Source organism: Roseovarius sp. MMSF_3350 (assembly GCF_030733425.1).
Lineage (GTDB): Bacteria > Pseudomonadota > Alphaproteobacteria > Rhodobacterales > Rhodobacteraceae > Roseovarius.
Map to the genome: position 1 here is coordinate 1 of NZ_JASHIZ010000011.1, position 56,137 is coordinate 56,137.

At 65.9% G+C, this 56,137-nt stretch carries 51 protein-coding genes (1 of these 51 cut by a window edge); 19 read left to right on the forward strand and 32 right to left on the reverse strand.

Annotation, left to right across the window (positions count from 1 at the left end):
* From RBB31_RS11615 to rpoD, 5 genes are all read left to right on the forward strand, one after another.
* The coding region (locus tag RBB31_RS11615; protein WP_306129462.1) for an aminomethyltransferase family protein at positions 1–1,187 on the forward strand (1,187 nt) is incomplete at its 5' end.
* Entirely contained in the window at positions 1,180–1,731 is a 552-nt protein-coding gene (locus RBB31_RS11620) for a sarcosine oxidase subunit gamma (protein ID WP_306129463.1), read from the forward strand. The genes RBB31_RS11615 and RBB31_RS11620, both read left to right, overlap by 8 nt.
* A gap of 41 nt (positions 1,732–1,772) precedes the next feature.
* On the forward strand, positions 1,773–2,102 hold the full coding sequence (locus RBB31_RS11625) for a hypothetical protein (RefSeq protein ID WP_306129464.1): 330 nt from the start codon (positions 1,773–1,775) through the stop codon (positions 2,100–2,102).
* Positions 2,103–2,153: 51 nt separating this feature from the next.
* Entirely contained in the window at positions 2,154–4,106 is a 1,953-nt protein-coding gene (gene dnaG / locus RBB31_RS11630) for a DNA primase (RefSeq protein WP_306129465.1), read from the forward strand.
* A gap of 113 nt (positions 4,107–4,219) precedes the next feature.
* Positions 4,220–6,211, forward strand: a complete 1,992-nt coding sequence (gene rpoD, locus RBB31_RS11635; RefSeq protein ID WP_306129466.1) for an RNA polymerase sigma factor RpoD — start codon at positions 4,220–4,222, stop codon at positions 6,209–6,211.
* 147 nt (positions 6,212–6,358) lie between these two features.
* Here the strand turns inward: rpoD and RBB31_RS11640 are convergent, their stop codons facing one another.
* A complete protein-coding gene (locus RBB31_RS11640; RefSeq protein WP_306129467.1) occupies positions 6,359–6,562 on the reverse strand; it encodes a dodecin family protein in 204 nt (67 codons plus the stop codon).
* Between the two features lie 104 nt (positions 6,563–6,666).
* Here RBB31_RS11640 and RBB31_RS11645 point away from each other — a divergent pair, with 104 nt between their 5' ends.
* Positions 6,667–7,083, forward strand: coding sequence for a secondary thiamine-phosphate synthase enzyme YjbQ (locus RBB31_RS11645; RefSeq protein ID WP_306129468.1), 417 nt, complete (start codon positions 6,667–6,669; stop codon positions 7,081–7,083).
* A 3-nt stretch (positions 7,084–7,086) separates the two neighbouring features.
* On the opposite strand, the gene RBB31_RS11650 is transcribed toward RBB31_RS11645, so the two are convergent.
* Positions 7,087–7,764 (reverse strand): SDR family oxidoreductase, encoded by a 678-nt coding sequence (locus RBB31_RS11650; RefSeq protein WP_306129469.1) that lies wholly within the window; start codon positions 7,762–7,764, stop codon positions 7,087–7,089.
* A 239-nt stretch (positions 7,765–8,003) separates the two neighbouring features.
* On the opposite strand from RBB31_RS11650, the gene nrdR reads away from it, so the two are divergent.
* Genes nrdR through RBB31_RS11665 form a run of 3 tightly spaced genes read left to right on the forward strand, consistent with a single transcriptional unit; the run spans position 8,004 to position 10,658 of the window.
* The gene (gene nrdR / locus RBB31_RS11655; RefSeq protein ID WP_306129470.1) at positions 8,004–8,480 is read left to right on the forward strand and encodes a transcriptional regulator NrdR; all 477 of its coding nucleotides are present in this window, start codon (positions 8,004–8,006) and stop codon (positions 8,478–8,480) included.
* The gene (gene ribD / locus RBB31_RS11660) at positions 8,477–9,589 is read left to right on the forward strand and encodes a bifunctional diaminohydroxyphosphoribosylaminopyrimidine deaminase/5-amino-6-(5-phosphoribosylamino)uracil reductase RibD (RefSeq protein WP_306129471.1); all 1,113 of its coding nucleotides are present in this window, start codon (positions 8,477–8,479) and stop codon (positions 9,587–9,589) included. The genes nrdR and ribD overlap by 4 nt, the downstream gene beginning before the upstream one ends.
* A 34-nt stretch (positions 9,590–9,623) precedes the next feature.
* Positions 9,624–10,658: a hypothetical protein gene (locus tag RBB31_RS11665; protein WP_306129472.1), complete on the forward strand. Its 1,035-nt coding sequence runs from the start codon at positions 9,624–9,626 to the stop codon at positions 10,656–10,658.
* Positions 10,659–10,670: 12 nt separating this feature from the next.
* On the opposite strand, the gene RBB31_RS11670 is transcribed toward RBB31_RS11665, so the two are convergent.
* The 3 genes from RBB31_RS11670 to RBB31_RS11680 are packed head-to-tail and all read right to left on the reverse strand — an operon-like array spanning position 10,671 to position 12,519.
* Positions 10,671–11,633: a sensor histidine kinase KdpD gene (locus tag RBB31_RS11670; RefSeq protein WP_306129473.1), complete on the reverse strand. Its 963-nt coding sequence runs from the start codon at positions 11,631–11,633 to the stop codon at positions 10,671–10,673.
* A complete protein-coding gene (locus tag RBB31_RS11675) occupies positions 11,618–12,310 on the reverse strand; it encodes a response regulator transcription factor (protein ID WP_306129474.1) in 693 nt (230 codons plus the stop codon). Before RBB31_RS11675 ends, RBB31_RS11670 begins: the two co-directional genes overlap by 16 nt.
* Positions 12,307–12,519, reverse strand: coding sequence for a hypothetical protein (locus tag RBB31_RS11680; RefSeq protein ID WP_306129475.1), 213 nt, complete (start codon positions 12,517–12,519; stop codon positions 12,307–12,309). The genes RBB31_RS11675 and RBB31_RS11680 overlap by 4 nt, the downstream gene beginning before the upstream one ends.
* A gap of 181 nt (positions 12,520–12,700) precedes the next feature.
* On the opposite strand from RBB31_RS11680, the gene deoC reads away from it, so the two are divergent.
* Together deoC and RBB31_RS11690 are read left to right on the forward strand one after the other, a co-directional pair.
* Positions 12,701–13,690 (forward strand): deoxyribose-phosphate aldolase, encoded by a 990-nt coding sequence (gene deoC / locus RBB31_RS11685; protein WP_306129476.1) that lies wholly within the window; start codon positions 12,701–12,703, stop codon positions 13,688–13,690.
* Between the two features lie 36 nt (positions 13,691–13,726).
* Positions 13,727–16,072, forward strand: a complete 2,346-nt coding sequence (locus RBB31_RS11690) for an aldehyde dehydrogenase family protein (protein WP_306129477.1) — start codon at positions 13,727–13,729, stop codon at positions 16,070–16,072.
* A gap of 47 nt (positions 16,073–16,119) precedes the next feature.
* On the opposite strand, the gene RBB31_RS11695 is transcribed toward RBB31_RS11690, so the two are convergent.
* The 4 genes from RBB31_RS11695 to RBB31_RS11710 form a co-directional block, all read right to left on the reverse strand.
* The gene (locus RBB31_RS11695) at positions 16,120–16,794 is read right to left on the reverse strand and encodes a cupin domain-containing protein (protein WP_306129589.1); all 675 of its coding nucleotides are present in this window, start codon (positions 16,792–16,794) and stop codon (positions 16,120–16,122) included.
* A gap of 52 nt (positions 16,795–16,846) precedes the next feature.
* Positions 16,847–18,886, reverse strand: a complete 2,040-nt coding sequence (locus RBB31_RS11700; RefSeq protein WP_306129478.1) for a capsular polysaccharide biosynthesis protein — start codon at positions 18,884–18,886, stop codon at positions 16,847–16,849.
* Positions 18,886–19,992: a polysaccharide biosynthesis/export family protein gene (locus tag RBB31_RS11705; RefSeq protein ID WP_306129479.1), complete on the reverse strand. Its 1,107-nt coding sequence runs from the start codon at positions 19,990–19,992 to the stop codon at positions 18,886–18,888. The genes RBB31_RS11700 and RBB31_RS11705 overlap by 1 nt, the downstream gene beginning before the upstream one ends.
* A gap of 134 nt (positions 19,993–20,126) precedes the next feature.
* Positions 20,127–21,419, reverse strand: coding sequence for a capsule biosynthesis protein (locus RBB31_RS11710; RefSeq protein WP_306129480.1), 1,293 nt, complete (start codon positions 21,417–21,419; stop codon positions 20,127–20,129).
* Positions 21,420–21,571: 152 nt separating this feature from the next.
* Here RBB31_RS11710 and RBB31_RS11715 point away from each other — a divergent pair, with 152 nt between their 5' ends.
* Positions 21,572–22,159, forward strand: a complete 588-nt coding sequence (locus tag RBB31_RS11715; RefSeq protein ID WP_306129481.1) for a riboflavin synthase — start codon at positions 21,572–21,574, stop codon at positions 22,157–22,159.
* Positions 22,160–22,354: 195 nt separating this feature from the next.
* Complete coding sequence (locus tag RBB31_RS11720; RefSeq protein WP_306129482.1) at positions 22,355–22,489, forward strand: hypothetical protein; 135 nt, start codon at positions 22,355–22,357, stop codon at positions 22,487–22,489.
* A gap of 71 nt (positions 22,490–22,560) precedes the next feature.
* On the opposite strand, the gene RBB31_RS11725 is transcribed toward RBB31_RS11720, so the two are convergent.
* The 6 genes from RBB31_RS11725 to RBB31_RS11750 form a co-directional block, all read right to left on the reverse strand.
* A complete protein-coding gene (locus tag RBB31_RS11725) occupies positions 22,561–23,211 on the reverse strand; it encodes a DUF3726 domain-containing protein (protein WP_306129483.1) in 651 nt (216 codons plus the stop codon).
* Complete coding sequence (locus tag RBB31_RS11730) at positions 23,208–24,899, reverse strand: hypothetical protein (protein ID WP_306129484.1); 1,692 nt, start codon at positions 24,897–24,899, stop codon at positions 23,208–23,210. The genes RBB31_RS11725 and RBB31_RS11730 overlap by 4 nt, the downstream gene beginning before the upstream one ends.
* 69 nt (positions 24,900–24,968) lie before the next feature.
* Positions 24,969–26,537: a BCCT family transporter gene (locus tag RBB31_RS11735; RefSeq protein WP_306129485.1), complete on the reverse strand. Its 1,569-nt coding sequence runs from the start codon at positions 26,535–26,537 to the stop codon at positions 24,969–24,971.
* A gap of 44 nt (positions 26,538–26,581) precedes the next feature.
* The gene (locus RBB31_RS11740; RefSeq protein ID WP_306129486.1) at positions 26,582–27,577 is read right to left on the reverse strand and encodes a membrane dipeptidase; all 996 of its coding nucleotides are present in this window, start codon (positions 27,575–27,577) and stop codon (positions 26,582–26,584) included.
* A 196-nt stretch (positions 27,578–27,773) separates the two neighbouring features.
* Positions 27,774–29,225 (reverse strand): aldehyde dehydrogenase family protein, encoded by a 1,452-nt coding sequence (locus RBB31_RS11745; RefSeq protein ID WP_306129487.1) that lies wholly within the window; start codon positions 29,223–29,225, stop codon positions 27,774–27,776.
* A 100-nt stretch (positions 29,226–29,325) separates the two neighbouring features.
* On the reverse strand, positions 29,326–30,204 hold the full coding sequence (locus RBB31_RS11750; protein ID WP_306129488.1) for a LysR family transcriptional regulator: 879 nt from the start codon (positions 30,202–30,204) through the stop codon (positions 29,326–29,328).
* 132 nt (positions 30,205–30,336) lie between these two features.
* Between RBB31_RS11750 and RBB31_RS11755 the strand changes: the two genes are divergently transcribed.
* The gene (locus tag RBB31_RS11755; protein WP_306129489.1) at positions 30,337–31,998 is read left to right on the forward strand and encodes an amidohydrolase; all 1,662 of its coding nucleotides are present in this window, start codon (positions 30,337–30,339) and stop codon (positions 31,996–31,998) included.
* A 65-nt stretch (positions 31,999–32,063) separates the two neighbouring features.
* On the opposite strand, the gene RBB31_RS11760 is transcribed toward RBB31_RS11755, so the two are convergent.
* The 10 genes from RBB31_RS11760 to glpD all read right to left on the reverse strand — a co-directional run bounded on the left by RBB31_RS11760 (position 32,064) and on the right by glpD (position 42,937).
* Positions 32,064–33,182 carry an iron-containing alcohol dehydrogenase gene (locus RBB31_RS11760; protein ID WP_306129590.1) on the reverse strand — a complete coding sequence of 373 codons (1,119 nt, stop codon included), beginning with the start codon at positions 33,180–33,182 and terminating at the stop codon, positions 32,064–32,066.
* Positions 33,182–34,669 (reverse strand): glycerol kinase GlpK, encoded by a 1,488-nt coding sequence (gene glpK / locus RBB31_RS11765; RefSeq protein WP_306129490.1) that lies wholly within the window; start codon positions 34,667–34,669, stop codon positions 33,182–33,184. The genes RBB31_RS11760 and glpK overlap by 1 nt, the downstream gene beginning before the upstream one ends.
* 156 nt (positions 34,670–34,825) lie before the next feature.
* Positions 34,826–36,547, reverse strand: a complete 1,722-nt coding sequence (locus RBB31_RS11770) for an ABC transporter substrate-binding protein (protein ID WP_306129491.1) — start codon at positions 36,545–36,547, stop codon at positions 34,826–34,828.
* Between the two features lie 79 nt (positions 36,548–36,626).
* Complete coding sequence (locus RBB31_RS11775; protein WP_306129492.1) at positions 36,627–36,899, reverse strand: DUF2160 domain-containing protein; 273 nt, start codon at positions 36,897–36,899, stop codon at positions 36,627–36,629.
* A gap of 85 nt (positions 36,900–36,984) precedes the next feature.
* Positions 36,985–37,317 (reverse strand): hypothetical protein, encoded by a 333-nt coding sequence (locus tag RBB31_RS11780; protein WP_306129493.1) that lies wholly within the window; start codon positions 37,315–37,317, stop codon positions 36,985–36,987.
* Positions 37,317–38,189 carry a carbohydrate ABC transporter permease gene (locus tag RBB31_RS11785; protein ID WP_306129494.1) on the reverse strand — a complete coding sequence of 291 codons (873 nt, stop codon included), beginning with the start codon at positions 38,187–38,189 and terminating at the stop codon, positions 37,317–37,319. The genes RBB31_RS11780 and RBB31_RS11785 overlap by 1 nt, the downstream gene beginning before the upstream one ends.
* 4 nt (positions 38,190–38,193) lie before the next feature.
* Positions 38,194–39,063, reverse strand: a complete 870-nt coding sequence (locus RBB31_RS11790) for a carbohydrate ABC transporter permease (RefSeq protein WP_306129495.1) — start codon at positions 39,061–39,063, stop codon at positions 38,194–38,196.
* Positions 39,064–39,139: 76 nt separating this feature from the next.
* A complete protein-coding gene (locus RBB31_RS11795; RefSeq protein ID WP_306129496.1) occupies positions 39,140–40,222 on the reverse strand; it encodes an ABC transporter ATP-binding protein in 1,083 nt (360 codons plus the stop codon).
* Between the two features lie 13 nt (positions 40,223–40,235).
* Positions 40,236–41,324, reverse strand: coding sequence for an ABC transporter ATP-binding protein (locus RBB31_RS11800; protein WP_306129497.1), 1,089 nt, complete (start codon positions 41,322–41,324; stop codon positions 40,236–40,238).
* Between the two features lie 11 nt (positions 41,325–41,335).
* Positions 41,336–42,937 carry a glycerol-3-phosphate dehydrogenase gene (glpD, locus tag RBB31_RS11805; protein WP_306129498.1) on the reverse strand — a complete coding sequence of 534 codons (1,602 nt, stop codon included), beginning with the start codon at positions 42,935–42,937 and terminating at the stop codon, positions 41,336–41,338.
* Positions 42,938–43,186: 249 nt separating this feature from the next.
* Here glpD and RBB31_RS11810 point away from each other — a divergent pair, with 249 nt between their 5' ends.
* On the forward strand, positions 43,187–43,948 hold the full coding sequence (locus RBB31_RS11810) for a DeoR/GlpR family DNA-binding transcription regulator (RefSeq protein WP_306129499.1): 762 nt from the start codon (positions 43,187–43,189) through the stop codon (positions 43,946–43,948).
* A gap of 171 nt (positions 43,949–44,119) precedes the next feature.
* Entirely contained in the window at positions 44,120–45,133 is a 1,014-nt protein-coding gene (locus tag RBB31_RS11815) for an HWE histidine kinase domain-containing protein (protein WP_306129500.1), read from the forward strand.
* Here the strand turns inward: RBB31_RS11815 and RBB31_RS11820 are convergent.
* The 6 genes from RBB31_RS11820 to RBB31_RS11845 form a co-directional block, all read right to left on the reverse strand.
* Positions 45,130–45,375, reverse strand: a complete 246-nt coding sequence (locus RBB31_RS11820) for a MoaD/ThiS family protein (protein ID WP_306129501.1) — start codon at positions 45,373–45,375, stop codon at positions 45,130–45,132. The genes RBB31_RS11815 and RBB31_RS11820 overlap by 4 nt on opposite strands.
* A 69-nt stretch (positions 45,376–45,444) precedes the next feature.
* On the reverse strand, positions 45,445–47,178 hold the full coding sequence (locus RBB31_RS11825; protein ID WP_306129502.1) for a calcium-binding protein: 1,734 nt from the start codon (positions 47,176–47,178) through the stop codon (positions 45,445–45,447).
* 163 nt (positions 47,179–47,341) lie between these two features.
* The gene (locus RBB31_RS11830; protein ID WP_306129503.1) at positions 47,342–49,594 is read right to left on the reverse strand and encodes a xanthine dehydrogenase family protein molybdopterin-binding subunit; all 2,253 of its coding nucleotides are present in this window, start codon (positions 49,592–49,594) and stop codon (positions 47,342–47,344) included.
* Positions 49,594–50,073, reverse strand: a complete 480-nt coding sequence (locus RBB31_RS11835; RefSeq protein ID WP_306129504.1) for a (2Fe-2S)-binding protein — start codon at positions 50,071–50,073, stop codon at positions 49,594–49,596. The genes RBB31_RS11830 and RBB31_RS11835 overlap by 1 nt, the downstream gene beginning before the upstream one ends.
* Before the next feature lie 6 nt (positions 50,074–50,079).
* On the reverse strand, positions 50,080–50,937 hold the full coding sequence (locus tag RBB31_RS11840) for a xanthine dehydrogenase family protein subunit M (protein WP_306129505.1): 858 nt from the start codon (positions 50,935–50,937) through the stop codon (positions 50,080–50,082).
* A gap of 152 nt (positions 50,938–51,089) precedes the next feature.
* Positions 51,090–51,968: a LysR substrate-binding domain-containing protein gene (locus RBB31_RS11845; protein ID WP_306129506.1), complete on the reverse strand. Its 879-nt coding sequence runs from the start codon at positions 51,966–51,968 to the stop codon at positions 51,090–51,092.
* Positions 51,969–52,059: 91 nt separating this feature from the next.
* Here RBB31_RS11845 and RBB31_RS11850 point away from each other — a divergent pair, with 91 nt between their 5' ends.
* From RBB31_RS11850 to RBB31_RS11860, 3 genes are all read left to right on the forward strand, one after another.
* Positions 52,060–53,214 (forward strand): aromatic ring-hydroxylating dioxygenase subunit alpha, encoded by a 1,155-nt coding sequence (locus tag RBB31_RS11850; RefSeq protein WP_306129507.1) that lies wholly within the window; start codon positions 52,060–52,062, stop codon positions 53,212–53,214.
* A complete protein-coding gene (locus RBB31_RS11855) occupies positions 53,211–54,401 on the forward strand; it encodes an aminomethyltransferase family protein (protein ID WP_306129508.1) in 1,191 nt (396 codons plus the stop codon). Before RBB31_RS11850 ends, RBB31_RS11855 begins: the two co-directional genes overlap by 4 nt.
* Positions 54,402–54,515: 114 nt before the next feature.
* A complete protein-coding gene (locus tag RBB31_RS11860) occupies positions 54,516–55,412 on the forward strand; it encodes a DMT family transporter (protein ID WP_306129509.1) in 897 nt (298 codons plus the stop codon).
* 5 nt (positions 55,413–55,417) lie between these two features.
* Here the strand turns inward: RBB31_RS11860 and RBB31_RS11865 are convergent, their stop codons facing one another.
* Positions 55,418–56,137, reverse strand: partial view of an SDR family NAD(P)-dependent oxidoreductase gene (locus tag RBB31_RS11865; protein ID WP_306129510.1) — the 3' portion only. Its footprint extends 48 nt past the window's final position; 720 of the gene's 768 nt are visible here — the last part of the coding sequence; its start codon lies off the right edge, out of view; it ends in the stop codon at positions 55,418–55,420.

Below are 56,137 nucleotides of genomic sequence, written 5' to 3' on the forward strand. Positions count from 1 at the left end.
AGGGGTTCGCGCCGGAGCGGTTTACCACCTCGCACGCGGCATCCGTGGCGCGGGGCGCGCCGATGATAGAGGCGGGGCTGTGGTACCGGCCCAGCTTTTTCCCGAAGGCGGGCGAAACACACTGGCGGCAATCCTGCGACCGCGAGGTGCGGATGGTGCGCGAACACGTCGGCATCTGCGATGTCTCGACCCTGGGAAAGATCGACGTGCAGGGGCCGGATGCGGCGGCGTTCCTGGATTTCCTGTACACCGGCAGGATGTCGACGCTGAAGGTAGGGCGCGTGCGATATGGCCTGATGCTGCGCGAGGACGGACATGTCATGGATGACGGCACCTGCGCGCGATTGGGCGAGTTGCATTTCCTTGTCACCACCACCACGGCGGCAGCCGGGCAGGTGATGCGGCACATGGAGTTCGCGCACCAGGTGTTGCGACCCGATCTGGATGTGCGCTTTGCCTCTGTGACCGAACAGTGGGCGCAATTCGCGGTGGCCGGGCCGAAGTCCCGTGCGCTGCTGGAGGAGGTGGTCGGGCAGGCGCTGGGCAACGAGGACTGGCCCTTCATGGCGTGCGGGGAAGTGCGGACGGGTGGTGTCGGGGCGCGGCTTTTCCGCATCTCGTTCTCGGGCGAGTTGGCCTATGAGATCGCGGTGCCGGCGCGGTACGGCGCGGCACTGTTCGACCTGTTGAGCGGGAAAGCCGAGGCGATGGAGGGCGGGCCCTACGGGATGGAGGCGCTCAATGTCATGCGGATCGAGAAAGGCTTCATCACCCATGCCGAGATCCATGGGCGCACCACCGCCTTTGACATCGGGATGCAGGGCATGATGAGCGACAGGAAGGATTTCATCGGAAAGGCGATGGCGGCGCGGCCGGGCCTGATGGAGGAGGACCGGGCGCAATTGGTGGGGCTGAAACCGGTGGGCGCGGTGAAGGAACTGATCGCGGGGGCGCACCTTTTCGCGCCCGGGGCGGAGCCGGTAAGCGAGAACGACGAGGGCTACATCACCTCAGTCGCGTTTTCGCCGATGCTGGGTCACGTGATCGGGATAGGCTTTCTGAAGCGGGGCCGGGCGAGGATCGGGGAACGGGTGCGCATGGTGGAACATCTGAAAGGCTCGACGACGCTGTGCGAGGTGGCGGCGCCGGGTGGTTTCGATCCCGAGGGAGGGCGGATGCGTGGGTGAGCTGACGGCGCGGACGCCGATGGATCGGATGCTGCCGAAGAAGATCGGCGGTGTCGCGCTGCGCGAGGTCGATCTTGGCGCAATGACACTGGTCATGCCCTATCGCGGCGCGGTTGATACGCTGTCGGGCGCGCTGGAGGCGGCACATGGGCTGAGCTGGCCGGAGACGGGGCGGATGACCGGCACGACGGGACGCGGTGTGCTGTGGTTCGGGCGTGCGCAGGCGCTCCTGATCGGTGTCGTACCGGATGAGGGACTGTTTGCAAAGGCGGCGCTGGTGGACCAGAGCGATGCCTGGGCGGCGGTCGAGATCGAGGGCGACAGACCGGCCGAGGCGCTGGCGCGGCTGACACCGGTGGACCTGCGGCCCGATGTATTCAGGGTGGGGCACACGGCGCGAACGGAAGTGGCGCACATGGCGGCCTCGCTGACGCGGACGGGTCAGGCGAAGTATATGATGATGGTCTTTCGGGCCTTTGCGCGGACGCTGGTGCATGAGCTTGGCAGAGCGCTGGAAGGGGTTGCCGCGCGGGGCGGGCGTTGACAGAGTTAAGTCTGTACTTGGGTTTGCCGAAAGGACGGGCGGTGTTGGTCAGGATCTTGTGGATGGCCGGGGCGATGTGCCTTGCGGGGCCGGTGCCGGCTTCGGCGGCGGTGGACAAGACTGTCGTTTGCAACGAGACCGCGAGGATCGTCGAAATCGCCGCGACCGGGCGAAAGGCCGGCAAGGACGCGACGCGCATCAAGCGCGAGCTGACCCGCGGCGAAGGCCAGGTCGAGGCGCGGCTGACGCCGATGGTGCCGCCGCTGGTTGACTGGGTGTTCACGATCGACGCGCAGGAAATGGGACGGCCGGATGCGGCCCGCGCGGTGACGGAGCGCTATCGCGAAGGCTGTCTGGGCTTTGAGCCCTGAATCGTGCAAAGCGCCTTGGCGAGGGCATCCGGTTGGCCCATATTGCGAGGTATGAGCCTGCCACCCGGATTCCTTGACGAGCTGCGCACCCGCACCTCCATCGTGCAGGTGGTTGGCCGCAAGGTCATGTGGGACAACCGCAAGTCCAACCAGGGCAAGGGCGACATGTGGGCGCCGTGCCCGTTTCACCACGAAAAGACTGCCAGCTTTCACGTCGATGATCGCAAGGGGTACTACTATTGCTTCGGCTGCCACGCGAAGGGCGACGCCATTTCCTTTGTGCGCGAGACCGAGAACGTGGAGTTCATGGAGGCGGTAAAGATCCTGGCGCAAGAGGCCGGAATGACCGTGCCCGAGCGCGACCCGCAGGCACAGGCCAAGGCCGACCGGCGCACGCAGTTGGTCGAGGTGATGGAAATGGCGGTGCGCCATTTCCGCCTGATGCTGAAGGCGGGCGCGGGGGCTGCCGCGCGGGAGTACCTGGCGGGGCGCGGCCTGGATGAGACGGCGCAGGACCGCTATGACATCGGGTTTGCTGCCGACGCCTGGCAGGATCTGTGGGATCACTTGAAAGGCAAGGGCGTCGAGGACGACCTGATCCTGGATTGTGGGCTGGCCAAGCCGAGCAACAAGGGCGGCAAGCCCTATGACACGTTCCGCAACAGGATCATGTTCCCGATCCGCGACCCTCGAGGACGCTGCATTGCCTTCGGGGGCCGGGCGATGGACCCGAGCGACAACGCCAAGTACCTCAACAGCCCGGAAACCGAGCTTTTCGACAAGTCGCGCACGCTTTATCACCACGGGCCTGCGCGAGAGGCGGCGGGCAAGGGGCAGCCGCTGATCGTGGCCGAAGGCTACATGGACGTGATCGCGCTGGCCGAGGCGGGGTTTGGCGCGTCGGTGGCGCCCTTGGGCACTGCGGTGACGGAACACCAGTTGGCGATGCTGTGGCGCATCACGGACGAGCCGATCATGGCGCTGGATGGCGACACGGCGGGATTGCGCGCGGCCTACCGGGTGATCGACCTGGCGCTGCCGCTGCTGGAGGCGGGCAAGTCGCTGCGGTTCGTGCTGATGCCGGAGGGGCAGGACCCCGATGACCTGTTACATGCCGAGGGCGCGGGGGCCGTACAGGCGTTGCTGGACAAGGCCATGCCGATGGTCGACCTAATGTGGCAACGCGAGACGGAAGGGCGCGATTTCGACAGCCCCGAGCGCAAAGCGGCGCTGGACAAGGCGCTGCGAGAAAAGATCATGACGATCCGCGATCCCAGCCTGCGCAGCCACTACGGACAGGCAATCAAGGACCTGCGCTGGCAGTTGTTCCGACCGAAGCCCAAGAGCGGCGGCGGATTCGCGACGCGGGGTGGCAAGTGGCAGAAGATCGAGCCGGTGCGGGCGACCACGAAATCGTCACTGTTGGTGGCGTCGGGAGACGCGGCGCAGACTCATCTGCGCGAGGCGGTGGTTCTGGCCACGCTGATCCGCAACCCCGAGATCCTGCCCGAGTTCGAGGCCGACCTCGATCGGCTGCAATGCGAGCCGCCGCATCACGGGCAGATCCGCGATGCGTTGCTGTTTCATCAGCCCGGTGGCACCGGAACGCTGGAATCCGAATTGTCGGAAAAACTGGGGCTCGACGTGGTTGAAAAACTGTTGTCGCTGCCCCATGTCGCCTTAGTTCCTGCCGTGCGGCGCCCAGGGGATGCGGAGCTTGCCCGCATGACGGTTGGCGAGACACTGGCCAAGCTGGAAGCCGACCGCGGACTGGCGGCGGAAATCCGGGAGGCCGAGCAGGACATTGCTGGTGTTGCCGATGAAGCTGTCACATGGCGGCTGAATGAGGCGGCACAGGCCCGCAACCGGGCATGGACCAGCCAGCAGGAAGACAAGACGGAATATGAGCGGGGCCGCAACGGTGCCCCGGTCAGCCGCGCAGAAAGAGAGCGATTCGATGCGCTGCTTGATCAGATCGGGTTCAACAAAGGGTCTGACGGGTAACGCTTTGAATGTAATCTTATGCAATCAGGGGTTAATGGTTTGCGAATCACCCCGTCGCCATGTTGATTCGGACTAGCGAATCACCTTCACCCGGATGGGACCAGGAGAGCTGAATGGCCGCCAAAGACACCGACGACGATCAGAAGACCGAAGAACAGGATGCCGAAATCTCGCTCGACATGAGCCAGGCGGCCGTCAAGAAGATGATCGGCGAGGCGCGGGAACGCGGCTTCATCACCTATGATCAGTTGAACAAGGTCCTGCCGCCCGACCAGGTGTCGAGCGAACAGATCGAGGATGTGATGTCGATGCTGTCCGAAATGGGCATCAACATCATCGAGGAAGAAGAAGCCGAGGAAGAAGAGCAGAGGACCACCGCCGTTGCTGAGATCGGCAAGAAGGGCGAAGTGGCGCTTGGCTCGGGGAAAGACGAGAAGCTCGACCGCACCGACGACCCGGTGCGCATGTATTTGCGCGAAATGGGGTCTGTCGAACTGCTCAGCCGCGAGGGTGAGATCGCCATCGCCAAGCGGATCGAGGCCGGGCGCAACACTATGATTTTGGGCCTGTGCGAAAGCCCGCTGACCTTCCAGGCGATCACCATCTGGCGCGACGAATTGCTGGGCGAGGACATCCTGCTGCGCGACGTGATCGACCTCGAGACCACGTTCGGCAACCAGATCGGCGACGGCGAGGCGGACGAGCCCGTGGTCGAGGCGGCCAACATGGCCAGCGCGCCTGCCGAGAAATCCGAAAGCAGCGACGAGCCGGAGCTTGACGCCGACGGCAACCCGATCGCCAGCGACGATGACGAGGACGAGGAAGAGCAGGCCAACATGAGCCTCGCGGCGATGGAGGCCACGCTGAAGCCGCGCGTGCTGGAAACGCTGGATCGGATCGCCTCGGACTACGAAAAGCTGAGCGCGATGCAGGACAGCCGCATTTCGGCGACGCTGAACGAGGACGGGTCGTTCACCGACAAGCAAGAGAAGACCTATCAGAAACTGCGGTCGGAGATCGTGGAACTGGTGAACTCGCTTCACCTGCACAACAATCGCATCGAGGCGCTGATCGACCAGCTTTATGGCATCAACCGCCGGATCATGCAGATCGATTCAGCGATGGTGAAGCTGGCCGACCAGGCCCGCATCAACCGCAAGGAATTCGTCGACGAGTATCGCGGGCGCGAGCTGGACCCCAACTGGCTGGAGGACATGGCCCAGAAAGAGGGCCGCGGCTGGAAGATGTTCATGGAGCGCAGCCCCGAGAAGGTGGAAGAGCTGCGCGCCGACATGGCCCAGGTGGGCCAGTATGTGGGGCTGGACATCAGTGAGTTCCGCCGCATCGTGAACCAGGTGCAGAAGGGCGAGAAGGAAGCCCGCCAGGCCAAGAAGGAAATGGTCGAGGCGAACCTGCGGCTGGTGATCTCGATCGCCAAGAAATACACCAACCGGGGCCTGCAATTCCTGGACCTGATCCAGGAAGGCAATATCGGCCTGATGAAGGCGGTGGACAAATTCGAGTATCGCCGGGGCTACAAGTTCTCGACCTATGCGACGTGGTGGATTCGCCAGGCCATTACCCGGTCGATCGCCGATCAGGCGCGCACGATCCGTATCCCGGTGCACATGATCGAGACGATCAACAAGCTGGTGCGCACGGGCCGCCAGATGCTGCACGAGATTGGTCGCGAGCCGACGCCGGAAGAGCTGGCCGAGAAGTTGCAGATGCCGCTGGAAAAGGTCCGCAAGGTGATGAAGATCGCCAAGGAGCCGATCAGCCTCGAGACGCCCATCGGCGACGAGGAGGATTCGCAGCTCGGCGATTTCATCGAGGACAAGAACGTGATCCTGCCGCTGGATTCTGCCATTCAGGACAACCTGAAGGAAACCACCACGCGGGTCCTGTCCAGCCTGACGCCGCGCGAGGAGAGGGTGCTGCGGATGCGGTTCGGAATCGGGATGAACACCGATCACACGCTGGAGGAAGTGGGCCAGCAGTTCAGCGTGACGCGGGAACGTATTCGCCAGATCGAGGCCAAGGCTCTGCGCAAGCTGAAGCACCCCAGCCGGTCGCGCAAGCTGCGGTCATTCCTGGATCAGTAGGTCGGCAAACCCTTCGGAAAAAGACACGGAACGGCGCCGGGCGGCGCCGTTTTCATTCGCGTGAGCCGATGCAAAAGGCCCCCGGACATCCGCCCGGGGGCCATTTTCGCACTCCGCCCGGTTGAAAGCGAGCGGCGCAAGATGGTGTCAATCGTCCAACAGGAACGTCACGGCGAGGTTCACGCGGAACTCCGAGATGTTCCCGTTGGACACGCTGACGTTCGAATCCTTGACCCATGCGCTTTCGATGTTGCGCAACGTCTTCGACGCGCGCTGGATGCCCTGCTTGACGGCATCATCGAAGCTCTCTTTCGAGGTCGCGGAAATTTCGGTTACTCGTCCGATAGACATTTGGTTCCTCCTTTTCCGTCCAATGGAGAAACGCGACAGGTCCGGCCCTTGTTCCTGACCGTGGCGCACTGGCGGAAATCGGCTGAGACGGGTAGAACGCAAAGATGCAAACAACGTTTACGATAGAGACGCGGGGGCAAGGCCTTTACGAATTCACTGCGGATGTGTCCGGGTGGGTGGCGGAGCAGGGCGTGCAGAGCGGGCTTCTGACGCTTTTCATCCGCCACACATCCGCCAGCCTGCTGATCCAGGAAAACGCCGATCCGGACGTGCAGACCGACCTGCGCAATTATTTCGCGCGGTTGGTGCCTCCGACCAGCAAGCCGTCCATGGCGTATCTGACGCATACCCAGGAAGGGCCGGATGATATGCCCGCGCACATCAAGGCGGCCATGATGCCGGTAAGCCTGTCGATTCCCGTCAGCGAGGGGCGGCTCGTGCTGGGGACGTGGCAGGGCATCTACGTTTTCGAGCATCGCGATGCGCCGCACAGTCGGAAAGTGGCGGCTCATCTGGCCTGAGCCTCAGCCCGTGGGCATCACGACCATCTCGCGTACGTCCGCACGCCGGGGCTGCTCCAGCGCGTAGACAACGGCGTTGGCGATATCCTCGGGCTTGAGCTTGTCGGGCTTGGCCTCGTCGAAGAAGGGCGTGTCGACCATGCCGGGGCAGATCACCGTGCAGCGGCCGCCCCATTCGCGCATTTCCTGGCTGAGATTGCCGGCGAAGCCTTGGACGAACCACTTGGACGCACCGTAGATCGAGCCGGGCAAATGGATCTTGCCCGCGACCGATCCGGTCAGCACGGCGTGGCCCTTGGCTTGCTGAAGGTGCGGATAGGCGGCCTTGATGGTGTAGAGCAGGCCGTTGACGTTGAGATCGAGCATGATGCGCCACTCGTCCGGATCGCCCTTTTCGACACCGGCGATGCCAAGGCCGCGCCCGGCGTTGGCGAAAACCGCATCGAGGCCGCCAAAGTGCTCGGCGGCGGTGTCTATGGCGGTCTGCAATTCCTCGAAATCGGTGACGTCGCCGGGCAGGGCGCGGGCGTGATCCGCTCCGAGTTCGTCGGCGAGGGCGTCGAGCTTGTCCCTGCTGCGGGCAAAGAGCGCGACGTTCCAGCCGGCGGCGACCGCCTTGCGGGCGGTTTCGGCGCCGATGCCGGTCGAGGCGCCGGTGATGAAGAGGGTCTTCCGGGTCATGAAAATCCTTTCGGAACGTGCGTTGAAATGCTGTCTGCAGGGCCAACACCCGTTGAGCCGATCCGTTCCGATGGCCCGGATCCAGGAGAATTTGGATAGAAACTGGTCCGAATCGACGCTTGATCTTGCGGCTGAATTTGCCCTCTACCCAAAACTTTGCGGCTGCCCTATAGTAGCTGTGGATAACTGGGCAAGAGACCCATGACCGTCAGAGGCAGAGAAGAAAAGGGGACCGGCCGATGCGCTGCCCGTTTTGCGGAAATATCGACACCCAAGTGAAGGATTCACGCCCCGCGGAGGATCATGTTTCGATCCGGCGGCGGCGGTTTTGCCCGGCTTGCGGCGGGCGTTTTACCACCTATGAGCGCGTGCAGTTGCGCGACTTGGTGGTGGTGAAAACGAACGGCCGGCGCGAGGATTTCGATCGCGACAAGCTGGAACGGTCGATCCGGATCGCGTTGCAGAAACGCCCTGTGGAGCCCGAGCGTGTGGAGCAGATGATTTCCGGCATCGTGCGGCGGCTGGAGTCCCTGGGCGAGACGGATATCCCGTCGAAGACGGTGGGTGAGATCGTGATGGAAAGCCTGGCGCGCATCGATACGGTGGCCTATGTTCGTTTTGCCAGCGTCTACAAGAACTTCCAGGCGGCCGACGATTTCGACAAATTCGTCAGTGAGTTGCGGCCCGGTGCGGTGGAAGAGCCCGGCGAGCCGTGAGCGCGGACGACATCCGCTTTCTCAGGCTGGCCCTGGGCCTCGGGCGTCGCGGACTGGGCCGGACCTGGCCCAACCCTGCCGTGGGCTGCGTGATCGTCAAGAACGGGCGCATAATCGGGCGCGGCACGACGGGCCTTGGCGGGCGGCCTCATGCCGAGCGGGTTGCGCTGGCGCAGGCCGGCGCGGCGGCCGGGGGGGCCACAGCCTATGTCAGCCTGGAGCCTTGCGCCCATCACGGACGCACGCCGCCCTGCACCGACGCCATCATCGCGTCTCGGATCGCGCGGGTGGTGGTGGCCATCGGCGACCCGGATCCGCGAGTCTCGGGCCGAGGGTTCGCGGCACTCCACGAGGCGGGGATCGCTGTCGAGATAGGGCATTGCGCGGCGGAGGCCCGGTATGACCTTGGCGGGTTCCTGAGCCGGATGACACGGGGACGCCCGGAGGTGACGCTGAAGCTGGCCACGTCGTTCGACGGACGGATCGCGACGGCCAGCGGCCACAGCCAATGGATTACAGGGACGCAGGCGCGGCGCTGGGTGCATGCCGCGCGAGCGCGTCATGATGCGGTCATGATCGGTGCGGGTACAGCTCGGGCGGATGATCCGTCCTTGACGGTGCGTGACATGGGCGCCACGCATCAGCCGGTGCGCGTGGTGGTGTCGCGCCGGCTGGACGTGCCGCTGATGTCGGCGCTGGCCCGGACCGCGTCGGAGGTGCCGGTCTGGATGTGTCACGGTCCGGATGCGGATGGCGCACTGATCGAGGCATGGCGGGGGCTGGGTGCCGAAATGGTGCCCTGCGGCCTGTCGGGGCGGCAACTGGACATGGGCTCGGTGCTGAACGAACTGGGGCGGCGCGGACTGACCCGTGTGTTCTGCGAAGGCGGCGGGGCGCTGGCGGCGTCCCTGCTGGCCGAGGGGCTGGTGGACCGGATGGCCGGGATCACCGCGGGCTTCGCAATGGGGGCCGAGGGGTTGCCCGGTATCGGGGCGCTGGGGCTTGACCGGCTGGACGGTGCGAGCCGGTTCGATCTTGTCGAGCAATCGGCACTTGGCGGAGATGTTTTACACGTCTGGGTTGCGCGGCGCCCGGGCGCGGGCCTATAGGTATGGAAACGGTCCGGCGAAGGAGGGACCGGGGATGATCAGGGGACTATGCGCGGCGATCGGGATGCTCTGGCTTTGGGCCGGGGCGGTTTTCGCGCAGGCGGCCTTTGGCGAGGCGGTAACGCTGTGGCTGTCGGGCGACGATGCCGAAAGCCTGCCGCGGCTGGCGCAGTTGGCCCGCGACGGACACAGCGACGCGCGTATCCTGCTGGCCCGGATCGAGACGATGGATCGCGGACCGTCGCCCTATCGCATGGGGCTGGAGCCAGAGGCGCGGCGTGCGCTTTTCCGCGACATGACGGGTCCGTCCCGGTTCGGGCGCAGTTGGCTGTCGGTGGAGGCGAGCGAAGGCAACCGGCTGGCCGAGATGTTCCTGCGCTCGCGCAAGCCGTTCCTTCAGTTGCAGACGCATTTCGCCCTGTGGCAGGCTGGCGAGCGGCAGGCCACGGATTATCCGACCCGGATCGCGGCGCTCTACGGGTCGCGCGCGATGCGAGAAAAGCTGGTGGCCAGCGAGACGATCCTACCAGAGATGCGGCCCTATCTTGCCTTTCTGGCCGACACACCCGAGCCGCAAGCCGATGGCATGGCAGCGCTGCGCCACATGCTGGCGCTGGGCGCGGAGGTTGTCAGCCCGGACGACCCCGAGACGCTGGGCATGGCGCAGTTCCTTGCGCTGGGGTTCGGCTTTGGGGACATGAGCGCGGGCAACAGGTGGCGCAAGCCGGTGGAGGACTGGGTGCTGCACGATCTGTCGGCGCGTCCGATCGCGGATCTGTGCCGCGCGGAGTGCCCGCGCCAGGCCGGAGCCTGCGGGGTGGCGCTTCTAGCGTTGACGGGAGGGTTCTACGAGATGTCGCGGCTCGACAGCCCTTATGAAAAGGTGATCCCTCAGGAACGGTTTTTGAACAGTGCGCGGGCGCGGGTGATGACCCTGCGGCGCGCCGCGCTGGCGCGTGACGAACCGAACCAGAAACACCTGTCGGACCGGCCGGGCATGTCGCGCCTATCAAGCTGTGCCGCCGTGCTGGTGCTGCAGGAGCGGGCGACCTATGCCCGGGTGCGCTGAAGGCGCGCACGGTCAGTCGAAGGTGACCTCGAAGAGCGCGCCGCGCCCGGACGGCAGGAGCGCGATGTCGCCCCCGGCGGCGCCCAGCATGGTGCGCACGATGGCCAGCCCCATTCCGGTGCCGCCCGTGGCGCGGCGGGTCGTGAAGAACGGCTCGAAGATGCGAGCGCGGTTGCCCTCGGCGATGCCGGGCCCGTCATCCTGCACGGTAAAGCCGTCTTCGGTGCCGGTGACCTTCAGCTTCCGAGCGCCATGCGCGGCGGCATTCTGCGCGAGGTGCGTCAGGATGGCGTGAAGCGCGTCGGGATCGAGCGGTACGGCACGGTCGTGGTGCAGGTCGAGCGCCACGCCCGCCTCCACCTTGTTCAGCGCCACGGAGAGCTGCGTCGGGCCGTGCCCCAGAGGATCGCGCGCTTTGGCAAGCCGACGCAACGCATCCAGAAGAACCTGCATCTTCAGGGCGGATGTGCGGATTGTCTCGGTCAACTGGGCGCGGTCTTCGGGCGGCATGTCGTCTTCGAGAAGTTCAGCCGCGCCGATCAGGCTGGTGAGCGGCGACTTGAGTTCGTGAGTGACATGGTTGGTATAGGCGCGCAATCCCGCCTCGCGATCTTGGAGCGTGCTGCCCATGTCAAGGACGGCCTGTCCCAGGGCGGTCAGTTCGGGCGTGCCGAAATGCCGGGGAAGGGGCGCGTCGTCGCGCCCGTCCTTCACCGCTTTGGCATGGGCGGTCAGCGCGTAGACCGGCCGCAGCACCAGCCGCCACAGAAGAAACGCCAGCAAAAGAGTTGTGACGACGGCCAACGTGCCGATCAGCAGGGTGGTCTCGCCCCAGCCGAGGATAAAGCCCGCGACCTTAAAATAGCCGATGGCGATGACCGGAAGCACCAGCACCGCCGAGAGTGTGCCGCCGATCACAAGAGCCAGGGGCGGACGCCATTTCCGGCGTATGCGCTGCTTTACGCCGCCTGGCATGTGCCCATCCGGATGCCCACCCCGTGCACGGTTTCGATGGCGTTGTCGCAGCCCGCCTCGGCCAGCTTGGCGCGCAGATTGCGCAAGTGGCTGTCGAGGGTGCGGTCCGACACGTGGATGCTGGGCCCGTAGACCGCATCGGTCAGTTGAGCCTTGGTGGCCACGTGGTCTGGGCGGGACATCAGGTGTTCCAGCAGCGACATTTCGCGGGCCGTCAACGCGACGGTCTGGGTGCCGAAACTGCACAGATGCCGCTCGGGGTCGAGACGAAGGGCGCCGTGGCTGAGCGGCTGGGTCACGCCGGTGACCGGGCCTTGTTCGGTGCGCTTGAGAATGGCGCGGATGCGGGCCACCAGCTCGCGCGGCGAAAAGGGTTTGGTCACGTAGTCGTCACCGCCCAGTTCGAAACCGAGGACACGGTCGATCTCTTCGTCGCGTGCGGTCAGGAAAAGCACGGGCGTGTCGTGCTCGACGCGCAGGCGGCGGCACATCTCCAGCCCGTCCATCTCGGGCAGGCCGATATCGAGCACGATCAGGTCGGCCTTGCCGCTGCGGGCTTTGGCCAGCCCCTCGGCCCCGTCGCCGGCCTCGGCCACGTCGTGCCCGGCCTTTCTCAGGGCGATGCGCAGCACGTCGCGGATCTGGGGGTCGTCGTCGACGATCAGGATATGGCTCATTCTTCGATCCGCAGCCGTACTGTTTCGGGCATGAAGCTAGGCGATTGGCCGGGTTTGGAAAAGCCCTGTCGTTCCGGCGGTGTGGCGTGGCTTGTGCCCGACACGGCGAGGCCCGACAGGATGGCGAGGCCGAGCGCGAGAAGCAGGGCGCGGCGATGTTGGAGCCGGGCACGGGGAACGCGGCGTTCGATCAGGAAAGCGTGTCGCATTGGGGTCTCCTCTGGCTGCGGGTATGGTGGTTGTGAGGGTAGGCTAGGGCAGGGATGTGCACCGGTTGGCGGCGCGGTTGTGCAAATTTCGTGCAGGTGCGCCTGCGCCCGGCTGCGGCTTGCCAAGGGGCGGCGTGCATGCGACGCTTTGCGGGTGATTTTCCATGCTTGAATGGTGGCCATGACGATCCGGACTGAGACCGCGCAGACGCACCTGCCGCAAACGTTGGAGCCGCGCAACGCGGGCGTCCCGCTGGACCTCGACCACGTGGCGAGGGTCGCGGTGAACACCTCGGCAGTCGAGAGGCGAGCGGGCACGTTGCCGGGGCGGCGGACGGTCAAGAAGGACTACCAGGCGGCGTGGCTTTGCCGGGCGATCAGCTGTATCGACCTGACCACCTTGTCGGGCGACGACACCGCCGGGCGAGTCGCGCGGCTGTGCGCCAAGGCGCGACAGCCGTTACGCGCGGACCTGTTGGCCGAACTGGGGATGGAAGGGCTGAGCGTTGGCGCGGTTTGTGTTTATCACGACATGGTAGCGCCGGCCCGCCGGGCGCTGGAGGGCAGCGGAATTCCGGTGGCTGCGGTCTCGACCGGGTTTCCGGCGGGCTTGTCGCCGTTTCACCTGCGGCTGGCCGAGATCGAGGCGAGCGTCGCTGAAGGTGCCGACGAAATCGACATCGTGATCTCGCGCCGGCATGTGCTGACCGGTGACTGGCAGGCGCTTTACGACGAGATGCAGGCCTTTCGCGCGGCCTGTGGCGCGGCGCATGTGAAGGCGATACTGGCCACGGGCGAGCTCGGCAGTCTGCGCAACGTGGCGCGGGCGTCGCTGGTGTGCATGATGGCGGGGGCGGATTTCATCAAGACCTCGACCGGCAAGGAAAGCGTGAACGCAACCCTGCCGGTGACGCTCGTGATGCTGCGGGCGATCCGGGCCTATCACGCGGCGACGGGGTGCCGCGTTGGATACAAGCCCGCCGGTGGCATCTCGAAGGCGAAGGATGCGCTGGTTTACCTGTCGATGATCAAGGAGGAATTGGGCGATCGGTGGCTGCGGCCCGACCTGTTCCGATTTGGCGCGTCAAGTCTGTTGGCGGATATCGAGCGGCAGTTGGAGCACCACGTCACCGGGCGGTATTCGGCGGGGTGGCGGCATGGCCTGGGGTGAGCGCATGGAATTGAATATTTCGGGAACGATGAAGCCATGACCGTCAAGGAAATCTTCGAAAGCATGGACTATGGCCCCGCGCCGGAAAGCGCCGCCGACGCCTATGCCTGGCTGGTGGACCAGGGCGACAGGTTCGGGCATTTCATCGACGGGGCGTTCACCGCGCCGGGCGAGGGGTTCGAGGCGAGGAACCCGGCCACGGGCGAGGTGTTGGCGCTGCTGAGCCAGGCCAGTGCGGCGGACGTGGATGCCGCTGTGACGGCGGCGCGGAAGGCCCAGCCGAAATGGGAGCGCCTAGGCGGGCCCGGGCGGGCGCGGTACCTTTATGCGCTGGCGCGGCTGGTGCAGAAGAACGCGCGGCTTTTCGCGGTGCTGGAGGCGCTGGACAACGGCAAGCCTGTGCGCGAAAGCCGCGACATCGACGTGCCCTTGGTGCACCGGCATTTCTATCACCACGCCGGGCTGGCGCAGTTGCTGGATGTCGAGCGGCCGGACCGGCGGGCGCACGGGGTGTGCGGGCAGGTGATCCCGTGGAACTTTCCCCTGTTGATGCTGGCTTGGAAAGTGGCGCCGGCGCTGGCGGCGGGCAACACGGTGGTTCTGAAACCCGCTGAATGGACCTCGCTGACAGCGCTGCTTTTCGCGGATATCTGCCGGCAGGCCGGGCTGCCCGAGGGCGTGGTCAACATCGTGACCGGCGACGGCGCAGTGGGCGAGCGGGTCGTCACGCATGAGGGCGTGGACAAGGTGGCCTTTACCGGCTCGACCGACGTGGGGCGGCGCATCCGGCAGCAGACGGCGGGACAGGGCAAGGCGCTGACGCTGGAGCTGGGCGGCAAGAGCGCCTACATCGTGTTCGAGGATGCCGATATCGACAGCGCCATCGAGGGGCTGGTCGATGCGATCTGGCTGAATGGCGGCCAGGTCTGTTGCGCGGGCTCGCGGCTGCTGGTGCAGGAAGGGATCTCTGACGATTTTCAGGCGCGGCTGCGCGAGAGAATGGGCAAGCTGCGCATCGGCAACCCGCTGGACAAGTGCATTGACGTGGGCGCGATGGCCGACCCTGTACAGGTGGAGCGGGTGCGGCGGCTGGTCGATGGCAGTGCCGCGGGCCAGAGGTTTGCCGCTGCGGTGGAGATGCCGTCGGAGGGGGCGTTCTATCCGCCGACGCTGATCACCGGGCTGGCGCCCTCGGACGCGCTGATGCAGGAAGAGATTTTCGGTCCGGTGCTTGTCTCGACCACGTTCCGGACACATGCGGAAGCCGTCGCTTTGGCCAACAACACGCGCTATGGGCTGGCGGCGTCGGTTTGGTCGGAAAGCCTCAACCTGGCGCTGGACGTGGCGCCGAAGCTGGCGGCGGGCGTGGTCTGGGTGAACGGGAGCAACATATTCGACGCGGCGGCGCCGTTTGGCGGTGTGCGCGAAAGCGGGTTCGGGCGCGAAGGCGGATGGGCGGGGCTGGATGCCTACCTAAGGCCGGCGGGGGCGCGAAAGACGTTGCGCCCGATCGCGGGGTTCACGGGGGGCGCAGACGGTGTGGTCGAAGGAATGGACCGGACACCGAAGCTGTACATAGGAGGCAAGCAGGCGCGGCCCGACGGGGGGTATTCGCGCGTGGTGTACGGCAAGTCGGGCAAGGCACTGAGGCAGGTGCCGGTGGCCAACCGCAAGGATATCCGCAACGCGGTTGAGGCCGCCCGCGGGGCGGCGGCCTGGGGCAGGACCAGCGGCCACGCGCGGGCGCAGATCCTGTATTACATTGCCGAGAACCTGTCGGCGCGAGCGGGTGATTTCGCGGGGGTGCTGGACGCCATGAGCGGCGGGCGCAGTGGCGCCGGTGAGGTGGAGGCCAGTGTCGACCGGCTGTTCACATGGGCGGCCTGGGCGGACAAATTCGCGGGCGAGGCCGCCGCGGTGCCGATCCGCGGCATGGCGCTGGCGCTGCGTGAGCCTGTGGGCGTGATCGGCTCGTTCTGCCCGGATGAGGCGCCACTGCTGGGGCTGGTGTCGGTGCTGGGGGCGGCGATGGCGATGGGCAATCGCGCCGTGCTAGTGGCGTCGGAGCCCTTCCCGCTGGCGGCGATGGAACTGGTGCAGGTGCTGGAAACCTCGGACGTGCCGGCGGGCGTGGCGAACTTGCTGGTGGGGCCGGTCGCGGAGCTGGCGCCGCACCTGGCCGGGCATACGGATGTCGAGGCGGTCTGGAGCTTTGCCTCGGCCGACTTGTCGGCCGTGATCGAGCGGGAGAGTGCCGCCAACCTCAAGCGGACCTGGGTGAACAATGGACGCGCGCTGGACTGGTACGATGCGGGCGGGTGCCGTGCCTTCCTGGAGGCGGCGACGGAGGTCAAGACCGTGTGGGTGCCTTATGGAGAGTGACCTTTGAGCCGGGTGGCGAAGAGGTCCCGGATCGGGTCCGGGACGGGTTACGTCTTGGGGCCGGTCGGGGTGTCGCGCAGGTGGTCGCGCTTGATCCAGACGCGGGCGCCGTCGGGTCCGACCTGGGCAGTTGATGACGCGCCTTTGGGCAGGCGCAGCCAGCTGAGACGCTTGAAGGTCTCGCCGCCTTCGGTGAAGCCGCCGTCCAGCACCAGCAGTTCCAGCCCGTCGGGTGCTTCGAGAGATACGGTCGCATCCGGTGCCCAGCGTTCCAGCGCGACATCCTCAAGCCCGTCGGAAAAGAGAGGCATGATCTCGACCGCGTCGCGGTCCGGCAGAAAGCGCATCTTGTTCGTGTCGATGCGGACATGGGTGCGGTCGCCGAGGTCGAACTGCCAGAGTTTCACGAGAATGGTGCAGCCCGGCGCGGAGCCCGGCGTGTGAGAGGATTCCGGCGGATTGCGGATGTAGCTGCCTTCGGGGAAATCGCCGTGCTCGTCCGAGAACACGCCGTCGAGCACGAGGAATTCCTCGCCGCCGGTATGGACATGAGACGAAAAAGCGCTGTTCGGGGCGTAGCGCACGATCGAGGTGGCGCGGGCCACTTCGTCACCGATCCGGTCGAGGATGCGGCGGTCAACACCGGGCATGGGCGAGGCGATCCAGTTCTCGTCGGCGGCATGTACGACCGCGCGTTGGGTGAAATCGCTGTTGCGGTCCATCCGATCCTCCATCCGGTCCGTTGCACTCAAGATAAGGCACCGGGCCGGATTGTCACCGCCAGAGGCTGGCGCGCGAGGCAAGAAGCCCCTGAAGTTTTGCAAGAAGGCGGTTGGCCGGGCCGGGATGGGGGATGTCGCCGGTGGCGAGGCGGTCCAGCACGACCTCGACCGGGCAGGGCTGGCCGGTGACGGGATCGAAATAGCGCGGATAGTCGATGAGCGCGGCATGAACGAGGCCGTGCAACGTTGGCCGCGCGGCGCGGCGGGCGGGGACGTCGCCGGTATCGGTGGTCAGGCCCCACCCGGCATAGAACGGCGCGCCAGTGGTGGTGACGGGAACGCCGCGGAGGAGTGCCTCGAATCCCATGAGCGAGGTCATGGTGAAGACGCGTTGCACTTGGGACAACAGCGCGGCGGGATCGGCGCGGGGCAGGGCGATGGCATCGAGCCTGTCCAGATCGGCCTGGGCGATTGCGCCCTCGCGCAGGCCCGCCTCGACATCCGGGTGGGGTTTGTATAGCAGGACGCCATCGGGATGCGCGGCGCGGGCCGACTCCAACAGGGCGAGGTTGGTCGCGATCCGACCCGCGCCGGTGCGGATGGAGGCGTCATTCTCGACCTGGCCGGGGACAAGCACGCGCGGGCCGTCGGGCAGGTCGGGAACCGAGAGGCCGAGATTGTACTTGCTGAGGCCCAAGGACACGAGGCGACGGATCAGGCGTTCGGCGCGCAGGTCCTGGTCGGGGCGCAAAATTTTGCGCCGTGCGATCCACCGTTCCAGGCGGCTTTCGCGCGTGGGATCGTAGTAGATGCCGAGATCGTCGCAGACGAGCGACAGGGGCGGCACCAGGTCCGCACCCAGCCCTCGCGAGCGCAGGAACCCGTCCTCCACGCGGATAACCGGAAGGTCGGCAGGGGCTTTGCCGGCCCAGCACATGTGGGTGCGATTGTTGGTGGCTGCAATTTTTGCTGCACGGGCGGGGTCGTCCTTGAAGATCACGCGCTTCTCGGTGCCGAAGATCTTTTGGAAGGGCTTGCGTTTCCACAGGCGCATGCCCGACGCGACCCAGCCACGGTGATCGGCCCGCCATGCATTCGTGCGGGCCTCGAGGATGGAAATCGCGTCTTCCAGCTCGCAGAGGCGGTCGCGGTGGGGGTCGTACCACTTGGGATAAAGGATCATCGCGGCGGCAAAGAGCTGTGCCCGTGAAAGAGCGCGGCCGCGACGGGAGAGGGGGTGAGGGTGGCGATCCTCGGTCAGGCCCCAGCCGGCGTAGAAGGGCTGGCCGAAGACATGGGGTTTGTGACCGGCGAAGATCGCCTCGAACCCGAGTTGGGAGGTGACGGCGTAGACCGCGACGGCGCCTTCCATGAGGGTCCAAGGGCTGACCGGATCGGAAAATAGCATGACGCGGTCGGAGGTATCGTCGGGGCCGAAATAGCCCTGGCGGTGGCCCTGCACGGTTTCGGGGTGAGTCTTTACCAAGACCGGGCAGCCGGGGTTTTCCTCCTGCGCGTAATAGAGCATCTCGCGGAAGGTGTTGGCGTCGGCTCCGCCATGTGTGACCGATGCGTCGCCGCGGGTCTGGTCCAGCACCAGGACATAGCCCGGCGCGGGGCAGGGCGCGGCAGGATCGAAGGCGGTGTATTTTGTAAGGTGCGCTTCGGTCATGCGGGCGATGCAGCCACGGGCCCGGTCCATGAGGGCGGTGTCGTCGAGCGAATGGGTGGCCAGAAGTGTTTCCAAGTCCGAGGGTGCGCTGCGGTCGAAATGAACGCCGGTATGGTCAATTAGCACTCCCAGCGGCGGTTCGCCCGCGCGACCGGGATGCAGCGAACGCAGGAAGGCGTCCTCGACCCGCACGATGCTGGCGCCGGTCTTTGCCGCCATCGCCTCGCCCCGGCTGGCGTAAGGCGAGCGGCCCCAGACCGCGATCAGGTCGTCCGCGCCGGGCTTGCCAAGCTGCAGAGGCAGGCCGGCGAGCTCGAGGATGCGGCGAATGCGGCGCTGGCGCAGGAAGCCCGCGTTGAAATAGAAAACCCGCCGGGACGACTCTTCTCCGGCGGGTTTCGAAAGGGTGGTTCGCGCCATCAGGATCCGCTGAGCGTATCGCCTGCGGTCGAGATGGAACCGACGGCGCCGAGCGTACCGGTGAGCGCGCCGATGACCTTGCTCCACTGGGTAAAGGGAGCCTCGGTGACGTAGAGCGTGTCGTCGTCGCGAATGGCGAAGTCGCGGGCCATGAACATCCCGTTGGGCTGTGTAAGGTCCAGCACGTAGACCAGCCGCTGGGCCCCGATGAGATCGTTGCGGCCCAAGACCTGATTGGCGATTTCCGCCGGTTCGTTGCGCAGCACGAAAACGCCGGTGGGGTCGGCCGCATTGGCCTGAAGGCCGCCGACCTGGGCGATGGCCTCGATCGCCGAGATGGTGGGCGACGGGAACGGCACGCGAGCCTGCCCGCCGGTGGCGCCGAGCGCGGTGAAGGCGCGTGTGTCTTCCTCGACCAGCACGCGGTCGCCGCCGCGCAGGGCGATGTCGAACTCGGGGTGGCGGAACAGGTCCTGGAACCAGACCTTGGAGCGCATGTTGCCGCGGATCACGGTGACTTGCGCGATTTCCGGCTCGATGGTCACGCCGCCCGCAGCGGCCAGCATGGTGGAGAGCGTGCGGGTGGGGCGCTCGATCGGGTAGACGCCCTGGCCGCCCACGGCGCCCACCAGCGATACCGTGGCGCCGTCGCCAGCAAGGCGGCGCACCTCGACCTGCGGGTCGGGGGTCTGTTCATCGAGCTTGGAGGTGATGATGCGCCGGATCGCCTCGGGCGTGTTGCCGGCGGCGCGGATACGACCCGCGTAGGGCACGAAGATGAAGCCGGCACCGTCGACCTGCACTTCTTCCAGAAGGGTCTGGTTGGCGCCTTCGCCAGCCAGCAGGCCGTCATCGACGTTTTCCCAGATTGTCAGGCCCAGGGTGTCGCCGGGGCGGATGGTGTCGGAGCCGACGAGCCCCGCATTCTTGAAGGCGTCGGTGAAGCCGAGTGCGGGCTGAACGGCGGTGGCGCGGGTTACGCGGTCATTGACCGAAACCACGAAAGCATCGCCGGATCGCTGCACGGAACCGGAGTAGATCTGGCGTTTGCTGGGGCCTGAGCGGGGGAGGAAGCTGCACGACGCGATCATGCTCACAACGAGCATTATTGCGACGGACTTCGCCCATCGTTTGGATTGGATTTTCACTGCCCGGTCTCCTCGACCTGATTTCCTGCCTCGGTTTTTTACCAACCGTAGCGTGAAGCGTCATGAAAATCCAGTGCCTTAGGGCTGGGTCTTCAGGTGACGGCCTGCAACTGTTGCCTTGGAGCCGCGGTGCCCGTGACCAGAGCGTCGTAGGGATCATCAGAGCTGAGCATCATGTCGACGGCCTGGCGCAGAAGCTGTCGGCGGCCGTTGGCGGAATAGAAGCCGCCCGCGACCTGGCTGGTTTCGAGCAGGTAGCGGCGGTAATCGCCATAGGCCTTGCGGTCGGGCCGTTCGGCTCCGGCGAAGAAATCGCGCAGCGGCTTGGTAGAGACGAATTCGGGCTTGGCATAGACCGCTTCGCCGAAGGTCTTGAGCGGAATGCCGCGCCAGAGCACCTGCTGCGCGGCGGTGGAGTTCACGGTGACGGCGCTGCGGGCCTCGTTTAGAAGGCGCGCCAGCTTGCCGCCGCGCACATAGTGCACGCGGTCGAAAATGCCGTGCTGCCGCGCCAACCGGCGAAGGGTCGCGCGGATCGGGGTTCGGCCATCCTCGAGCGGGTGGGCCTTGACCACCAGGTGATGGTGTTTGGGCGCGCCCTTGGCGAAACTTTCGGCCACGGTTTCGAGGAATTCGGTCATCGTGGTGAACGGAGAATGCTTCTGGAACGAGGCGTCATGTTCCAGTTGCAGCAGCGCCAGATGATAGGGAAAGCCGCCGTGGCGGATGCGCCAGGTGGCGATGCGCCGGTCGATGGCCTGAAACGGCATTAGGACCAACCGCTTGAGGTAAAGGGCGAATTCCTGGCGGACGGTCAGGGCGCGGTGGGGGCGAAAATTGCGGTAGCGGCGATTAAACAGCAGCACGCAGCCGTGATAGGCCGCGCCGTAAAAGATATGCTGGCGCATATCGCCCCAGGAGGCAGGCGGCAGGGCTGTGTCCATGTCGGAGTTTTCCAGAGCCTTGCGCATGTCGTCGACGCCCATTTCCATCAGGCGCGAATGGCCGTTCGAGCCGCCGCGCTCGTAGGTGACCCAGTAGGGGCGCAGGTAGCCTTCCTCGAACACGTGAATGGTGAGGCCGAGCGCTCGCGCCTCCTCGACCGCCTGGGCGTGGATCGTGCGCGTATCGCCGTAGAGTACCAGATCGGTGACGCCCTTGTCCTGCACCAATGCGCGGAAGGTGGGCTGCCAGTCTTCGGCGGCGCCGGTGAAGGGGATATAGCTGCGGCGGTCGCGCCAGAAGGCCGCGTCGCCGGCGTTAAAGCCCACGCGCCATACCTCCGCCCCGGCGCGGCGCAACATGCGGCCCAGCCTTGAAAAAAACGGGCCGTGGGGTCCTTGCAAAAACAAGAAGACCCGGTTGTCGCCGGTTGGTGAACTCATACCCTTGTGCCTTTTTTACGCCTGGATGCGTTTAAACTTTTGGAGTCTGTTAGGCCAGTATTTAGTCGAAATTAAGGCTGGGGACGGTGGGGCGGTCCTTGCCTTGGGCGGGCTTGCCCGGTAGGTCGGAACTGGACCACAGGGAGACGGGCATGTTCACCGGTATAATCACGGATATGGGCGAGATACGGGCGCTGGAACAGCGCGGTGATCTGCGGGCGCGGATCGGCACCGGCTATGACATGGCGGGCGTCGACATGGGCGCGTCGATCGCGTGCGACGGCGTGTGCCTGACAGTGGTGGACAAGGGGCCGGACTGGTTCGACGTGGACGTGTCGGCAGAGACCCTGTCGAAGAGCAACCTGGATACCTGGGGTGAGGGCAGAAAAGTCAACCTCGAGAGGTCTTTACGGGTCGGAGACGAACTGGGCGGGCACATCGTTTCGGGGCACGTGGATGGCCTGGCCGAGGTGGTCGGCGTCGAGGATGAGGGCGACAGCACGCGGGTCAGATTGCGCGCCCCGGATGCGCTGGCGAAGTTCATCGCGCCCAAGGGATCGGTGGCGCTGAACGGCACCTCGCTGACGGTGAACGAGGTCGAGGGCGCGGTGTTCGGGGTCAACTTCATCCCGCATACCAAGCAGGTCACGACATGGGGCCGCGTGGCTGTGGGCGACCTGGTGAATCTGGAGATTGATACGCTGGCACGCTACGTGGCGCGGCTGGCCGAGGCGGGTTGAGGCGGCCGGCGGGTAAAGCCCTCGGAATTAACCTTTGTGAACGTCGGTATCGCGTCGGTATCCCGGTAGCATCGCGTCGGTGCCATTTTCTGAACCTGTCTGTCAGGCGATGCGACCCATGCGCAGGGGTGATCCGCGCATTCCGTTCGCTGGATGTGACGGCTTGCCCGCCAGATCGCAGAGCGAGGCATTTCGATGACCCTTCCCAACCGTTTTCATATCGTGGCGCTGGCTGCGCTAATCCTCGGCGGGCTGATCGCCGACAGCGCCGAGTCGCAGGGCATGGCTTGCGACCATCCGTACCGGTCGGGCAGTGAGGCTGCGGCCTGAGAAAATTCTGCGAATTTTCTGGCGCGGGTGGCCGCGCGGGGGCCGGGAAAATTCGCAGAATTTTCTGGCGGTCAGTCGTTGTCGCTGAGGCCGGCGCCGGCGCCTGTCAGGCGGCTGGCCTCGGTTTCGGGGGCGTAGGTGCGCTGTGCGAAGGTTTCGAGGATTGCGATCGCCTGTGGCATCGGGGTGGCGCGGTAGAGCCGGGTGAGCATGGTGCCGTGCCGTGCCTCCGCGGCGGCGAGATGGACCGTGTCTGTCTGGGCGCAGTCGAGGGCGGCGCCGGGGTCATCGAGATGCGTTTTGCCGTCGCCCCGTGTGATCGTGCAGCCTTGCCAGTGCAGAGACAGATGCGCGCCGGTGCGGTCGGCGGCCCAGACCATGTAGGGGACCAAAAGCAAGGGCCATGCGACCGGACCCGTGGTCACGGTGCGGCCCGCGGCCCAGTCGGCGGCGAGGTCGCAGAGCGTCGCGCCGGTGGCGATGGGGCAGAGAAGGCCGCCAGTCGCGGTCCACGTCTCGCCCAGGGCCTGCGGGCCAAGGCTTGCGGCGGGGGCGCCATCGTTGCGGGTCAGGACCTCGGCCAGGGCCAGCGCCCCGGGCCAGCCGGCGGCGCAGGTCCAGCGGGCGGCGCGGCCGGCTTCCTCGGCCAGTCCCCAGGCGTATCCGGCGCCGCGGGTGGCCTTGCGCGAGAGCGCCTCGATTTCATTCAGTGACCACATCATTGCGCGCCCATTGGAAGGGGCGGGAGGGTCCAGTCGTCGCCCGTCTCTGCAAGCTCGTGAGGGAAGGGAGCGTGCTGGAACATGTTGATCCGCAGCCAGCGGTCCGAGCGGGGATCGAAATGGCAGGCACCGAAGAAGCTGAGCTTCAGCCGGAGCATGTCGACGGGCAGCATGTCGGCGGATAGCGTGTTGTCGCGGATCTCGGCATAGGGCAGGCGGGCGGCGATCTGGGCGCGGCGGGCGATATGGCGATGCTGGGGGTGGGCCAGCAGGAATTCGGCGACGGTGGACTGGGGGGCGTCCTTGAGCGCGGCATGGGCCAGCACGGCGTCGCGGCCGGGGCCGAGGGGTTGTTCGTAGGGCTCGATCGGTTCCAGGGCGCGTTCGCCAAGGCGGGGTTCGAGCTTGGCCTGGGAGGTGTACCATACGCGGGCCTGCGCCTTGCGGGCGGTCCAGTCGGTGGCCAGAGCCCAAGCGTATATATCCTCGATGATGTCTCTCAGGCGGACAAGCGGCATGGTGCCGTCGATAGGGAAACTGGCCTGTTCGTCGGCGGCCATGCATTGGGTGAGGTCGTCGACCAGATCGCCGTAGGGTTCCATCAGCAGCGAGGCGAGCTGTTCCTGGCCTTCGAGCGACAGGTGCGCCTCGCCCCAGAGCCAGAGGCGGTTCCAGGGGTGATCGGTGGTGAGGTCGGCGGTGTCCAGATGCGCCATGAGCGCTTTCATGTCCGAGCGCAGGTCGGTGCATTTCTGGATCTGCATCGGGTGGGCGGAGTGCCAGCCCTCGGCATGGATCTGCGCGCGGGCGGCGAAGCGGCGGAAGGCTTGCGCGGTGGCCTCGGGCGCGGCGGGTTGGGAACGGACGCGGGCCAGCGCCTCTTCCCGCGCGGCGACCCAAGCGTTGAGGAGGGCGGGGTGGTTCACCAGGAAGGGCGCCATGCCAAGGCCGGTGGAATTGCCGATGCCGAAGCGGCGGCGCAGGGCGGGGTCGAGCGGCACGGCCGTGCCGGGGCTGCGGGCGCGGGCCATGTGCTCGACCAGGTCCATGACGAAGCAGCGGGTGAGGTACACGGACAGCATTTCGATCTGGAACGGCCCGGCGCATTCGGGGCGGTGGCGGGTCTGTTCGCGGTCCGCCGCGCCGAACTTGCCCGAGCCGTAGACCGCCGTGGTGCGCATCAGGTAGCCGACGGCGCGGACCTGGTCCTCGTCCGGCTGGTGGCCTGCGCTGAGGGCGTCGACGACATGGTCCCAGAGCCGGACCGAGCGGTTGGCGCGGGAGAGGGACAGCTCGCGGTCGGAGATGCGGCCGGATTCCTGCTTTGGCACGTTGTCGCGCAGGCGGGCGATGTCGGCCTCGGTGGGGATGCCGTCATAGAGCGTGAAGGTGGCGTCCCAGGCGGTGGCGATGACGCGGTCGGAGCGTTGGTCTGCCGGCAGGTCATGGGCGAAGGCGACGAGGGAATAGGCGTGGTCCGGCCCTTGCGCGGTGTAGATGGCGTGGCCGACGCCGCCCGCGTCGATGTCGAAACTGGTCTGGGTGATGGTCCAGTCGTCGCGGTTGAGGCGGCGCAGAAGCTGGCGCATGAAGGAAAGCCGTGTCTGGTGGGCGGCGCCGAGACGGGCCAGCGTCATGACCGTGTCGGGGTCACGGGGTGGGACCCTTTGCTGTGCCACTTGGTCCATGCCGGCTCCTTCAATGCCGATGATAGGGGCGTGGGGGCGATCCGTCCAAGGACCGCCCCGGTGGTGGTGTCAGTTCGCTTCGCGGCCCTTGGCCAGCGTGATGCGCAGCGCGTCCCAGAGCGAGGGCAGCAGCACCAGCGACACCGGCACCGCGGTGACGACGATGAAGCTTTGCAGTTTCGAGATGCCGCCCGAGCCGGTGTAGATCAGGATCAGGGCCATCACGCCCATGGCGATGCCCCAGAAGATGCGCACGGGGAGCGAGGGGATATCCTCGTTCGACATGGCGACCGAGATCACGTAGGTCATCGAGTCGCCCGTCGTGGCCACGAAGACGGTCGTCAGGATCAGGAAGAGGACCGAGACGATGAAGCCCGCGGGCAGCGACTGGGTGATCGCCAAGAGGGCGGCGGGCAGGTTGAAGCCTTCGAAGGCGCTGGAGATGGCGCCCCGGTTGCCGAGTTCGGCGCTGATGCCGGTGCCGCCGACGATCGTGAACCAGAAGCAGGTGACGATGGGGGCGACGATCGACAGCATGATGACGATCGAGCGGATCGAGCGGCCACGGCTGATGCGGGCGATGAACATCGCCATGAGCGGGCCGTAGCCCAGGAACCAGCCCCAGAAGAACACGGTCCACCAGCCGAGCCAGCCGGGATCGCCGAAGAGGCCGGCCTCGCCGCGATAGAGCGCCATGCCGAAGAAATCGGTGATGTAGGTGGTCATGCCGCTGAAGAAGCCCTGGAAGATGAAGCCGGTTGGACCGGCCACAAGGATGAAGAGCAGCAGGAGGGCTGCGAGGATCACGTTGAAGCGGCTGAGGACTTGGATGCCTTTGGACAGGCCGGTGGCCGCCGAGAGCGTGTAGATCGCGACGAGGCCGAGGATGACGGCGGCTTGCGTGCCGAAGGTGTCGGGGAGGCCGAAGAGCGCGTTGAGGCCGTAGCTGACTTGGAGACCCAGGAAACCGATGGGGCCGACGGTGCCCGCGACCACGGCGATGATGCAGGACGCGTCGGCGATGAGGCCGATGGGGCCCTTGATGGCGGCGTCCCCGAAGAGCGGGTAGAGCAGGGTGCGCGGGGCCATGGGCAGGCCCTTTTCATAGTGGTAATGCATCAGCATCACCGTGGTCAGCGCGCCCAGGATGGCCCAGGCGAGGAATCCCCAGTGCATGAAGCTTTGCGCCAGCGCGGGCGCGACGACCTCTGCCGTGGCGCTTTCGGCGCCGAAATAGGGCGGTGTCGACAGGAAATGGGCCATGGGCTCGCCCGCCGCCCAGAAGACGCCGCCGCCTGCCAGAAGCGTGCACATGATCATGGCGCCCCATTGGAAGACGGGGAATTCGGGTGTGGTGAGGTCGCCCATCAGGGCCTTGCTGCCAGGAAGGACGATCAGGACGAGGCCGATGAGGAAGGTGGCCAGCAGCAGGAGCTGCCAGTAGAGGCCGAAATACTTTGCCGAGACTGCGAAGCTGGCGTCGACCATGTTGCTCAGGAGGTCGAGGTCATAGAGGGCCACGAGGCAGAAAAGCGCGATGAAGCCCCCTGTTATGGCGAAGAGCGGCTTGTTGATGTGGTGCGTGCCGCCCGAACTGTGCGCGGCGGTGGCGTCTTGGGTATGCGTGGTATCGGACATTCAAGTCTCCCTGTGGACTGTCCCTGGGGTGGCGTTCTGCGCCTTCAGGTGTCCTGCTTTTGGTGTTCCGGGGTGAAGTTGTCTTGGAAGAAGCGCAGCCAGTTGTCGCCCATGAGGCCGGCGATCTCGCTGTCGTCGAAGCCGACTTGTTTGAGGCCGTCCGCCAGGTTCGGAAAGTCGGTGTTGTTCTGAAACCAGTTGGGTTGCGGGGGGAAGCCGGGATTGGCGGCCGAGCCTTCGCCGTAGTCGATGCTCTTGGTCCAGCGGCCGGTGCGCATCCATTCGACGATGCTGTCGGGCTGGTCTTGGCAGAGGTCGGAGCCGATGCCGAAATGCTCGGGTCCGAAGGTTTCGGCCGCGTCGGCGATCATCTGGCAGAAGCCCTGGAGCGTGCAGTCGGTGCTGCCTGCAAGGTGGTGCGGGTAGAGCGAAAAACCCATCATGCCGCCATTCGAGGTTACGGCGCGGATGACGTCGTCGCGCTTGTTGCGCAGGGCGGGGTGCCAGGCGTGCGGGTTGGCGTGGGTGATGGCGATGGGGCGCTGCGAGTGGTCGGCGGCCTCTATCGTGGAGCGGTCGGCGGAGTGGGACATGTCGACCACCAGCCCGACGCGGTTCATTTCGCGGATGACCTCGCGGCCCATTCGGGTGAGGCCCGCATCCTCGGCCTCGTAGCAGCCCGTGGCGAGGAGGCTTTGGTTGTTGTAGGTCAGCTGCATGAAGCGTGCGCCGAGGTCGTGCCAGACCTCGACGAGGCCGATATCGTCCTCGATGGGCGAGGGGTTCTGGAAGCCGAAGAAGATGGCGGTGCGGCCGGTCTCGTGCGCGGTGCGCACATCGCCTGCCCACCGCCCCTTGATGATCAGGTCGGGGTATTGTTCGAACCAGCGGTTCCAGCGTTCGACGTTGAGGACGGTTTCGCGGAAGGTTTCGTGGTAGGCGATGGTGACGTGGACGGCATCGAGGCCGCCCTGCCGCATTTGGCGGAAGATCTTTTCCGACCAGTTGGCGTATTGCAGTCCGTCGATGCGGTAGGTCATGGCGCGCTGCCTTCCAGCACGGTTTGAACGGTTGTGCCCGGCATCGCCGGCCCGCGCCCGCCCCTCCCCACGGGCAAGGGCATCGGCGCCGTTGCGCGCCGAAGCGGTGTTCGGCAGAGGGACGCCGCCGCGCTTTGAAGGGCCGTGGTGGCGCCCACCCAGGGGCGTGCACGGCCCGGCGATGCCTTTTGGCGGGTCATTCCGGCGATCCCGCCGAGGTGTAGGCGGTCTTCACGATGGTATAGAACTCGCGGGCGTGGATGCCTTGCTCGCGCGGGCCGTAAGAGCTGTCGCCGCGGCCGCCGAAGGGCACGTGGTAATCGGTGCCGGCGGTGGGCAGGTTGACGGTGACCACGCCGGTGCGGCCGTTGCGGCGGAAATGGCTGGCGCGGGCGAGGGAGCGCGTGACGATGCCGGAGGTGAGGCCGAACCTGGTGTCGTTGACCACGTGGAGCGCCTCGTCATAGCTGCCGACCTTGATGACGGAGGTGAGCGGCGCGAACATTTCCTCGCGGTTGATGGCCATGTCGTTTGTGGTGTCGAGGAACACGCCGGGGGACATGTAATAGCCGTCGTGGTCGAGCGTCAGGCGGGTGCCGCCGCAGGCAAGCTCGGCACCCTCGGACTGGCCTTTTTCGACGTAGGCGAGGTTCTCGTTGAGTTGGCTCTCGGACACGACGGGGCCCATCTGCGTGCCCTCGGCCAGGGCGTGGCCGACCTTCATGGCCCTGGCGCCGGCGACGAGTTTGTCGACGAAGGCGTCGTGGATGCCGGCGTGGACCACGAGGCGCGAGGAGGCAGTGCATTTCTGCCCGGTGCCGCCGAAGGCGCCGCCAAGGGCCAGCGTGACGGCAAGCTCAAGATCGGCGTCGTCCATCACCGCGAGCGCGTTCTTGGAGCCCATTTCCATTTGCAGGCGGGTAAAGTTTTGCACAGCCGAGGCGGCGATGTGGCGGCCCACCGGGACCGAGCCGGTGAAGGAGATGGCGTCGATGTCGGGGCTCTCGACCAGCCGCTGGCCGACATCCTGGCCTGCGCCCATGACAAGCTGGAAGAGGCCCGGGGGGATGTCCTGTTTCGCGATGATCTCGGTCAGGGCGACGGCGGAGGCGGGCGTGAGATTGGCCGGTTTCCAGATGACGGCGTTGCCGTAGGCCAGCGCGGGCGCGATTTTCCAAGACGCGGTGGCAGTGGGGAAGTTCCACGGGGAAATGACGGCGACGGTGCCGACGGGTTCGCGGCGCACGTCGACCTCGACGCCGGGGCGGACGGAGTCGGCGTTTTCGCCCAGCTGGCGCAGGACCTCGTGGGCATAATAGGTGAAGAACTGCCCGGCGCGGTAGACCTCGCCCTTGCCCTCGGCGAAGGGTTTGCCCTCTTCGCGGGAGAGCAGCGTGCCCAGTTCCTCGGCGCGGGCCATGAGCTCTGTGCCGATGGCCATGAGCACGGCCTGGCGGCGTTCAAGCCCGTAGGTGGCCCAATCGGTTTGCGCGGTGCGGGCGGCGGCGATGGCCTCGTCCAGCTGCGCGGCGCTGGCCTGGGTGAAGCGACCGACGAGGTCGGAGAGGTCCGAAGGATTGCGGTTTTCGATGAACGAGGGCCCTTCGACCCAATGGCCTGCGACGTAGTTCAGCTTGAGGTCGGTCATTGCGCATCCTTGGAATGTGATTGGCGAAGTGTTGCCAATGCAGCGGTTCAAGGCAAACGCAAAGTTTTGTAATGAATTTCAGAGTAGCTGAATTTTGGCGTCAGTGGGCCAAGGTGATTTCCTGTTCGCGGATGGTTTGGGCGAGGGCGGCGGCGGCAGGGGTCATTTCGGTTTCCGGGGCCGTGAACATCCAGACCTCGCGCCGGATCGAGGCGTCGACGAGGGGCAGGAAGGTGATGTCGTGCTCGGTGCCCTGCATGGTGAGTTCGGGCAAAAGCGTGACGCCCATGCCGGCGCGCACAAGGCTGAGGAGGGCGGCGGTGCCGGATACATTGAGCGTGGCGCGGTCGAGGATGGGGCGGAAAGCGGGGTCGCTGATATAGTGGCAGAGGCCGTTGGCGATGAAGGGAATATCCACGAGGTCGGTCCAGGTGAGGGCCTCCCAGTCGGTGGCGAGGGGATGGCCCGAGGGACAGACCACGCCGAAGCGGTCGGCGAAAAGGAGCGTGCGGTCGAACCCGGCCTGGGGGCCGAGGGACGCGAGCGCGATGTCGGCGCGGCCGGCGGCGAGGTCATGGGCGATGGTGGCGCTGTCGGTGTCGCGCATGTTGATGCGCACCAGCGGGTGGTTTTCGGCGAAGCGGTGCAGGATGGCGGGCATCAGCATCTGCGCCACCGAGGGCGTGACCGACAGGCGGACATGGCCGGCCTCGGCCCGGGAAAGCCCCTCGATGGCGGCGATGGTGCTGTCGAAATGCGCGAGCTCGCGCCCCGCTTCGACACGGATGAGCTCGCCCAGGCGGGTGAGGCGGGACTTGCGCCCGGCCTCGAAGAGGGGCGCGCCGATGTGATCCTCGAACTGGCGCAGCATCATGGAGACGGCGGAGGGGGTGCGGCCCAGGGCCTCGGCCGCGTCGGCGAGGTTGCCGCGCTCGGCCACGGTGAGAAAGCAGCGGAGCATGTCGATTTTGATGGCCATGAGATTCAGCTTTTGTTGAATGGGCGGGCGTGGCTGTGGGTTTGCTTAAGAAAGCGCAGGGCGGGGTGACTGTCCAGCTTGACGGCAATGGCGGGTGCGGGTTCCATGTGCGAAACAGGGCAGGAGGCAGCCATGGCACCCGAAATCGTGATCTTGAACGGGAAGGTCCTGACCATGGACCCGGATCGGCCAAGGGTCGAGGCCTTGGCGGTGGCGTCGGGGCGGATCGTGGCGCTGGGCACGAGTGCCGAGATCGGCGCGCTGGCGGGGCCGGATACGAAGCAGGTGGATGCGGCAGGCGCAACTGTGCTGCCGGGGTTCATCGACAGCCACGTGCACCTGTTCGCCGGGTCGGTGGAGATGGGGTATCTCGACCTTTATGGCGTTCAGGGAGAGGATGCGGTGACAGAGGCGGTGCGGGCCTATGCCCGTGAGTGCCCCGAGGACCGGGTCGTGTTCGCGGTGCAGGCGGCTTATGAATTGATGGGACCGGGGCGCGAGACTACGCGGCAGGATCTGGACCGGGTGCTGCCGGACCGGCCGCTGGCCCTATATGCCGCCGACCATCATACGATCTGGGCCAATACGGCGGCGCTGGAGCTGGCCGGCATCCTGCATGGCGGGCCGGTGGAGGCCGGGGCGGAGATCGTGATGGCCGAGGATGGCACGGCAACGGGCGCGCTGCTGGAGCCGTCGGCCTATGCGCATGTGCTGAGCCTGACGCGGAATGGCGGGCGGGACATGGCGGGCCTGATCACCGGGGCCGATCCGGTGCCGACGCCGGGGCCGGACGAGCGGGCCAAGGACAAGGCCGCACTGATCGCCGGGCTGAAGCATTGCGCCAGTCACGGGATCACGGGGCTGCACAACATGGACGGCAATTTCTACCAGATGGAATTGCTGGCGGAGCTGGAGGACGAGGGCGAGTTGATTGCCCGCGTGGAGGTGCCGTTTCACCTGAAGAGCCACGATCCGCTGAGCCGGCTGGACGAAGCCGAGGAGATGCGGGCTCGCTTCAGCAGCGAGTACCTGTGGTGCAACCGGGTGAAGATGTTCATGGACGGGGTGATCGAGAGCCGCACGGGGCTGATGCTGGAGAATTACCCCGGCACCGACGGCAATGGCGACGCGGTGTTCACGCCTGAGCAGTTCAACGCGGCCTGTGTGGCGGCGGACGCGAAGGGGTTTCAGCTGGCCACGCACGCGATCGGGGATCTGGCGGTCCGGCAGACGCTGGATGGCTATGCCGCGGCGCGGGAGGCCAATGGTGAGCGCGATGCAAGGCACCGCATCGAGCATATCGAGGTCATTCATCCCGACGACCTGCCGCGGCTTGGAGCGCTCGACGTGGTGGCCTCGGTTCAGCCGGGGCACGCGGCGTTCGGGCATTTCTTTCCGCCCCATGGCATCCGCGACGTGCTGCGGCCCGACCAGTGGCCCTATGCCTATGCGTGGCGGGCGCAGAGGGAGCATGCGGCTCGGATGGTGTTTTCAACAGACTGGCCGGTGATGCCGGTCGACGTGATGCCGAACGTGCGGGCGGCGGTGGATCCGATGGACCTGGGCGAGGGGTGGCCCGACCAGTCGCAGGCGCTGTTGGAGACGCTGGAGAGTTACACGGCGGGCAATGCCTGGGTGGAGTTCAGCGAAGACCGCAAGGGGCGGCTGGCGGAGGGGTTCATGGCGGATATCGCGGTGATGTCGCATGACCTGGAAGGCATGGAGCCGTCGGAGCTGGGATCTGCGCGGGCGGTTCTGACGCTGTGCGGCGGGCGGGTCACTTGGGAGGCTTGAAGGCGCGCGCGTGGCTGGCGTGGGATTGAGTATTTTTGGAACAGTGAAAAGCCGGGCGGCGCAGACTAACTGGCGGCGAGTATGCCTTGCAGAACCTCGACCGGGAGTTCGACCGGGTTGGCGGCCATGGAACTGGAGGATTGCGCCTCGGTGGCGATGGCGGCGTGATCGGCGGGGGCGACGCCCATCTGCGCGAGGGTCGGCAGGCCGTGATGGCGGGACCAGGCGGCGATGTCGGCAGTGCCGAGCGCCTCGGAGGCTCTGACGCGGATTTCGGCGATGCGGCGGGCGTGCGGGCTGTCCTTGGGCAGGGCGGTGAAGTTGGCGGCCAGCGTGGCGGGCAGGAGCGCGCCGCATACCGCGCCGTGCGGGGCCGTGGGGACGCGGCCGCCGATGACGCCGGCGAGTCCGTGGACGGCGCCGAGGCCGGCATTGGCCAGCGCGAGGCCCCCTGTGAGGCTGACGAAGGCCATGTCGTCGCGTGCGTCCGCGTTTTCGCCTTCCATCAGTTTGCGCAGGGCGCGCAGGCCGCGGGGGATGGCGGCGCGGCAGAGCGCGTCGGTGAGCGGGTTGGCGCGGGATGAGACGTAGGGTTCAATCACCTGGGTGACGGCGTCGAGGCCGGAGGCGAGGGTCACGGACTTGGGCGTGTTGTCGGTGAGGGCGGGATCGACAAGGGCGATGTCGGCCAGCATGGCGGCGTCGCGGAGGGAGACCTTGCGGGCGTGATCGGGCACGCCGATGACTGCGTTTTTCGTTGCCTCTGCGCCGGTGCCGGCAGTGGTGGGGATGGCCATGAAGGGGGCGGGCGGCGTGGTGAGAGGCTGGCCGCGGCCCACGACCTCAAGGTGATCGACGGGGCTTGTCTTGGCGTTCAGGAGGCCCGCCACGGCCTTGCCGAGGTCGATGGCGGCGCCGCCGCCGATGGCGACGACGTGGGTGGCGCGCGCTTGGCGCGCGATGTCGAGAGCGGTTTCCAGAAGGGCGAGGTCAGGCTCGATGGGGCAGGCGAATCCGGTGGCCTCCAGGCCGGGAGCGTCGAGCAGGGCGGTTGCGTGGCGCGGGGTGGCCCCGTGAACAACGAAGGCGTGAGGGCCGAGAAAGGCGGCAAGGTCGACCGCCTTGGCGAACTCGCCGCGACCGAAGAGGATGCGCGTGGGGGCGGCGAGGCCAAACGGTGTGATCATACGGACATCGTGGCTTCGACGGCGCGCTTCCAGGCGTCGTACTTGGCGTCGCGGGTGGTGGCGTCCATCGCGGGCTCGAACCGCTGATCGAGCGCCCAGCCTTCGGCGAAACCGGCCTGGTCTGGGTAGATCCCGGCCTGCATTCCGGCGAGCCACGCGGCGCCGAGCGCGGTGGTTTCGAGCACCTTGGGGCGGTCCACCGGCGCGCCGATGATATCGGCGAGGAACTGCATCGCCCAAGCCGACGCGGACATGCCGCCATCGACGCGCAGGACCTGTTTGGCCTCGTCCGAGGACCAGTCGGCGGTCATCGCCTCCAAGAGGTCGCGCGTCTGGAAGCCGACGCTTTCGAGGGCGGCGCGGGCGAACTCGGCGGGGCCGGAATTGCGGGTGAGGCCGTAGATCGCGCCGCGGCAGTCGGGCTGCCAGTAGGGCGCGCCAAGGCCGGTGAAGGCGGGGACGAGGATGACGTTCTGGTGGGGGTCGGCGCGGTCGGACAAGGCGTGGGTTTCGCCCGCCTCGCGGATGATCTTGAGGCCATCGCGGAGCCACTGGACGACCGCGCCGGCGATGAAGATCGAGCCTTCGAGCGCGTAGGTGGGTTTGCCGTCAAGCTGGTAGGCGATGGTGGTGAGCAGGCGGTTCTGCGAGCGCACGGGCTCGTCGCCGGTATTGAGCAAGGCGAAGCAGCCGGTGCCGTAGGTGGATTTCATCATGCCGGGGGCAAAGCAGGCCTGGCCCACGGTGGCGGCCTGCTGGTCGCCCGCGACGCCGAGAATGGGGATCTCGCGCCCGAAGAGGTCGGCGCGGGTGGTGCCGTAGTCGGCGGCGCAGTCGCGGACCTCGGGGAGCATGTTGATGGGCACGTTCAGGAGGTCGCAAATGGTCTGGCTCCACCGGCCCTTGCGGATATCGTAGAGCAGCGTGCGGGCGGCGTTGGTGGCGTCGGTGGCATGCACCTTGCCGCCTGTGAGCTTCCAGATGAGGTAGCAGTCGACGGTGCCGAAGAGGAGGTCGCCGGCCTCTGCCCTGGCCCGGGCGCCGTCGACATTGTCGAGGATCCAGGCGAGTTTCGTGCCGGAGAAATAGGGGTCGAGTAGAAGGCCGGTGCGGTCGGTGATCATGTCCTCGTGGCCGGCGTCGCGCAGGGCGCGGCAGGTCTGGGCGGTGCGGCGGTCCTGCCAGACGATGGCGCGGTGTACGGGCTTGCCGGTGGTGCGGTCCCAGACGATGGTCGTTTCGCGCTGGTTGGTGATGCCGATTGCGGCGATGTCCGAAGGCGTGAGGCCCGCGCGTTCGATGGCGGCGCGGCAAGTGCCGGCCGTCGTGGCCCAGATATCGTCCACGTCATGTTCGACCCAGCCCGATTGCGGGAAATGCTGGGTGAATTCCTCTTGCGCGGTGGCGACGGGGGTGAGGCCCTTGTCGAAGAGGATGGCGCGGGAGGAGGTGGTGCCCTGGTCGATGGCGAGAATGTGGGTCATGTCGGGGGCCTTGGTTGAACTCTGCTTGTCTGACTGTCCAAAGCGAGAGGTCCCGGGTCAAGCCCGGGACGGGGATGGAAAAGAGGGCGGGGAGTATCCCCGCCCTACGGTTTTTTTGGGTCTGAGGGCCGGGGTGTCCCGGCCCATGGCAGGCGATTACTGCCAGCTGGCGATCAGCTCGTCATAGGAGACGGTCTTGGGCTCTTCGTCCTCGTTTTCCAGCTTGGGATAGGGCGCGCCCTCCTGGTCGTACCAGTATTGCGGGTCGCGTTCCTCGTTCAGGACCGGGCCGAGATCACCCTGCACGCCGGCGCGTTCGAGACGTTCCAGCACGCGTTCCTGATCCTCGCAGAGGGCATCGAGCGCCTCTTGCGGGGTCTTGGCGCCCGACATGGCGTCGCCGATGTTCTGCCACCAGAGCTGGGCCAGTTTCGGGTAATCCGGCACGTTGGTGCCCGTGGGCGACCATGCGGTGCGGGCGGGCGAGCGGTAGAACTCGATCAACCCGCCAAGCTTGTCCGCGCGCTCGGTGAAGTGGTCGCTGTCGATGGTGGACTCGCGGATGAAGGTGAGGCCCACATCCGATTTCTTGAGGTCCACGGTTTTCGACGTGACGAACTGGGCATAGAGCCAGGCCGCCTTGGCGCGGTCGACGGGGGTCGACTGCATCAGGGTCCACGAACCTGCGTCCTGGTAGCCGATCTTCTGGCCTTCCTTCCAGTAGACACCGTGGGGCGAGGGGGCCATGCGCCACTTGGGCGTGCCGTCCTCGTTCATCACCGGCAGGCCCGGCTCGACCGTGGCCGCGGTGAAGGCGGTGTACCAGAACATCTGCTGGGCCACGTTGCCTTGTGCGGGAATGGGCCCGGCTTCGGAGAAGGTCATGCCGGCGGCGGCGGGGGGCGAGTATTTCTGCAGCCATTCAATCGCCTTGGTCACCGCGTAGACGGCCGCGGGCGCGTTGGTGGCGCCGCCGCGATCAACGCAGGAGCCGACGGGCTGCGAGTTCTCGTTCACCCGGATGCCCCATTCATCGACCGGCAGGCCGTTGGGTTCACCCACGTCGCCCATCCCGGCCATGGACATCCACGCGTCGGTAAAGCGCCAGCCCAGGCTGGGGTCTTTCTTGCCGTAGTCCATGTTGCCGTAGACTTCGCCTTCGACTCCGAGGTGGCTGAGATCGCGGCCAGTGAAGAATTCCGCGATATCCTCATAGGCCGACCAGTTGACCGGAACGCCAAGCTCGTAGCCGTATTCCTCCTGGAAGTCGGCCTTGTTCTTCTCGTCGTTGAACCAGTCGTAGCGGAACCAGTACAGGTTCGCGAACTGCTGGTCGGGCAGCTGGTAGAGCTTGCCGTCGGGGCCGGTGGTGAAGGACGTGCCGATGAAGTCGTCGATGTCGAGATCGGGGTTGGTGACGTCGGCGCCTTCGCCCTCCATCCAGTCGGTCAGGTTGCGTACCTGCTGGTAGCGCCAGTGGGTGCCGATGAGGTCGCTATCGTTGACGTAGGCATCATAGATGTTCTCGCCCGACTGCATCTGGGTTTGCAGCTTCTCGACCACGTCGCCTTCGCCGATGAGGTCGTGAGTGACTTGGATGCCGGTGATGGCCGAAAAGGCCGGGGCAAGGACCTGGCTTTCGTATTCGTGGGTGGCGATGGTTTCCGAGACGACCTTGATCTCCATCCCCTCGAAGGGTTGGGCCGCGTCGATGAACCATTGCATCTCGGCTTCCTGCTCTTCCTGGCTGAGCGTGCTGAGGCCTGCGATTTCGTTCTCAAGGAACTCCATCGCCTCTTCCATGCCGGCCCAGGCGGCACTGCCCGTCAGGGCAATGGCCGCGGCCAGCGCGGTGGTTGATTTCAGGTTCAGGTTCATTTGGTTCCTCCCATTGGTCTTTCTGAACTTGGTTGTGTGTGGCGGCCCGCAGAGGCGGAACGCCGGGGGTTGCGCGCGTCTAGACCCAGCGGAACACCGCGGCGGCGTAGATCGCGCAGACGATCAGCGCGTAGGGCTGGTTGGTGCCGACAAGGCCCAGCCACGCGAGATTGATGAAGGCGCTGCCCAGAAGCGTGATGAAGAGACGGTCGCCGCGAGTCGTCTCGATCCGCAGGATGCCGGTGCGGGGCGTCTCCGGGAACTTCAGCGCGAGGATCGTGAAGGTTACGAGAAGCCCTGCGATGACGCCGAAGAAGGCGGCGGTGGGCCATGTCCATGCCATCCAGTCCATCAGGTTTCCTCCGTCATGACAAAGCTGTGTGACGCGGCAGCGACAGGCGCCGCGACGTCGGGGTAGCTGAATGTGGCGGCGCGGCTCACGGGATCATCTCGCACCAGCCGGTGTGGAACCAGCCGGTCTGGTTAAGGCGGCGGCCGTCTTTGTGGATGCTTTCGGCAAAGCACCATTTGCCCTGGCATTTACGCGTGTCGATCGGCATCGAGTCGCCGTTGCGCACGCGCAATATCTCGGGGTGGTTGGAGCCGGGGCCGGAGCGGATCGACAGGAAGCCGTCGCCGTTGGGGTCGAGGTGGCGCATGATGCAGGCGGCTTCCCATGGTTCGGCCGCTTGGGCCCGCGCGTCGGCGGGTGTGAGAGTGGTGACGGCGAGGCCGCAAACTACGAAAATATATCGGCTGAAAATGTTCATCAAACTCTCCCCAGAGCAAAACCTTTGGCAATGTAGTTGCGGACGAAATAGATGACGAGCGCGCCCGGCACGATGGTCAGGACACCGGCGGCGGCGAGCACGCCCCAGTCGATGCCCGCCGCCCCTTGGGTGCGGGTCATGATTGCGGCGATGGGCTTGGCGTCGACGGTCGTGAGCGTGCGCGAAAGCAGCAGTTCGACCCATGAGAACATGAAGCAGAAGAAGGCGGCGACGCCGATGCCCGACGCGATCAGCGGCATGAAGATCTTCACGAAGAAGCGGGGGAAGGAATAGCCGTCGATGTAGGCCGTCTCGTCGATTTCCTTGGGCACGCCGCGCATGAAGCCCTCGAGGATCCAGACCGCCAGAGGCACGTTGAAGAGGCAGTGTGCCAGCGCCACGGCAATGTGTGTATCGAAGAGGCCGACCGAGCTGTAGAGCTGGAAGAACGGCAGGGCGAAGACCGCGGGCGGGGCCATGCGGTTGGTCAGCAGCCAGAAGAACAGGTGCTTGTCGCCGAGAAAGCTGTAGCGCGAGAAGGCGTAGGCGGCGGGCAGGGCGACGGCGAGCGAGATCACCGTGTTCATCACGACGTAGATCAGCGAGTTGATGTAGCCCGAATACCATGCCGGGTCGGTGAGGATCGTCGCGTAGTTTTCCAGCGTCAGGTTGCGGGGCCAGAGGGTGAAGCTGTTGAGGATCTCGAAATTGGTCTTCAGGCTCATGTTCACCAGCCAGTAGATCGGCAGGAGCAGGAAGATGAGGTAGAGGGTCATGACGATGGCGCGGCTGTTCACGCTCGCGCGGATGCGGCGGTTGCGGCCGCTGGGCGCGAGCTTGCCGGGGATGCGGTCGGTGGTGGCGTCGGTCATCGGCTCAGCCCTCCCGCTTATCGAGGTTGGTCATGACGGTGTAGAATACCCATGAGATCAGCAGGATCACGAGGAAATACATGATCGAGAAGGCTGCGGCCGGGCCGAGGTCGAACTGGCCGAGGGCCATCTTCACGAGGTCGATGCTTAGGAAGGTCGTGGTGCTGCCGGGGCCGCCGCCGGTGACGACGAAGGGCTCGGTATAGATCATGAAACTGTCCATGAAGCGCAAGAGGATCGCGATCATCAGCACGCCCGCCATCTTGGGAAGCTCGATATAGCGGAAGACCTTCCAGCGCGAGGCCTGGTCGATCTTGGCCGCCTGGTAATAGGCGTCGGGGATGGATTGCAGGCCGGCATAGGCCAGCAGCGCCACCAGCGAGGTCCAGTGCCAGACATCCATGACAACCACGGTGACCCAGGCGGCGTAGGGATCCTGGGTGTAGTTGTAGTCGATGTTCAGCGCCGCGAGCGTGTGGCCCAGGAGGCCGATATCGACACGGCCGAAGATCTGCCAGATGGTGCCGACGACGTTCCACGGGATCAGCAGTGGCAGGGACATCAGGACGAGGCAGACGGAAACCCAGACGCCTTTCTTGGGCATGTTAAGGGCGACGAGGATGCCCAGGGGCACCTCGATGGCGAGGATGATGGAGGAGAACATCATCTGGCGCCCGAGCGCGTCCCACATGCGGTCGTCTTCGAGCAGTTCGCGGAACCATTCGAGCCCGGCCCAGAAGAACTCGTTGTTGCCGAAAGTGTCCTGCACGGAATAGTTCACCACGGTCATCAGCGGAATGACGGCGGAGAAGGCCACGAGGATCAGCACGGGCAGGACGAGGAACCAGGCCTTTTGATTGGGGGTCTTGTCCATCAGGCGGCCTCGTTGGTTGTGGAGCGAGTGGCGGGAAGGTCCCGGGTCAAGCCCGGGACGGCGGTGTGCGGGATCATTATGCGGCCCTCCCTGTAGGCGTCACGCGCCAGTCATTGGCATAGACGTTCACATGGGTGGGATCGAAGGCGACGCGGGTGGCGTCGGTGCGGACCTCTTCGGCTTCACCCGCGATGATGTTGATCGGCGTGCCGAAGCAATCCGCGCGGATGATCTTGTGTCGGCCCACATCCTCCACGCGGCGGACCTTGACGGGCAGCCCTTCGCTGTCGGAGAGGCGGGCGAATTCGGGGCGGACGCCCAATTCGACGCGGCCTTCGAGGGGGGCATAGGTGTTGGCCAGCGCCAATTCCGCGCCGTTGATATAGGCCTGGTTTCCCTCGACTTTCGCGGGAATGACGTTCATGCCCGGCGAGCCGATGAAGTAGCCGACAAATGTGTGTTCGGGGGTGTTGAACAGGTCCTGGGGCGTGCCGATCTGCACCACGCGGCCGTCATGCATCACCACGACCTTGTCGGCGAAGGTCAGCGCCTCGGTCTGGTCGTGGGTGACGTAGATCATGGTGTGGCCGAATTGTTGATGCAGTTGCTTCAATTGCGTGCGCAGTTCCCACTTCATGTGGGGGTCGATGACGGTCAGCGGCTCGTCGAACAGCAGCGCGTTGACGTCCTCGCGCACCATGCCACGGCCAAGGCTGATCTTTTGCTTGGCGTCCGCTGTCAGGCCGCGCGCCTTGCGGTTCAGCGTGTCCTCTAGCCCGATCATGGTGGCGATTTCCTGCACGCGCTCAGCCACGTAAGCCTTGTCGGCACCACGGTTCTTGAGCGGGAAGGCGAGGTTTTCGCGCACAGTCATGGTGTCGTAGACGACCGGGAATTGGAAGACCTGCGCGATGTTGCGCTCGGTCGTGGGCGCGTGCGTAACGTCCACGTCGTTGAAGAGGATGCGACCGCGACTTGGCTGCAAGAGCCCCGAGATGATGTTCAGGAGCGTGGTCTTGCCGCAACCGGACGCGCCAAGCAGCGCGTAGGCCTCGCCGTCCGTCCAGTCGTGGTTGAGTTCCTTGAGCGCGAAATCATCCTCGGATGTCGGTTTGGCGAGGTAGCTGTGCGCTAGGTTGTCGAGCGTGATCTTTGCCATTGTCGTCAGCCTCTCAGGCGGCCAGCGCGTAGGCGGCGGGTGCAACCAGCGCGCCGTCTTCGCTGAAGATGTAGATATGGGCCGGGTCGAGATAGACCGGCAGGTCGCGGCCCGGTTCCAAATTGTGAATGCCGTGGATCACGCCGACCCAGCGGGTGCCCGCATGGTCGAGATGGATGAAGGTTTCCGAGCCGGTGAGTTCGGTCACGCCGAGCCTTGTCACAAAGCGCATTGCGGCGTCGGTGTGCTGTTCGATTTCCAGGTGGTTGGGGCGGAAGCCGGCGGTGTAACGGCCCTCGGGCAGGTCGGCCATCTTGCCGGTGGCGGGCAGGGACTGGCCCTCGCCGAACATCAGCTTGCCGCCGGTTTTCGAGATTTGCAGGAAGTTCATCGGCGGGTCGGAAAAGACCCGCGCGGTGGTGGCATCGGCGGGCTGGCGATAGACCTTCGGCGTGGGGCCGAATTGCGTCACACGGCCTTCCCAGAGGGTGGCGGTGTTGCCGCCCAGCAGAAGCGCCTCTTCGGGTTCGGTGGTGGCGTAGACGAAGATCGCGCCGGATTCCTCGAAGATGCGGGGGATCTCGATGCGCAGCTCCTCGCGCAGCTTGTAGTCGAGGTTGGCGAGCGGCTCGTCCAGCAGGACGAGACCGGCGTTTTTCACCAGGGCACGGGCTAGGGCGCAGCGTTGCTGCTGGCCGCCCGAAAGTTCGAGCGGCTTGCGGTCGAGCATGGGTGTCAGTTGCAGCATCTCGGCGGTGTCGCGTACGGCGCGGTCGATTTCGTCCTTCGGTTTGCCCGACAGGCGCATGGGGCTGGCGATGTTGTCATAGACGCTCATCGACGGGTAGTTGATGAACTGCTGGTAGACCATGGCGACGCCGCGATCCTGCACGCGCATGCCGGTGACGTCGGTGCCGTCCCAGAGGATGCGGCCGGTGGTGGGGGCATCGAGCCCGGCCATAAGGCGCATGAGCGTGGTCTTGCCCGCGAGCGTGGGGCCCAGGAGGACGTTCATCGTGCCTTTTTCCAGCGTGAGGTCGGTGGGGTGGATATGCGTCTCGGCCCCCACCTGTTTCGACACGTTGTCCAGAACCAGCGTCATCGGTCGCGTCCTTATTCTGCCGCCGCGGCGACGATGCTGTCGCCCACGGGGTTGGCCTGCATCCAGTTCTGCAAGTCCTTGATTTCACTATCCGACATGCGCAGGCCAAGCTTGCTGCGGCGCCAGACGATATCCTCGGCGCTACGCGCGAATTCATGGGTCATGAGCCAACGGACCTCGCGTTCGGTGAGAGTGGCGCCGAAGGTTCGGCCCAGGTCGGCGGCGGTTCTCGCGTCACCTAAAAGGGTGCGCGCCTCGGTGCCGTAGGCGCGGAGCAGGCGGTAGGCCCAGGCTTCGGTCAGGAAGGGGTAATCTGCCTGTAATTCGCCCGCCATCCGGTCGCGGTTTTCCACGGCAAAATCGCCGCCGGGCAGGGCGGCGTCGGCGGTCCAGTCGCCCTTGGCGTTCGGGAAACGGGGGGCGAGCTTGGCCACGGCGGCCTGGGCGAGGCGGCGGTAGGTGGTGATCTTGCCGCCGAATATGTTGAGGAGCGGGGGGCCGTCGGTGTCGAGCTTCAGCACATAGTCGCGGGTGGCGGCGGTGGCGGATTTGGCGCCGTCGTCATAAAGCGGGCGGACGCCCGAATAGGTCCAGACGATGTCGTCGCGGGTGACGGGCGTTTCGAAATACTCCGAGGCGAAATTGCACAGATACTCTTGCTCGGCAGGGGTGCAGACGGGGCGCGTGCCCGGGTCGGGGTGGTCTGCGTCGGTGGTGCCGATGAGGGTGAAATCCTGCTCGTAGGGGATGGCGAAGATGATGCGGCCATCCTGGCCCTGGAAGAAATAGCACTTGTGGTGATCGAAGAGCTTGCGTGTCACGATATGGCTGCCGCGCACCAGGCGGACGCCCGCGCGGCTGTCGATATGGGTGATGTCCTGAAGGATGTTGCCGACCCAGGGGCCTCCGGCGTTGACCAGCGCGCGGGCGTGGCGGGTCATGAGCGCGCCGGTGGCGGTGTCTTCCATTTCGATCTTCCACAGGTCGCCGTCGCGGCGGGCGGCGGTGACACGGGTGCGGGTGAGGATCTCGGCTCCGCGACCCGCGGCGTCGCGGGCGTTGAGCGAGACGAGGCGGGAATCCTCGACCCAGCAGTCGGAATACTCGAATGCCTTTTGAAAATGGGGCTTCAGCGGGGCGCCTTCGGGCGTGCCGTCGAGCGAGAGGGAGCGCGCGGCGGGCAGGATCTTGCGGCCGCCCAGGCTGTCATAGAGGAAAAGGCCGAGGCGGATGAGCCAGGCGGGGCGGCGACCGCGCATCCAGGGCATGAGACGTTCCAAAAGGCGCGAGGTGGGGGTGCCGCCCTCGAAGCGCATGTCGCGGTGGTAGGGCAGCACGAAGCGCATGGGCCAGCTGATATGGGGCATGTTGCGCAAGAGGACTTCGCGTTCGATAAGGGCCTCGCGGACGAGGCGGAACTCGAAATACTCGAGGTAGCGCAGGCCGCCGTGAAAGAGCTTGGTCGAGGCCGAGGAGGTGGCCGAGGCGAGGTCGTTCATTTCGGCCAGCGTGACGGACAGGCCGCGGCCGGCGGCGTCGCGGGCGATGCCGCAGCCGTTGATTCCGCCCCCGATGACGAAAATATCGCTTATATTTTCGTGAGTTGGGTGCATCCATCCTCCCCAGATGCCGCCGGAAACCGTGTCCGGTAAATGAGCACGTTCAGGTTGTTCGAGTCAAACGCTTCTTTCGTTTTTGTTCGGTTTTTGGAAATTCGTTTTATTACAAGCGTTTGCTGGCAATCAGGTCGGCGGCGACAGGACTTTCTGCGGCTGCGAAAAGGGCGGCACAATGGGATTTTCCTTTGACACGGACCGATTTTCGACGAAAACGAAAAAACACGAAACCCGAGCACGAGGCGCATGTCGCAAACCTTTCGCCATCCCGAGATCCTGGAGATCGCCCGCAACGAGGGTAAGGTCACGGTCGAGGACCTAGCCGTTCGATTTGGTGTGACGGTGCAGACGATCCGGCGCGATCTGACGGACCTGGCCGAGGCGGGGCGGCTGGAGCGGGTGCATGGCGGCGCGGTGATGCCGTCGGGCGTGTCCAATATCGGCTATGAGGAGCGGCGCGGCCTGAACGAGGCGGCCAAGCAGGCAATGGCGCAGGTCTGCGCGCAGGAGATTCCGGACGGGGCGTCGGTTTTCCTGAATATCGGGACCTCGACCGAGGCGGTGGCGCGGGCGCTTCTGAGCCATCGAGACCTGATGGTGATCACCAATAACATGAATGTTGCCAATATCCTGGTGGCAAATGCGGACTGCGAGATCGTGGTGGCTGGGGGCGTGTTGCGCCGCTCGGACGGGGGGCTGATCGGCAACCTGACGACGCGGGTGATCGAGCAGTTCAAGTTCGATTATGCCGTCATCGGGTGTTCGGCACTGGACGACGACGGGGACCTGCTGGATTTCGACGTGCAGGAGGTGCATGTCAGCCAGTCGATCATCGCGCGGGCGCGGCGGACCCATCTTGTGGCTGACCATTCCAAGTTTCACCGCATGGCCCCTGCGCGGATCGCGTCGCTGGGCGAGGTCGACATGTTCTTTACCGACCGTCCGGTGCCCGCGCCCGTGGCCGAGCGGTTGAAGGAGTGGGACACGGTCTGCCGGGTCTGCGGGTGAGCGTTTTCGTTTCGGGTTCGTTTCGCCGGCGGACGGCGGCTTGGCGCGTGGGTTGTCACCCACCCTACGTTCGGAGGGCAGAGCGGCGGGTTTTCGCATGGCTGTGAGAAAAAAGGTGTATGATTAAACTGCGACATTGACGGAGCGATTTGCGGGCCTGAAGAAAATGCCATGACGAAAGCTTTGAAGATCCCGCTGAACATCCCTCTGACATCCGAAGACATGGAACTGGGCCTGAAGGTCGCGCGTGTCGGGTTGGGCAAGGTCGATTACCGGACCAACACCTTGCGGTGCGACCCGCTGGCGGCGGAATTCTTCGGGCTGGACGCGGGCGTGGAGGTGCGGCGCGAGGAGTTGCACGCGCGGATCCATCCCGACGACTGGCCGCAGGTGAAGGAGGGTCTGGGCTGCCTTCTGTCGCCGGACGATCCGCTGCAGGTGCTGGACATGACGCACCGGATCCTAGTGCCGGACGCGCCGCTGCGCTGGGTCAACGCGCGCAAGCAGGTGAGTTACGACGCCGCGGGGATGCCGGTGGAGGGGGTGTTCGCCATGGTCGACATCACCGCCCGGGAGATGGCCGAGCAGCGTGCGCAGTTCCTGATCGGTGAACTGGGCCATCGGGCGAAGAACCTGATCACGGTGGTGTCGGGGATCGTGCGGCAACTGGCGCGGCACGCGCCGCCCGAGGAAGTGGTCGATCGTCTGCTTGCACGGCTGGCGGCGCTGGGGCGCAACCAGGAAGCGATGATGCACGACGCGGGCAGCAGGTTCGGCCTGCGCGAGATCTTCACCGAGCAGGTGAGGCCTTTTGCGGGTGCGGCGCGCGAGCGGGTGGTGCTGAACGGGCCGGACCTGATGATTTCCAGCAACGCGGCGCAGATCCTGGGGATGGTGACTCACGAACTGGCCACCAACGCGGCGAAATACGGCGCCCTGTCGGAGGAAACCGGGAGGGTCGTGGTGACCTGGGCTGTCGAGGGCGACGCGCGTCCGGATTTTACCCTGGCATGGGTAGAGCGGGGCGGGCCAGCGGTGAACCCCGCGGCCAAGCCGGGCTTTGGGACGCAGGTGCTGACGAAGCTGACCGAAGCGTCGCTGGGCGCCAAGACCGAGGTCGCGTTCGAGGCGGAGGGCTTCGCGTTCCGGCTGCGGGCGCCGTTGAAGGCGTTGTCGAGCGACTAGCCGCCCTTGAGACGCGCCAGCAGGACGACCTCGCTGTCGGGCTGGATGGGCTGGAACCAGCTGTCGTTATAGATGCGCCCGTCGATGGAGACGGAGACGCCGCGGTCGAGCTGCGGTTTCAGGCCGGGGTATTTCCGCGCCAGGCCGTCGAGCAGTTGGCGCAGGTTTTCTGCCTCGATTTCGACTTCGCGGGCGTCGTCGGTGAAGCGGGCGAGGGAGCCCCATATCGTGACTTGAACCATGCTGCGTATCTTGGACCGGAGAGGTCCCGGGTCAAGCCCGGGACGGGGGTGGGGCGCTATTCGGGTATTTTAGATGAACTCGATGTAACTGTCGCTCCAGGTGGAGGCCCCGCCTTCGATGGAGAGCAGACCGGCGTCGCCTTCGAATTCGATATGGACGCTCGTGCCGACGATGGTCGAGGTGAATGCAACCGGATCGTCCTGGAACGTGTCGATCAGGATGCGATCATGCGCGGTTTCGAAGCTGCGAACGACGTCGGTGCCGAAATCGCCCCCATGGGTGAAGACGAACTCGTCGATTTCGCCGCGGCGTCCGACCAGCCAGTCGTCGCCGGTGCCGCCGTTCATGCGCGTGGTGCCGCCAAGGGTGATATCCTCTCCCAGGCGGGCATCGATCGTGTCGTTGCCGGCGCCCCCATCGACGAGGTTGTTGCCGCCCCAAACATATATCTTGTCGTCACCGTCGCCGCCGTAGAGGATGTCGAGCGAGGCCTGGGCGCTTTTCGTGCTGCCGCTGTCGCGGTCGCCGCCCTGGATGATGTCGGCGCCGGCGCCGCCGAAGACGAGATTGTTGCCGCCTTCGATATAGATGAAATCCGCGCCGTCGCCGCCCTGGACGATGTCGTCGCCCAAGCCGGTCGAGTAGTACGTGTCGTCGCCGGCGCCGAGATCGGTTTCGGTGGGGGCGGGGGGAACGTTTTGGTGGACGTACTGGGTGCTGAGCCAGACGAAATCGTCTCCGTCGCCGGACATTACGGTATCGCTGCCGTTGGTGGAGCGGATGTAGTCATCGCCTTCGCCCGATGTCACCAGGTCGTTGCCCGAACCGGAATATACGGTGTTGTTGCCGTCGCCCGCATAGATCGCGTCGTCGAGCCCGGGTTCGTAGCCGCCGACGCCTTCCAGAAGACCGTCCGGCAGATCGGTGGCGTGGATCACATCGTCGCCGAGCCCGCCGAAGATCGCGTCCTGACCAAAGCCGGAATAGATCGTGTCGTTGCCGGTGCCGCCATCGGCGGTGTCGTTGCCCCAGCCGGTATAGATATAGTCGTTGCCCGCACCGCCATAGGCCACGTCGTCATAGCCGTAGAGGCCGTCGCCGGGATTGGGACCGTCGCCGGCGATGATCCAGTCGTTGCCGGCGCCGCCGTCGAGCGTGTCGTTGCCGAAGCCGCCGTGAAGAAAGTCGTCGTCGCCGCCGCCGAAGAGCTGGTCGTTGCCGTCTTCACCGAAGAGGTTGTCGTTGCCCCTGTTGCCACGCAACACGTCGCTGCCGTCGCCGCCGGAAAGCTGGTCATTGCCGTCACCGCCCTTGATGGTGTCGCGGCTGGCGCCGCCGTCGATGGTGTCGTTGCCCGAGCCGCCGAGGATGAAATCGAAACCGGAGCCGCCCCCGATGCTGTCATGGCCGCCGCCGCCTTCGATGCGGTCGCTGCCTGCGCCGCCGAAAATGGTGTCGGCGCCGGATGCGCCGATGATCTTGTCCCGGCCGGTGCCACCGTCGATGTAGTCGCCGTCGTCGCCGGCATAGATGAGGTCATCGCCCGCGCCGCCGAACAGCACGTTCGAGCCGATGTCGGAGCCGCCGGGGAGGCCGCCGTAAATCACGTCGTCGCCATTGCCGCCATCGACGATATCGGAGCCGTAACCGCCGAGAATGGTGTCCGCGCCATCCATACCGAGCAGGTAGTCGTTGCCGTCGTTGCCATAAAGGTAATCATCGCCGCCAAAGGCATAGACCGTGTCGTTGCCCTTGCCGAGGCTGAGCAGATCATCGAATCCGGTGAGGTAATGGGTTGGCATCGGGTCGTCTCCCTTTCCTTTGACCAAGGTTCGGGAGTGTGTCGGTGATGCGTGGGGTCGGGTTCAATCGCGTGTCGCGGGCCCGGCGTGGCGCGTGGGTTTTCACCCGCCCTACGGGTTCGTGAGAGAGGCCCCGGACCTTGTCCGGGGCCAGTCCCGAGGTCTATTTGTCGTGGATCGCCTTCAGCACCTTGGGCGGGGACATGGGCAGGTCGGTCATGCGCACGCCTGCCGCCGCCGAGACCGCGTTGGCGATGGCCGCCAGGGGCGGCACGATCGAGGTTTCGCCCACGCCACGCACGCCGTAGGGGTGGCCGGGGTTTGGGATTTCCAGGATCACCGCGTCGATCATCGGCAGGTCGGAGGCCACGGGAATGCGGTAGTCGAGGAAGCCCGCGTTCTGCAGGGTGCCGTCTTCGCCGTAGATGTATTCCTCGTTGAGCGCCCAGCCGATGCCTTGCGTGGCGCCGCCCTGGAACTGGCCTTCGACATAGTCGGGGTGCACCGCCTTGCCCGCGTCCTGGAAGACCGTGTAGCGCAGGATCTTCACCGCGCCGGTTTCGGGGTCCACCTCGGTGTCCACCATGTGGGTGGCGAAGCTGACGCCGGCGCCTTCGGGGTTGGCCTCGTGGTGGCCGGCAATGGGCCCGCCGGTGTTGGAGGCGATGGCGGCGATCTCGGCCAGGGTCATCGGGTCATGGCTGCCGGCGTTATGGCCGGTGGGGTGTACGGCCCCGTCGCGCCATTCCACCGCGTCCTCGTCGATGTCCCAGAGCTTGGCCACACGGCGGCACATCTCGCGCTTGGCGGCGCGGGCGGCCTCGATGGTGGCAAGGCCCACGGCGAAGGTCACGCGGGAGCCGTCGGTGACCTCGTTCTGGCCCAGGCTGCCGGTGTCGGCCACGATGGTGCGGACCTTGTTGTAGGGGATGCCGAGTTCCTCGGCCGCCATCATCGACATGGACGCGCGGGAGCCGCCGATATCGGGGTTGCCCTCGGAGACGGTCACCGTGCCGTCGGGCGTGATGTTGAGCGTGACGCAGGTGTCGCCGCCGAAGTTGAACCAGAAGCCGCAAGCGACGCCGCGCCCCTGGTTGGGGCCGAGGGGCGCCGTCCAGTGCGGGTGGTCCTTGGCGGTGCGCAGCGTCGCCTCGAGCCCGATGGCGGGGTAGGTGGGGCCGTAGGAGGCCTTGGTGCCCTCGCGCGCGGCGTTTTTCAGGCGCACTTCCAGCGGGTCGAGGTCGAGGCTCTTGGCCAGCTCGTCGATGGCGGATTCCACCGCGAAGGCGGCCATGGGTGCGCCGGGGGCGCGATAGGCGGCCTGTTTGGGGCGGTTGGTGACCACGTCCCAGCCGATGGTCTTGACGTTTTCCAGGTCATACGGCGCGAAGGCGGACATGGAGCCCATTTCCACCGGCGAGCCGGGATAGGCGCCGCCCTGGTAGCGCAGTTCGGCGAAGCCGGCGGTTATACGGCCGTCCTTGGTCATGCCGATGCGGATATCGACCGAGGAGGAGGCCGTGGGGCCGGTGGCGCGCAGCACTTCGGAGCGGGTCATCACCATCTTGACGGGCCGCGAGGATTTTCGGGCCAGCATCAGGGCCACGGGTTCGAGGAACACGGTGGTCTTGCCGCCGAAGCCGCCGCCGATTTCCGAGGCGGTGACGCGCAGCTGGCCTTGGTCCATACCCATGATCGCGGCGCAGGTGTTGCGGACCATGTAATGGCCTTGCGTGCAGCACCAGAGGTCGGCCTGGCCGTCCTGGCTCATCTGCGCGAGGCAGGCATGGGGTTCGATATAGCCCTGGTGCGTGGCCTCGGTGCGGTAGGACCGCTCGATGACCTCGTCGGCTTGCGAGAGGCCGGCGTCGATGTCGCCGTGGCCGAACTCGTACCGGGCCATGATGTTGGGCGACGCGCCGTCGGGCGCGGATTCGTCGGCGCGGCCCTCGTGCAGGACGGGGGCGCCGTCCTCGATGGCCTTGTCGACATCCGTCACGTGGTCCAGCACCTCGTAGTCGATCTTGATCGCCTTCAGCGCCTTCTTGGCGATGTGGCCCGAGCTGGCGGCGACGGCGGCGACGGCGTGGCCGTCATAGAGCGCCTTTTCGCCGGCCATGCAATTGTCGAGGATATCGGCGGTGGCGTCGTCATCGGTGATCGGCGCGAAATCGGCGCGGGTGACGACGGCGTGGACGCCCTCGATGGCCTCGGCCGCCGACGTGTCGATGGACTTGATCCGGGCGTGGGCGTGCGGGCTGCGCAGCACCTTGCCGATCAGCATCCCCGGCGCGGTGATGTCGGCGCCGAAGCGGGCCCTGCCGGTGACCTTGTCGATGCCGTCGGGGCGCAGGGGGCGCGTGCCGACGATCTTGAACTCTTGCGTGTCGAGGACCTGTTTGCTGTCGAGTGCCATCAGGATGCCTTTCTGAGGTCGGCGGCCGTGTCGAGCACGGCGCGGATGATCTTGTCATAGCCCGTGCAGCGGCAGAGGTTGCCGGCGAGCCAGTAGCGGGCCTCTTCCTCGGTCGGGTCGGGGTTTCTTTCCAGCAGCGACTTGGCGGCGACGAGGATGCCGGGCGTGCAGATGCCGCATTGCAGGGCGGCGTGTTCGATGAACTTCTGTTGCAGCGGATGCAACTGATCGCCGTCGGCCATGCCCTCGATGGTTTCGATCTTCGCGCCCTCGGCCTCGGCCCCCAGCATGAGGCAGGAGCAGACGAGGCGGCCGTTGACGGTGACCGAGCAGGCGCCGCAATCGCCGGTGCCGCAGCCTTCCTTGGAGCCGGTCATGCCGAGACGGTCGCGCAGGACGTCGAGCAGGGTTTCATCGGGCGCGCAGAGATATTCCGTAGGGTCGCCGTTGATGGTGGTGGAGACGTGAATGTTGCTCATGTCTGCTTATCCTTCTGCGCGGGTCTTGGCGATGGCGGCGGCGCGGCGCGCAAGCACGCCGGCCACGTGCGTGCGGAATTCGACCGTGCCGCGCTTGTCGGCGATGGGGGAGGCGGCGGCGGAGCAGGCCTTGGCCAGCGCATCCATCGCGGCCTCATCTAGCTTGGTGCCGATCAGGGCGTCGGCGGCGGCATCGACGATCATGACGGTCGGTCCGACGGCACCGAGCGAGACGCGAGCGGCGGTGCAGGTGCCGTCACCGTCCAGGGTGAGCGAGATCCCGCAGCCCACCACGGCGATGTCCATCTCGGTGCGGGGGATGAAGCGCAGATAGGCGTCTCCGGTGCGGTCCGCCTTGGCGGGCAGGAAGATCGAGGCGACGAATTCGCCCTTTTCCAGCGAGGTCTTGCCGGGGGCGGTAGGGATATCCTCGACCGGGACATCGCGAGTGCCCTTCGGGCCGGCGACGCGGGCCACGGCGCCGACGGCGACCATGGCGGGGACTGAATCTGCGGCCGGGGAGGCGTTGCAGAGGTTGCCGGCGAGCGTGCAGCGGCCCTGGATCTGGGTGGAGCCGATGAGGTCGGCGGCCTCGCAGACGCCAGGGTAGGCGGCCTTGAGCTCGGCATGCTCGTTCATTTCCGCCGAGGAGACCGCGGCGCCGATGCGCCAGCCGCCGTTCTCGGGCGTGATCCGGCGCAGATCTTCGATGCGCTTGATGTCGAGGAGGCTGTCGGGTTCGGCATCGCCGGAGCGCAGGCGGACGAGCAGGTCGGTGCCGCCGGCGAGCACGCGGCAGTCGCCGGGATCGCCGCTGAGCAACTGGATGGCGTCATCCAGCGTGGTTGGCGCGAGGTAGCGCATGAGGGACCTCTTGGCTTGGGGTGAGTCTGGTTGTCGGGGCATAGTTAAACAGGCGGCGCGAGACTTGCCAAGGCGGTGCGGTCGGCGCGGTCGGATTCGAGTGTTTTTCGCAAGAAAAGTTGAGGGTGGGGAAAGTAGCTGCGCGGGTTGCGTCAGGTCGCGGCGTCAAGGAGGCTTCGGGCCAGCTGCCGTGCCACGGGCTCTGCGCTGTCGCGCAGGATCAGGTAGTAGCCGAAAGGTGTGGTGACGGCATGGTCGATAGGGCGGACGAGGCGACCAGAGGTCAGGTCGTCGCCCAGTTGGCCCTCCCACGCGAGCGCCACGCCGAGGCCCGCGCGGGCGGCGTCGAGTTGGGCCATGTAGCTGTTGGTGCGCATCAGCGTGGTGGCGCGGGTGGGATCGAGGCCCGTTTCTGTCAGCCAGATGCCCCAGTTCATCCAGTTCCAGTGGGTGTAATCGAGATCGATGAGGGGCGCGGCAAGCAGATCTTCGGGTGTTTGCAGCGGGGCGCGAGACAGTAAATCCGGGGTGCAGACGGGAAAGACCGCGTCGTCGAAGAGGCGCGTCGCGGTGTAGCCGGGCCAGTTGCCGGCGCCGTGCAGGAGGGCAATGTCACTGGTCAGAAGCTCTGATTCCGTGTCGGACGCGATAAGATCGAGCATGAGCGGCGGGCTGTCTGCCAGGGCCGGGGCTAGGCGGGGGGTCAGCCAGAGTTGGGCCATCGAGGTATCCGCGCCGAGGCGCACGCGCGGGCGTCCGTCGCGCTGGCGCAGGGCGCGGGTGGCTGCCGTCATATGCTGAAGCGCGGCGCGGACGCCGATCAGCAGCTCGCGGCCCTCGGGCGTGAGGGTGATCGTGCGATGCCCGCGGATGAAAAGCGCGGTGTCGAGCAGGGCCTCGAGCTTGCGCACGCGTTGGGAGATGGCGGATTGGGTGACGGACAGTTCCTCGGCGGCGCGGGTGAAGCTGCCGAGGCGGGCGGCGGCCTCGAACGGTTCCATCAGATCGAGCGGGGGGAGGTGCGTTGGCATTAGGAAAACTTGGGCAAATTCATGAGAAAACAGCGTTTGTCATGATCCTCGGTAATGGTTGACACTGTCAACAGCCAGATGGGAGTGCGCCATGACCTTGCAGACGTTGAACCTGATGCCCGGAGACAAGCCGTTCCGGGCCGATCCGAAGAATTCCTATACCCTGCCCGCGCGGTTCTACCACGATGCGGAGATCTGGGCGGCGGAGAAGGACGCGATTTTCTACAGGACTTGGTATTACGCTGGACATGTGAGCCAGGTGGCGGAGCCGGGTCAGTTCCTGACAGTGAAGATCCACGAGCAGAACGTGTTTGTGGCCCGCAGCCGGACGGGGGAGCTGAACGCGTTCTTTAACGTGTGTCCGCACCGGGGGCATGAACTGGTCAGCGGGACGGGCAAGAAGAATGTGATCACCTGCCCCTATCATGCCTGGGCGTTCGATTTCGACGGCAACCTGCGCTCGGCGCGGAATACCGAGAATGTCGAGGGTTTCCGCAAGGAGGAGTTTTCGCTGAAGCCGGTGAAGGTGGAGGTGTTCTGCGGGCTTGTCCTCGTCAATCTGGATGAAAATGCGATACCTTTCGCCGAACAGATGGGCGAATTGGAGTCCGAGATCCGACATTATGTCCCTTCGGTCGACGATTTGCAGTTCGCGCAGCGCGACACCTACGCGGTCGAGGCGAACTGGAAAGTGCTGATGGACAACTTTCTGGAGTGCTATCACTGCGCGCCCGCGCACCACGATTTCGTCGATCTGGTGGACATGGACAGCTATCGCACGATCACCTGCGGGCTTTACTCCAGCCAGTGCGCCGGGCAGCCACGGACGATGAACGCGCGGGCCTACAAGTTCGAGGCGGGTGACGTGGATTTCGGGTACGCGGGTTGGTTCGTGTGGCCGAACTTCACCATCTGGGCCTATCCGGGCGAGGCGAACCTGTCGGTGTTGCAGATGAACCCGACGGCGCCGGAGCACTGCGTCGAGTATCAGGACTGGTTCGTAAGGGATGGCGAGGTCACGCAGCAGCTGCGCGATGCGATCAACTATCAGAAGGATGTGTTGCAGCCCGAGGATATCGGGTTGTGCGAGAGCGTGCAGAAGGGGCTGAAGTCCAGCGGGTACAACCAGGGGCGTTTCGTGGTGGACGAAGGGCTGACCGAGCTGAGCGAGCACGCGGTGCACCATTTCCAGAAGCTGGTGGCGGGGGCGCTGGGCGCGCGGCTGGACCCGGAGGCCGGCACATGATGGTTTCGAGCGACGGGCGGACCCGTGACCTGATCACCACGCGGCCCGGTGCGGGGTGGGATTTCAATCTTAACCGGCATGCGTATCACGAGATCGAGGCGCGGCACGGACCGCATTATTGCGTTTATAACCGGCGGCTGATGTGCGTGTACATGGACGACCTGCCGACCGACGAGGGCTATTGGCTGCTGAGGACTAAGGCGGCGTGCCTGCATACCGGCGAATGGCCGCTGGAGTTCAGGGGGCCGGATGCGGAGACGCTGATGAACCTATTGTTCGTCAACGATATTTCCAAGGTGAAGGTCGGGCGGTGCGGTTATGGCATTGCCTGTTTCGACCATGGCGGGCTGATCGTGGACGGGGTTTTCGTGCGGCTGGCCGAGGACCGGTTCTGGTACGCGCAGGCGGATGGGGATTTCGTGAACTGGGCGCGGGCGCACGCCAGGGGCATGGATGTGGAGATCCTGGACCCGGAGGTGAACGTGAGCCAGATCCAGGGGCCTCTGTCGATGGAGGTTTTGAAAGATGTGGCGAAGGATGGTATCCCCGAGCCGTTCGGATATTTCGGCAGTGCGTGGGTGGATTTCGGCGGGCAGACCGTTTTGATCACCCGGACCGGCTACACCAACGAGCTGGGCTGGGAGTTCTATACCGAGCCGCATCACGATGCCGCGGCCCTGTGGGCGCATCTGGAAAGGGCGGGGGAAACGTACGGGATGCGTATGTTCGGGCTGGATTCGATGAACATCCGGCGGATCGAGGCGGGGATCCTGAACGCCATCTCGGATTTCGACGAGACGACCACGCCTTACGACGTCGGGCTGGGCGGGTTCGTGGCCATGGACAAGGACGACTTCATCGGCAAGGCCGCGCTGGAGAAAGCCGACAAGGGCCAGCGTCTGCATGGCATCATCTGCCCTGAGGGTGAGCCGCGGGTGAATGGCCGCGTGGAGTGGAACGGCGAGGTTGCGGGCCGGGTGACGGCCGGGGCAACCTCGCCCTACCTGGGACACGGGATCGGATTTGCGCTGATGGACAGTACCGAGGCCGGGCCGGGAACCGAGCTGATGGTCGAGGGCAATGACGGACAGATGTATGCCGCGACGCTGGCCCGGACGCCGCTTTACGACAAGGCCTGCGAGATACCGCGTGGCAAGGTTGTGAATATCCCTGATCGCGCGGCCTGAGGCCGCTTTCGCGGCAGGAGCGGCGCCAAACGCGCAGGCGGGGCAGCGATGCCTTGCCTTTGTGCGTTGCAGGTGCCTGACTGGGGCCGGAACACGAGAAGAGGAGATGCGGCCTTGGCCGAGGGCAACAACAGGGCTGTTCTGACGGGACTTTTCGCGGGGCTGTGCTGGGGCATTTTCTGGTTGCCGTTGCGGATGATCGAGCAGGCGGGGCTGGATGCGCCCTGGGCGATGGTGGTGTTCATGAGCCTGCCCGCGCTGCTGAGCTTGCCGGCGGTCTGGGTGCTGCGGGCGGATTACGCGCAAGGGCTGCGGCCGCTTATGGGCGGAATCCTGGCGGGGGTCGCCTTTGCGCTTTATGCGGCAGGGCTGCTGTATACGGACGTGGTGCGCGCGGTGCTCTTGTTCTACATGACGCCGATTTGGGGGTTCTTGCTGGGCTGGATGTTCCTGGGCGACCGGATGACGTGGTTTCGGTGGCTTTCGATCTTTGTGGGGCTGGTCGGCCTGGTCGTGATCTTTGCCGACGACACTGGCGTGCCGCTTCCGCGCAACGCGGGCGACTGGTTTGGCCTGATTTCGGGGATGTTCTGGGCCGTGGGCTGTACGCTGATCCTGACGGAGCGGCGGGTGCGGATCCTGACCCATGCGGTGAACTTTCTGCTGGTGGGGGCGGTCGTGGCGCTGCTGGTGGCGGGGATCGCCACGGTGCAGGGGATCGCGCGCGCGCCGGACTGGCCCGAGGTTGCGGGACTGATGTGGTGGTTCGTCCCGGTGGCGGTGATCCTGATCCTGCCCAGTTCCTTTGCCACGATCTATGCGCCGTCGCGGCTGAACCCCGGGCTGGTGGGGCTGTTGTTCATGACCGAGGTCGCGGTGGCGACGGTGACGGCGGCGCTGTGGGCCGGGGAACGGTTCGGCCTGCGCGAGGCGGTGGGCCTGCCGCTGATCCTGTCGGCGGGGCTGATCGAGCCAGCGGTGATGGCGTGGCGGGCGAGGCGGCTGGCCTGACGCAGCTACCAGTGGGCACCGGCGTTGATCTGGATGTCTTCCATGGTCAGGCCAGGGGCGGCATCGGAACAGAGAAACGCGATGATGGCGGCGACCTCGTCGGGTTGGACGAGGCGGTTCTGCGGGTTGGCGCGGGCCAGGGCCGCGATCTCTTCGGCCTGTGTGGTGCCGTTCTGACTGGCGATGGTGGCGGCGGATGAGCGCAGCATTTCGGTTTCGACCCAGGTGGGGCTGACGGTGGTGCAGGTGACGCCGTGGGGCGCGCCCTCGAGCGCCACGGCGCGGGAGAGGCCGAGCACGCCGGACTTGGACGCGCAATAGGCCGGGTGGTCGGCGACCGCCGATGTAGCGGCGGTGGAGGCGATGTTGACGATCCGGCCCCAGCCCGACGCCATAATGTCGGGCAAAAGCGCGTGGATCATCAGGAAGGTGCCGGTGAGGTTGGTTTGTATCACGTCGTCCCAGGCGTCGAGGTCATGGTCGGAGACGGTCTGGTGGCGGGTGACGCCGGCGGCGTTGACCAGAATTTGCGGTGTGCCGAACTGGTTTTTGACGGAGGCGCAGAAGGCCGCGACCGAGCCGCGCTGGCGGACGTCGAGCGGGGCGACGAAAACATCCGCGCCGACGGTGTCGCGGGCCATATCCTGAAGCGATGTGTCGTCGCCGCGCCGGGCGCCGATGGCGATGGTATGCCCGGCCTCGTGCAGCAGGCGGGCGGTGGCGAG

Excerpts from the sequence above, each read along its gene's own strand:
- dnaG (WP_306129465.1), top strand. The coding sequence starts at position 2,154 with ATGAGCCTGCCACCCGGATTCCTTGACGAGCTGCGCACCCGCACCTCC.
- rpoD (WP_306129466.1), top strand. The coding sequence starts at position 4,220 with ATGGCCGCCAAAGACACCGACGACGATCAGAAGACCGAAGAACAGGAT.
- RBB31_RS11640 (WP_306129467.1), bottom strand. The coding sequence starts at position 6,562 with ATGTCTATCGGACGAGTAACCGAAATTTCCGCGACCTCGAAAGAGAGC.
- RBB31_RS11645 (WP_306129468.1), top strand. The coding sequence starts at position 6,667 with ATGCAAACAACGTTTACGATAGAGACGCGGGGGCAAGGCCTTTACGAA.
- RBB31_RS11650 (WP_306129469.1), bottom strand. The coding sequence starts at position 7,764 with ATGACCCGGAAGACCCTCTTCATCACCGGCGCCTCGACCGGCATCGGC.
- nrdR (WP_306129470.1), top strand. The coding sequence starts at position 8,004 with ATGCGCTGCCCGTTTTGCGGAAATATCGACACCCAAGTGAAGGATTCA.
- RBB31_RS11665 (WP_306129472.1), top strand. The coding sequence starts at position 9,624 with ATGATCAGGGGACTATGCGCGGCGATCGGGATGCTCTGGCTTTGGGCC.
- RBB31_RS11670 (WP_306129473.1), bottom strand. The coding sequence starts at position 11,633 with ATGCCAGGCGGCGTAAAGCAGCGCATACGCCGGAAATGGCGTCCGCCC.
- RBB31_RS11675 (WP_306129474.1), bottom strand. The coding sequence starts at position 12,310 with ATGAGCCATATCCTGATCGTCGACGACGACCCCCAGATCCGCGACGTG.
- RBB31_RS11680 (WP_306129475.1), bottom strand. The coding sequence starts at position 12,519 with ATGCGACACGCTTTCCTGATCGAACGCCGCGTTCCCCGTGCCCGGCTC.
- deoC (WP_306129476.1), top strand. The coding sequence starts at position 12,701 with ATGACGATCCGGACTGAGACCGCGCAGACGCACCTGCCGCAAACGTTG.
- RBB31_RS11690 (WP_306129477.1), top strand. The coding sequence starts at position 13,727 with ATGACCGTCAAGGAAATCTTCGAAAGCATGGACTATGGCCCCGCGCCG.
- RBB31_RS11695 (WP_306129589.1), bottom strand. The coding sequence starts at position 16,794 with ATGGACCGCAACAGCGATTTCACCCAACGCGCGGTCGTACATGCCGCC.
- RBB31_RS11700 (WP_306129478.1), bottom strand. The coding sequence starts at position 18,886 with ATGGCGCGAACCACCCTTTCGAAACCCGCCGGAGAAGAGTCGTCCCGG.
- RBB31_RS11705 (WP_306129479.1), bottom strand. The coding sequence starts at position 19,992 with ATGCTCGTTGTGAGCATGATCGCGTCGTGCAGCTTCCTCCCCCGCTCA.
- RBB31_RS11710 (WP_306129480.1), bottom strand. The coding sequence starts at position 21,419 with ATGAGTTCACCAACCGGCGACAACCGGGTCTTCTTGTTTTTGCAAGGA.
- RBB31_RS11715 (WP_306129481.1), top strand. The coding sequence starts at position 21,572 with ATGTTCACCGGTATAATCACGGATATGGGCGAGATACGGGCGCTGGAA.
- RBB31_RS11720 (WP_306129482.1), top strand. The coding sequence starts at position 22,355 with ATGACCCTTCCCAACCGTTTTCATATCGTGGCGCTGGCTGCGCTAATC.
- RBB31_RS11725 (WP_306129483.1), bottom strand. The coding sequence starts at position 23,211 with ATGATGTGGTCACTGAATGAAATCGAGGCGCTCTCGCGCAAGGCCACC.
- RBB31_RS11730 (WP_306129484.1), bottom strand. The coding sequence starts at position 24,899 with ATGGACCAAGTGGCACAGCAAAGGGTCCCACCCCGTGACCCCGACACG.
- RBB31_RS11735 (WP_306129485.1), bottom strand. The coding sequence starts at position 26,537 with ATGTCCGATACCACGCATACCCAAGACGCCACCGCCGCGCACAGTTCG.
- RBB31_RS11740 (WP_306129486.1), bottom strand. The coding sequence starts at position 27,577 with ATGACCTACCGCATCGACGGACTGCAATACGCCAACTGGTCGGAAAAG.
- RBB31_RS11745 (WP_306129487.1), bottom strand. The coding sequence starts at position 29,225 with ATGACCGACCTCAAGCTGAACTACGTCGCAGGCCATTGGGTCGAAGGG.
- RBB31_RS11750 (WP_306129488.1), bottom strand. The coding sequence starts at position 30,204 with ATGGCCATCAAAATCGACATGCTCCGCTGCTTTCTCACCGTGGCCGAG.
- RBB31_RS11755 (WP_306129489.1), top strand. The coding sequence starts at position 30,337 with ATGGCACCCGAAATCGTGATCTTGAACGGGAAGGTCCTGACCATGGAC.
- glpK (WP_306129490.1), bottom strand. The coding sequence starts at position 34,669 with ATGACCCACATTCTCGCCATCGACCAGGGCACCACCTCCTCCCGCGCC.
- RBB31_RS11770 (WP_306129491.1), bottom strand. The coding sequence starts at position 36,547 with ATGAACCTGAACCTGAAATCAACCACCGCGCTGGCCGCGGCCATTGCC.
- RBB31_RS11775 (WP_306129492.1), bottom strand. The coding sequence starts at position 36,899 with ATGGACTGGATGGCATGGACATGGCCCACCGCCGCCTTCTTCGGCGTC.
- RBB31_RS11780 (WP_306129493.1), bottom strand. The coding sequence starts at position 37,317 with ATGAACATTTTCAGCCGATATATTTTCGTAGTTTGCGGCCTCGCCGTC.
- RBB31_RS11785 (WP_306129494.1), bottom strand. The coding sequence starts at position 38,189 with ATGACCGACGCCACCACCGACCGCATCCCCGGCAAGCTCGCGCCCAGC.
- RBB31_RS11790 (WP_306129495.1), bottom strand. The coding sequence starts at position 39,063 with ATGGACAAGACCCCCAATCAAAAGGCCTGGTTCCTCGTCCTGCCCGTG.
- RBB31_RS11795 (WP_306129496.1), bottom strand. The coding sequence starts at position 40,222 with ATGGCAAAGATCACGCTCGACAACCTAGCGCACAGCTACCTCGCCAAA.
- RBB31_RS11800 (WP_306129497.1), bottom strand. The coding sequence starts at position 41,324 with ATGACGCTGGTTCTGGACAACGTGTCGAAACAGGTGGGGGCCGAGACG.
- glpD (WP_306129498.1), bottom strand. The coding sequence starts at position 42,937 with ATGCACCCAACTCACGAAAATATAAGCGATATTTTCGTCATCGGGGGC.
- RBB31_RS11810 (WP_306129499.1), top strand. The coding sequence starts at position 43,187 with ATGTCGCAAACCTTTCGCCATCCCGAGATCCTGGAGATCGCCCGCAAC.
- RBB31_RS11815 (WP_306129500.1), top strand. The coding sequence starts at position 44,120 with ATGACGAAAGCTTTGAAGATCCCGCTGAACATCCCTCTGACATCCGAA.
- RBB31_RS11820 (WP_306129501.1), bottom strand. The coding sequence starts at position 45,375 with ATGGTTCAAGTCACGATATGGGGCTCCCTCGCCCGCTTCACCGACGAC.
- RBB31_RS11825 (WP_306129502.1), bottom strand. The coding sequence starts at position 47,178 with ATGCCAACCCATTACCTCACCGGATTCGATGATCTGCTCAGCCTCGGC.
- RBB31_RS11830 (WP_306129503.1), bottom strand. The coding sequence starts at position 49,594 with ATGGCACTCGACAGCAAACAGGTCCTCGACACGCAAGAGTTCAAGATC.
- RBB31_RS11835 (WP_306129504.1), bottom strand. The coding sequence starts at position 50,073 with ATGAGCAACATTCACGTCTCCACCACCATCAACGGCGACCCTACGGAA.
- RBB31_RS11840 (WP_306129505.1), bottom strand. The coding sequence starts at position 50,937 with ATGCGCTACCTCGCGCCAACCACGCTGGATGACGCCATCCAGTTGCTC.
- RBB31_RS11845 (WP_306129506.1), bottom strand. The coding sequence starts at position 51,968 with ATGCCAACGCACCTCCCCCCGCTCGATCTGATGGAACCGTTCGAGGCC.
- RBB31_RS11850 (WP_306129507.1), top strand. The coding sequence starts at position 52,060 with ATGACCTTGCAGACGTTGAACCTGATGCCCGGAGACAAGCCGTTCCGG.
- RBB31_RS11855 (WP_306129508.1), top strand. The coding sequence starts at position 53,211 with ATGATGGTTTCGAGCGACGGGCGGACCCGTGACCTGATCACCACGCGG.